This is a genomic window from Acinetobacter sp. ANC 5600 (genome assembly GCF_002018395.1).
GTDB classification, from domain to species: domain Bacteria; phylum Pseudomonadota; class Gammaproteobacteria; order Pseudomonadales; family Moraxellaceae; genus Acinetobacter; species Acinetobacter amyesii.
In genome coordinates this window covers 631,657-689,327 of record NZ_MVKW01000001.1, presented here as the reverse complement: position 1 = coordinate 689,327, position 57,671 = coordinate 631,657, and the positions used below count along the sequence as shown (strand labels likewise).

The following is a 57,671-nucleotide window of genomic DNA, read 5'->3' as shown; positions in this document are numbered from 1 at the left end:
ATGAAAAAGACAACGCAAAAAAATGAAAGACCGAGGGCAGGAACGCTATGAACAACAACTACCGTAAACCGCTGCAAGGCACCCAGCTAGAATACTTCGATGTACGCCAAGCCGTAGAAGATATTCAGCCAGGCGCATACGCAAAACTCCCATATACATCTAAAGTCCTTGCAGAGCAGTTGGTTCGTAAATGCGACCCTGCAATCTTAGAACAGTCTTTAAAAGAACTGATTAACCGTAAACAAGACCACGATTTCCCTTGGTACCCTGCACGTGTGGTGTGCCATGACATCTTAGGCCAAACCGCATTGGTTGACCTTGCAGGCTTGCGTGATGCGATTGCTGACCAAGGTGGCGACCCGTCAAAAGTCAATCCTGTTGTTCCAACGCAGCTGATTGTTGACCATTCTCTAGCTGTAGAGTTTGGCGGTTTTGACCCAGACGCTTTTGAGAAAAACCGCGCAATTGAAGATCGTCGCAACGAAGACCGTTTCCATTTCATTGAATGGACCAAAACAGCATTTGAAAATGTTGATGTGATCCCTGCGGGCAACGGTATCATGCACCAAATTAACTTGGAGAAAATGTCTCCAGTGATTCAAAACCGTGAAGGTGTCGCATTCCCAGATACCTGCGTGGGCACAGACTCACATACGCCGCATACTGATGCATTGGGTGTAATTTCTGTTGGTGTCGGAGGACTCGAAGCTGAAAATGTGATGCTTGGCCGAGCATCTTGGATGCGTCTGCCAGACATCATTGGTGTAGAGCTTGTCGGTCAGCGTAAAGCAGGCATCACCGCAACTGATATCGTGTTAGCGCTTACAGAATTCTTGCGTAAAGAACGTGTCGTCGGTGCTTATTTAGAGTTCTTCGGTGAAGGTGCAGACAGTATGTCTGTAGGCGACCGTGCAACGATCTCGAACATGACCCCTGAATATGGCGCAACGGCTGCGATGTTCTACATTGACCAAAACACCATTGATTACCTGACATTGACAGGCCGTGAAGCGGATCAAGTGAAATTGGTTGAAACCTATGCCAAAGAAATTGGTCTTTGGGCGTCGGATATGACAGCGGCAGAATACCCGCGTGTACTACGTTTTGATTTATCACAAGTCACTCGTAATATTGCAGGTCCATCGAATCCACATGCACGTGTATCAACCGCTGATTTAAAAGCGAAAGGCATTGCAGGTAACTTAGAAGCGGCTAAAGCTCAGGAAGCTGAAGGTTTAATGCCTGATGGCGCAATCATCATTGCAGCAATCACCTCATGTACAAACACTTCTAACCCCCGTAATACCGTTGCAGCAGGTTTGTTGGCACGTAAAGCTAATGAGTTAGGACTTGTGCGTAAACCTTGGGTGAAATCATCTTTTGCACCGGGTTCTAAGGCTGCGGCTTTATACCTCGAAGAAGCTGGTGTACTCGGTGATTTAGAAAAGCTCGGCTTTGGTATCGTGGCGTATGCATGTACCACGTGTAATGGTATGTCAGGTGCTTTAGATCCAAAAATCCAACAAGAAATTATTGATCGTGATTTGTACGCAACTGCGGTACTTTCAGGTAACCGTAACTTTGACGGACGTATCCATCCTTATGCAAAACAAGCGTTCTTGGCATCGCCTCCGCTCGTAGTTGCATATGCCATTGCAGGGACGATTCGTTTTGATATCGAAACCGATTCATTGGGTAATGACAAAGACGGTAATCCAATTTACTTAAAAGACATTTGGCCGTCTGATGCTGAAATTGATGCATTGGTGAAAGAAGCTGTTAAACCTGAACAGTTTAAGAAAGTGTATATCCCAATGTTTGATTTGGGTGAGCGTGAAAAAGCGGCAAGCCCACTATACGACTGGCGTCCGCAAAGTACTTATATCCGCCGTCCGCCGTATTGGGAAGGGGCATTGGCTGCACCGCGTACTTTAGCCAATATGCGTCCGCTTGCGATCTTGGGCGATAACATCACTACAGACCATTTATCACCATCAAATGCAATCATCATGGATTCGGCAGCCGGTGAGTATCTGGCGAAAATGGGCTTGCCTGAGGAAGATTTCAACTCTTATGCAACGCATCGCGGTGACCATTTAACAGCGCAACGTGCGACTTTGGCGAATCCTAAACTGTTTAATGAAATGGTGGTACGTTCTGACGGTACCATCAAGCAGGGTTCGAAAGCGCGTGTAGAGCCTGAAGGCGAAGTGATGCGTATGTGGGAAGCGATTGAAACTTATATGAATCGTAAGCAGCCGCTGATCATCATTGCAGGTAAGGACTACGGTCAAGGTTCGAGCCGTGACTGGGCTGCCAAAGGTGTGCGCCTTGCGGGTGTAGAAGTAATTGTGGCAGAAGGTTTTGAGCGTATTCACCGTACTAACTTGGTGGGTATGGGTGTGTTACCGCTTGAGTTTAAAGCTGGGACAGACCGTAAAACTTTGAAGCTGGATGGTACTGAGCTTTATAGCGTGATTGGTAATATTGCACCGCGTTCTGATTTAACTTTAGTGATTGAACGTTCTACGACTGATGGCAAAAATGAAATCATTAAAGTGCCTGTGACTTGCCGTTTGGATACCGAAGAAGAAGTGCATGTGTATGAAGCGGGTGGTGTGTTACAACGCTTTGCACAGGATTTCTTGGAAGGGAATGTGGCTTGATGTAATTCTTTAAATCGTCCCCTTACGGAATATATTCCTCACCTTTGAAAAAGGAGGGAGTTCCCCTCTTTTAAAAGATGAGAAGTATTACTTCGCAAGGGGGAGATTAAAGTATTTGATATTGTTTAAAAAAGACCCTACATTGATGTAGGGTTTTTTTGAGTTGGGAATATGAAGTTTACTAAAGAAATAAAAGTTCAATTAGAAAGAATATTTCAAGATTTCAAATTAACAGATCCTTCATCTGAAACTAAATTAGATGAAAAAACAGTAATATCTATTTCTCGTGAAGATTTTCCAGTAGAGTCTATACTCTTATTTACTCTTCATAAAATATGTGGATTTAGAACAATATCCAGATGGGATAAAATGCATTGGGGGATAATTTTTGAATATAAAGGTGCAGTAAATTTAATTAGCTCTCACAAATTTGGTTTAAGATTGTATAGTGAACGAATAGCAGATGTTGAGGCTATTCAGAAAGAATTAATTAATAAATTAAAGAAAAATATTAAGTTTATTGAAAAGAATATTTTGAATCAGTATGCAGAAAATCAAGTTGCATTAAATAATTTTACAATTCCAAATCTTTTCCATAAATTAAGTGGTCAATATTATTATTTTCGCGACCAATCTAAAAAAAATTTTAAAAAAGAAATTGATAACGTTATTAAGAATAAAGACTTTTCTAGCATGTTGAATACATTTTTTGCTAAAAGAGATTTAGAGCAGTACGCAGTGTATAACTCCTTGGCAATGATTGATTCATATTTTAGTCGGTTAGAACATATTTTAGTGCTTGCATTGCCTTTTTCAGAAAATAAGAAGGAATATGATATTAAGAAATTTATTGGTGAGTTTTGGTCTAAAAAATACAGTGAAGTTTTTGACTTAAGTAATCCAAATAGTAAAAGAATACATGATGAACTCACTTTAATTAAAGAGAAGTATAGGAATACTTTTGCTCATGGTGGTTTTGAAAAGAAAGGGCAATCATTTCATTTTCATTTAGAAAATTATGGAGTAGTTCCTGCGACAATGTCAGATTATAAAGATAGTGTTCACTTTAACTTTATACCGCTGAATGAAAGTGAATTTGAAAATATTTGTCTTTTTTTTGATGAAGTAGATAATTTTTTTAAAGAAAACTTAGAGGTTGCATGGATGTTTTGTAATAGTGGCTTAGATCTAGTAATGGATGATAAATCGCTCTCACAACTGCTAAAGAAAGCAGAGGATATAGATGTTTTTGGAGACTGGCTAGATAGTGAGAATGAGCACTTATGTAATTATATCAATGCTAATTATTAACATTAAAAACTCACACTGATTTTTACAAGATATTTATATTTTTGATTGAAAAACACTCAATAAATACCTATCATAAGGTATATATCAAAACTGCTGGAGTAGTGCTATGACTACCGCAAAAGTTTTTATGACAGGACGCAGTCAAGCCATTCGCTTACCCAAAGAATTTCGTTTTGAAGGCAAAGAAGTAGAAATCTTCCGCCGAGGTGACGAAGTCATATTGCGAGAAAAACCAGTCACAGCAGATCAACTATTTAAAGTTTTGGCACAAATGCCAGACGACTTTTATGCAGAAACAAGAGTGGATGAACCACCGCAAGAACGAGAAGAGTTCTAATGCCAACACAATATTTATTAGATACCAATATTTGTATTTATATCACCAAGCATCAACCCGAAATTGTCCGTCAGCATTTTGAAAAACATTTACCTGACGGCAATATTTTTATTTCAGTGATTACTTTGGGGGAACTTCGCTTTGGTGCGGAAAAAAGCCAATGGAAAGACAAAGCTTTCAAAGTGATTGATGAATTAACTTCAATCATTCCTGTTATAGAGTTAGATGAACACACCGCCGTACACTATGCTCAAATTCGAAAACAGTTAGCGCTTCAGGGGCAAATAATTGGCAATAACGATTTATGGCTAGCTGCTCATGCACGATCAAATAATTGGGTCATGGTCACAAACAATGAAAAAGAATTTCTGCGTGTAGACGAACTGCAAGTAGAAAACTGGCTCAGCAAATCTCTGTAAACCCACCAAAATTTCCACACGAAATTATGCTTTGCCTAAATGCCATTATCAATTGTCGAAATGACCAATAGACATTCATCACAAGAGAGTTATACTGGATCTACCATTTCTAAAAACACATGGAGAACAAAAATGGTTACTGCTGGTCAAAAACCCGGAACAGGCTTCTATTTTTGTGTTCAATGCGGACACCGCGTCTACTTAGAAATTGGTACTGATCGTTTACCACCGTGTACCAAATGCCAAGGCAATCAATTTAACAATAAGAATGCCTAAGCTGCAAAACACTAACAGTTATCCGCTGTTTAGAAAGAAAAGCCCTATCACTCGATAGGGCTTTTTGCTAACGTATAACACAGCATATATAAAAACAAATTGTACGTTTGACCATTCGGAGAAGCCCATGGAAACAATATTAGGACTGTGTATTGGTATTGGCTTAAGTGCTGCCTGTGGTTTCCGTGTCTTTGTACCTTTATTGGTGATGAGTGTTGCTTCCATTTTAGGACTATTCGAACCGATGAAAGGATTCGAATGGTTGTCTATGCCTGCGGTTTGTATTGGCTTAGCAATTGCGACGGTTTGTGAAATTGCAGCTTACTATATTCCTTGGGTAGATAATGCGCTCGACACCATTTCAACACCTGCAGCCATGATTGCAGGGACCATTGCCACAATGGCAGTCAGCTCAGGTGAAATGTCACAGTTTGCCAGTTGGGCTGCAGCAATTATCGTGGGTGGTGGTACAGCAACAGCAGTGCAAATGAGTACTGTCGCTGCGCGTGGTGTATCTACCGCAACCACAGGTGGCGTTGCAAACCCCATCTTATCTACAGGAGAATGGATTGGTGCTGCAGTCTTGTCAATATTGGCCTTTTTAGTCCCATTTTTCGTGGTGATCTTAGTGATTGCAATCGTGATCTGGTTGGTTCGCCGCATTCGTCAGAAACGAACTGTACAGGTCGACACCCCTTTATAAACCAATCAACATTTCACTCTAAAATGAATCCATCTTTTAGAGTGAATGATCTGCATTTTGTTTAATAAATATAGAAATAAAAATCCGAAACCGAGTTTTTCAGCGTTTGATAAAGATTATAAAAATTATAAGAAGTGATACAAAAAAATGAACAATCAGAGGAATTTAAAAGGTTTGGGCGGGTGGCTTATTGTGTTGGGGATAAAAATTGTCCTATCACTACTATTGCTTTCATTTGATATTTATAGCCTATATCAACTTTTTCAAAATGAGGCGTTAAGTCAAATAAGTGATCAAAAATCGGAACTTTATTATCCAACTCTGATGTATTTACTCTATATAGAAAGCATCTTAAATATTGTATTTTTCTTACTTTCAGTTTGTGCTGTCTACTTATTTTTTAGTAAGCATCTTTACTTTCCAACATTCTATATTGCGTTTATGGCAAGTTTTTTATTGGTACAGTTATGTGATAGTGCCATTTTGAGTGTGCTATTCACCGATAAAAATGCATTTGATACAGAGACCATCATGCAGTTAGCGACGAGTACTATGGGTTGTCTGATTTGGACGCCGTATTTGTTGATGTCAGTTCGAGTGAAAAATACCTTTACTCAACATTCCAAGCACTCGGCTTAAGCGAAAAAAATCTTTAAATACCGATTGATTTTTGAACAATAAAGGCATAATTTTAGTATGTAATTATAAATCACATAATTTTTATATGGATTTATTAATCTTTGAATTTTATAAAAAATAATGAGGGGAATGGTAGATGATTAAATTTATAGTCGATGAAAATGCCTTAATGAATGGCTCACATTTAATTCACAATGGTACGCAAGGATGCGTAGACATGCCGCAGTTTGACCAGCAAATATTGATTGGTTATTTTGCCAATTTCGAACTCGCTTATAAGCGTGCACGAATGAGCTGGCCAACAGAAAAAGTTGTTGGTTGCGATAAATGCTGTAGTCAAAGCTAGAAATTCAACATGCATTAACTTTGAAATAACGCTGTATATCCAAGAAAAATGGCGCAGAAATTGCTAACTAAAACAGGTAATCGCGTTATTAATAGGATATACAGCATGACCAAAGAAACCATCCGCTCTACAAAATATCCAGCACAGGCACATGCCTATGCAGCATGGCCTTTGATCCTGATTATCATTGGTGGTGCGATTGGACTGGTATATGCCGTGATTGCTTATTTGATCAATCTTAAAATATATGCATCAGACCTCAGTCGAATGAATAAAATTTTGGCCAATTTACTTTGTGGTATGGCGGCATATAGTGGTTGGTGGTTTAGCGCACAGTGGGTACAAAGCTATTTAGCTCAATGACCAATCATGCGTTGAATAGATCATCCATTAAATAGCTGATGTTACACACTTAAAAGTAGTTTTGCATTTTTAAAATGATTTTTAATTCTATTCGACGGCATCTTATATCTAGGGATTGAATAAAGGGATTAGTCTTCGGCTGGAAGTACTTTTGTTTAGGTAAAATGAGAAGCGTGCTTCGTAAGGAAACCATCTTGCGGAGCATTGCTCCTCACCGCAAAACTCGCTCATTACCGTCAAATTATTCACAGTATCGCAAAAACATTTTTGATTAAAAGTAGCTCTTTCTCAAACACTTGCGGATGACGTTAGCGCGTATCGTTCATTTATTTGAATCAAATTGCGCTTTTGATGTTACTGCGTAACATCAGTTCAATAAGTAGAACAAAGATAGATCTAGATCATTAGTTACTCATTGAGCGGTGTTTTGTGAGTCATAATCAATGTAGATAATTGAACCGGAGGGGGAATGTTCAGCGGCGATATATTTTTAAATTTGACGCTGTGTTTGGACGTTTTGTCTGTTGTAAAAGAAAATTTTCTTATAATTGGGCAAATCTGCAGATAAAAAACGCTGAAATGAGCTGAAAAGATAAAATATCCTGCTAAACCTAAAATGGCTGAAAAAATTTGCTGAATTTGCAGAAAATTAGAAAAACTTAGGAAATTAATCCCGATCCTCTTTGGTTAAAGTATATCTCAAGGGTGTGATAGAGATTGAAAAGAGTAGCATGCTGTCAGTGGTGCAAAACACGTGTACAGTACTCACCCAAAAGGTCTCGATTCAGCTTAGGACGCTATAAACCAGAAGTTTATAGGCTATAAGATCATGACTTACAAAGTGATGATAGTTGAAGTAAACAATATTGTTTTCTCTTATACCACCCCAAAAATTTAAACCAAAATAAAAAAGAATAATGAATCATTACTCCTTTAATCCGCATAAAACAAACGACACCAGTTTAGTCAACATAAGCTTAAAGATCATCAGGCATCTCCGGTAAAAATAGTCCTAAGCCAAGTGTTAAATCTGAAGGAATTTCATTTTCGTCACATTTTCATCACATTTTCATCACATTGAATAGCCTCTGTGCTTTTTGCTACTTTTTTCAAGCACACCTCAATTTTCAAATCTCGCTGTGGTATGCATTATTGACTCTTAATCCAGTTGGAGAACTCATTTCAATACAAGTTCTCATTGGTTAAAAGTCCTGTCTAGAATTCAAATGATCCCGATGGTTTGAGTGTTAAGCTATGGCGAAAATTCTCGGTAAAAGTCATTTATCAGATGGAAAAAATGCTAAAACATGATACAAGAAGAAAATATTTTCAATATATCTTTAAATGTGAAAAATATTTTTAAAATAAGTCAAAAATAGTAATTTTCAGGGAAACAATCCCTCATCGATACCACTACTATATATCTCAAGGGTGTGATAGAGATTGAAAAGAGTAGCATGCTGTCAGTGGTGCAAAACACGTGTACAGTACTCACCCAAAAGGTCTCGATTCAGCTTAGGACGCTATAAACCAGAAGTTTATAGGCTATAAGATCATGACTTACAAAGTGATGATAGTTGAAGTAAACAATACTGTTTTCTCTTACACCCTAAAAAATTTTTAAGAATTAAATCGAATAATAAATCCTTCCATCTTTTTCAAAATTCCAAACTTCGCATTCATTCCAGACAAACTTTGATCACTGCTGATGTAATAAATATCACGCAGAACAACTCAAACTTAATCTAAGCTTCGGATTGTCCTTTTTCACAAAGTTGTTATGCTTAACTATCTAAATTTTAAATAATTTTATTATGGGTTATCTTGATCAATTGATACAGGATTGTCTGCAGGCACAGCAGACTAAAGCTGAGCGTATATTTGAGTTTTCAAGTTTTGATGATCTTGCTCTACACGCACATTATATTTATGTGATACAGCAAGTTGGTGGCGATATACAGCAGACATATCAGGACTATGCTGCATTTAAGGCATTGAAAACCCATGCTTGCGCCAAGTTAAATCAACCCAATCACATTCTGTATGTCGGATCATCACGGACAGGTATAAAGAACCGTTTAAAACAACATCTAGGTCTTGGGCCTAAACAAACTTATGCCTTGCATTTGTCGCAGTGGTTTCAGGGCAAATATCGCATCACACTACATCAGTATCCTTTAACCACGAGTGCAAGCATCTTACAGTTACTGGAGGATGATTTGTCTCATTCATTAGCACCAGCCTTTGGTAAATTGGGGAGCAATAATCGTTAGGGTTAGACCTGATCAGTTAAAGTCGATTGACAGCGAATTAGTCAGTTGTTATTTTGCCGACATTCTCCCAGTACACAGTCTATCCATGCCTTTAGATCCCAACTTTGTCTATGCGCCGCCTCAAGGTCCTCTACGTATTTTGTATGAAGATGCAGACTTGGTTGTCATCGAAAAACCGGCGGAATTGCTGTCGGTTCCGGGACGTTTGCCTGAGCATCATGACAGTGCCTATCTTCGTGTTTTGGAGCAGTATCCTGCTGCAAAAATTACCCATCGTTTAGACATGGCAACATCAGGCATTTTGATGTTTGCGAAACACCGCGATGCAGAAGTGGCAGTGAGTAAAATGTTCCAAGCGAGGACGGTTCAAAAGCAATATGTGGCTTTGGTTCAAGGCAAACTTGAAGGTGAGGGCAGTGTTGAAGTGCCCCTCATTACGGACTGGGAAAATCGCCCACGACAGATGGTGCATTTTGAATTGGGCAAACCCTCAAAAACCTTGTATCAAGCCATTAGCTATGACGCAAGCAAGGATATTAGCAGAGTATTATTAACGCCAGTGACAGGGCGTTCTCATCAGCTACGTGTACACATGATGCATATTGGGCACCCCATTACAGGGGATCAACTGTATCATCCGAATGCAAAACACAGCTCACTCGGACGGATGGCGTTACATGCTTGCGATCTGGCATTTACCCAGCCCTTAACCCAACAAGCTGTTCATATTCATTGTGCGGCAGAATTTTAAAGCATATTCATGTGAATACTCATTGTTCATAAAATCTGCTGTGTTGAATTGAAATCTTTATGCAGCTTAGCAAGCTAAGAATAATTACAGCCTTAAATAGATTTTTCTGCTTAAAAATAAATCATGATATACATCATATCCCCAATTCTGGGGATATATAAAGGATTTAAATATCTCTATAAAGTGTGTGAGATATTTACAAAGATTAATATTAAGTTGCTTTGTATTATTTGGTAAATAAACACTATTCTTAAAGTTTTAATATATTTTCTAAAGAATATTGATTGATATTTTTTAATATGAAAATTTTTTATTAAATTGATTTAAAACAGTGTTTTAGTTAAATTGTGTGCAAGTGTGTATTTGGTCAGATAAATACGGTTTTTTGCATTTGTTCTGCTAATATGAAATGAATTATAGATTTTAACTTTTGTAACTTAGGTTTGTTTTGGGGAATAAACTTAAATTATTGAAGCTTATTTTGAGGATTAGCAAATGATCAATATTGCTTTAATCGTCCTTATCATCCTATTAATTGTGGCTCTCCTTTTTGTTTATAACCGCAAATTGAAAAATGATAAAACCCTACGTTCACTGCAGGAAAACTTCGATCGTGCGCGGTTAAAACTGGCTGAAACAGAGTCGCAGCAAGATGAACTAAATTATGAAATCAGTCAATTACGCATTCAAAACAGTGGCTTAAAAATCCAAGTCGATAAAGTAGCGAAATATCAACATATTGTGGATATTGAACAATATGTTGAGTATCGAACTTTACAGGCTGATGGTTTGGTGGAAGTCACCAAAGCCAATGCCGATATCATGTTGAATGATATTCGCGCACAGATCGAACAAGTGCGTCAGTATTTGAGCAAATATCAAGAAAAAGCTAAATCACAAATACAGGAACAAGCCCGTGCCGAGTTAAAGGGTTTATATACTCAAGCGCTGGATCAGCAGCATTTGGAAAACATCAACCGTGCTTTGGACAACAAAATACGGGGCTATCAGTCAGCATTCTTTTTACCTTTACAGAGTATTTTAGATCAGCTGATGGATGGCATGAATGAATCTGCGGCAAAGCAAAATTTGACTGCGGTACGTTGCAAAATGATTGATGCAATGGAGCAACAATCGACTGCAAAATGTAATTATGTTGATGAAGAACGTCGTTTGGCTGCGATGCAATTATTTACATTGGTGCTTAATAGTCGTGCTGATTTGTATTTAGCCCAATTAAATACCAAAAACTTAGGTGAGCTATTGCAGGCTTTGGCGGATGATTTCACCTTGCTCAATGCGCATGGTGTACATTTTAGTCAGGCACGGGTACTCGACAGTTATCTACAATTACGCTTAGAAGAATTGAAAATGGCAGCTTTGGTTTTACATCTTAAAGAAACTCAGGCCCACATGGATGTTGTGGTTTAATTTGAATTGTTATCAGAAAGATCACTTCGGCGGTCTATTTCTGATTAAAGAGATTTAGCTAATGCAAATTGCAACAATTATCCGTTAATCTAAGTCAACAGAATAAAATTCATAAACGATAAGGGAAAGTACAATGACTCGTGATTTTAAACAATTTCCAGATGATGATAATGGCAATGTGCTGTGGCAGATGCAGCAAGATGGTGATGATTTATCTGTGCCGCACGAAATCGAATATTCAATTGCCTTTTCCAACGAAGCGCAGGCTGAACAGTGTGCATTGTATTTATTGAAAGAAGAGCAAAAAATTTCGTTGTTCCAAGATGAAGAATCAGATCGCATGGAATGGATTATCACGGTCTATGTCTACATGGAACCTGATTATGAAGATATCGTTGATTTAGAGCAATGGTTTATTAAAATTGCGGAACAACATTCGGGCGAATATGACGGCTGGGGTTGTATGGCTTATATCTATGAAGATGATGATCTGGATGAAGATGAAGCACAATTGAGCTAAGTCTCACTATTGCATCTTTAGCAACAAGAACCCAGTGATTCAACTGGGTTTTTATTTTTTAAATTGTAGGGATGTTGGGTTAAGTATTTATTTTTAAACAGTTTAAATTTAAGTTAATATGAATGCAGCTCACAAAACATAACACGGCATTGCGTTAAAGTGATGGGATCAATCTGTAGGATTCGCTATAGTATTGAACAGCAATGACCTTTCTCGCACGTCTCAAAGCTGTTTCATTTAGAACGTTTCAGTATGATAAAAATTGACGATAAAGCGAGGGTGAATGCATGTGGATGATTCAGTGAAAACAATGACAAAAGGACATCATCATGAGCAATACTGTTCGATTACATCGTGTTTTTAGTGCGCCTGTAGAGCGCGTTTATCGTGCCTTTGTGGAGCCAGATGCTTTAGTTAAATGGATGGCACCGCATGGATTTACTGCCCATGTGGAACATTCTGATGTGCGTGTAGGTGGCTCGTACCGCATGTCGTTTCAAAATTTTTCAACGGGAACCACACACGCTTTCCATGGTGATTATCATGAAGTCGTGCCGAATCATTTACTGCGCTATACAGACCAATTTGATATGCCAGAGTTGGCCGGTGAAATCGAAGTCACTGTTGAGTTTAAAGCGGTCTCAGTCGGAACCGAAGTGACGATTGTACAGGCAGGGTTGCCGAGCGTTATTCCACCAGATGCCTGTTATTTGGGTTGGCAGGAGTCTTTACAGTTGCTGGCTTTTTTAGTGAATCCAGCGTTCCCCGATGAATAATTTGAAGAATGATCGAAAACTATAAATAGGCGAAGGAGGGCTTAATGACTGTACACATTAAACGTATTTATGATGAGATCAGTCCAGATGACGGGAAACGCATATTAGTCGATCGCTTGTGGCCGCGAGGTATCAGTAAAGTGAGCGCAGAGCTAGATTTGTGGCCGAAGGCATTGACGCCATCGACAGATTTACGTAGTTGGTATCATCAAGACGAGGCAATGGCTTCTCGTTGGGACGAATTTAAACAGCGCTATTTGCAAGAAATACAACCCAATCAAGCCGAGTTAGAACAACTGCGCGCATGGGAAAAAGAGGAGCCCCTGACCTTACTCACAGCGGCCAAACATATGGATAAAAATCATGCGCATATCTTAAAAGCTTTAATATTAAATACCTCATTAGAGATCTAAAATTTAAACCTTCAAGTGCTGTAGCGTTGTGAAATTTACGACCTTCACAAGGTGATTAAACCATACGAAATTTATGGTTTTTAAGTTTATGAAATACATAAAAATGTTATATTAAGTTTCTGTGGATTTTTACATCCATCTTTTTTTGAGGTCTTGTATGTCTTTACCCAATTGTCCCCAATGTAATTCTGAATATACCTATAATGATGGCGATTTACTGATTTGTCCTGAATGTTCACATGAATGGCGTGAAGGCGAAAGCGCTGCAGATGAACAGGTGCTGATTAAAGACGCCAATGGCAATGTATTGACCGATGGTGACACGGTTACTGTGGTGAAAGACCTTAAAATTAAAGGCTCATCCTCAGTGGTGAAAGTTGGCACCAAAGTTAAAAATATCCGTCTTTTAGCCGATGCAACAGATGGTCATGACATTGATTGTAAAATTGATGGTATTGGGGCTATGAAACTCAAATCTGAATACGTGAAAAAAGTTTAAGTTTCGTTTTTGTTCGCTTTAAAGCAATCTTCAATCATCCTAAGCGAAGGCCACACTTGGCTTGGGATGTCTACTTAAAGATGAAATAGATAACTAATCCGCTATAGATTTTATTTTTCAGCCTGCATAATAGACGCATTACGGGTTTGAAATGTCTTTACTATGCCGCATATTCATTTGGAATATTCCAATAACCTTGAGCTTGAGGCTCGTCCTTTACTTAAAGCGCTAAACACTGCCTTATTTGAATCGGGTCATGTTAGTGCCATCAATGATATTAAAAGCCGCGCTGTCGCTCAGCAAGATTTTGTTGTGGGTTTGGATGAACATGCTCAACATGCGTATATGCATGCCAAAGTTTCATTATTGACGGGTAGAACGGTCGAAGTGCAAAAGCAAATTTCATTGTTACTATTGGACGTGTTGAAACAACATGTCACAGCTCCAGCAATAGAAGTGCAACTTTGTGTGGAAATATTAGAAATGAATAAAGCGACGTATTCAAAGCAGATCCTCAGTCCTTAAGGCCTTTATTCAATGCGTTGAGTAATGCGCCTCTATTCACAAATACATCATGATGAAAGAATGATGAAATCCGACTTCGGTCGGATTATTTTTTATTGGAATTATTTATTGAAAATCATTTTCTTAGTGATTAAATTTTAAGCCTTGACACTGATCAAAAAAGACATTGAAAAATGTGACCGAGTTCATTTATATTCTGTAGATCAGGTTGAATTTCCAACAACAAATCCTGATCGAATAATAGATAAAACAATGAAAATGATGGGGTAACATATGTCGGAATGGTACCAGATCACTCATTCTAATGATCAGCAGTTTCGTTTTCTATTAAAAGCATGGAACGGTGAAATCATTTTAACGAGTGAATTATATAAAGTGTAAGCATCATCACAAAATGGGATTGAGTCTGTACAAAACAACAGTGCAGATGATAGTCGCTTTGAACGACGGAATGTTAATAATGGTAAACCATATTTCAATCTGAAAGCGGCAAACCATCATATTATTGGGATCAGCCAATTTTATGCCAGTGAGCAATCGCGCGATAAAGGCATTTAGTCAGTTAAAACCCATGGTGCGAATACCCAAATTAGAGAATTAACAGCTTAAATTTGAAACAACCTGATTAAGACAGCCAAAGCGAGATGAACAAACCTGAAGGCTCGTCAAAATCACAAGATCAAAAGCTATATGGTTCTCAGATAAGCGCTGTTATGTTGGATGCTATTCAATCTAGATCAGGCTTATTTAACCGTACAAGGAAGTACCACAACTTCACTGGCTAGAGTGGTGAACGATGAATAAGCAGAATCATATTTTGTATTATGGGCTCATTGCGATCTTGATCATCGTCTTGGGTTGGATGATTGCGTCTCCGTATTGGGTGCTGTACCAAATACGTCAAGCCTATGAGCACAATCAACCTGAAAAAATTGCTCAATATATCGATTTTGCGGCAGTCAAATCGAGTCTAAAACCACAAGTTAAAGACCTCATTCAACAGAAAACTGGGCTACAGCATTTACCCGAATTCGCTCAGTCGTGGGGTGGGCAGCTCAGCACAGTCCTCAGTGCAACGCTGGTCGACAGTCTGGTCAATCCAAACAGTATCATGCTGCTTTTACAAGGCAAAGCATTAAAAGAGTCGATCCAATTACCAGAAATAACCCAACTAACCAATCCGAGCATGATTAGCTCAGGGATTGAACTATTCACTCATGCTGAAAATAAGGTCGCAGAACAACCTCATACATCAACATCATCCAAAAAGGATGCAACTCCAACTACTGTCGCTTTAAAACAAAGCCAGTCCCTTGAACCCAAAGCAAGCTATAGTGCTTGGAATCGATTTGATCTGTATGTGCCGCTCCAAGGCCTTAGCGAAGCAACATATACCGTATTTAGTATGCAACGCCGAGGTTGGAGCTGGAAGATCGTTGAAATTCAACTTCCAAATGCCTCACAGAATAATGCTTCATAAAAAATAAAAGAAATAGGTGCCAGAGATGCAAGATAAAATCAAAATAGTCGGTGACCAACAGGCCGCTGACGAAATTCTGCAATTTTTAGCCAATTGGGATGAGGTTATCTGCCAATTGAAAATTGAGAATATTGCTGAATCCTGCGCAGCAGATGTGAACTTTTTTGATGCCAGTTGTGAAATGCGCGGCTTAATGGCATATCAAAAAATGTGGGAATTTTATCGGGAGTATTTTCGTGAAGGTTTAAAGGTGTTTAGGCGGGAACTGGTCATCCATGCAGAACCTGATATTGCCTTTCTGCACTGTTATTCCAAAATTGATGATAAGAGTGGGATACCAACGCCAGGGATCTCGTGGTGTCGTAACACCATTGGGATGAAAAAAACGCAGTCTCTATGGAAGATCGTTCATCAACATATTTCTGTTCCAGTGGATATTGTGACTCATCAAAGTAAAGTAATTATCTTTTAATTCATCTCAAAACACAGTATGAAAACAGAGCCATGTCGCTCTGTTTTTTTTCTTTGCAAATCATTACATGAAATGCGTATGCAGTTCTAAAACTTCAGCCTAAATTAAAAAATAATGACCATCGTTCAGGATAAGAAAATGGATCATAAAAATAATAAATTAGCGCAAGATTTTGAATCATCACCATCAGGTCAAAAGCAAGGCTTACAAGACCTGAACGCCTCGAAGCAAATGCCCCCTGCAGATTTACATAAAGTGATTCGAATCACGGCAGGATTCATCATCGGCAGTTTGCTGATTGCGGCCTTATATCTTGGTAAAGATATTTTTATTCCATTGGCACTCGCAATCTTATTGGCTTTTTTAGTTGACCCTTTGGTGATGAAACTCCGAGGTTGGGGACTACCACAGATGCCATCGATATTTATTGTGGTCGGTTTGGCTTTGGCGATTTTGTCCGGCGCGGCCTCTTATTTGGGTTATCAACTGGGGCAATTAAGCCAAGAGTTACCGCAATATCACGGTACGATTCAAAAGAAAATGGATTCTATTCGTCAATTTGCACGCGGCCCGAGTGTTTGGGATGGCGCAAAAACCACCATAGATACTGTTGAAAACTCGATAGATGATGTGGTGCCTGAAGAGAAAAATCCTAAAGTTCAGCAAGTTGAAGTAGTGGGGCAACAACAAACCACGGCTGAAGCGGTCATGGCTTGGAGCGAGCGGGTGCTCAATCCTTTGGCAACAGCGGGTATTGTATTTTTGTTTGTGATTCTGATTTTGGTCAATCGGAAAGATTTGCATGACCGTTTCCTTAAGCTGCTTGGCGGCAATTTAAATATCGGAACAGACGCACTAGATGAAGCCGCCAATCGTATCGGTAAATATTTACGTATGCAGCTGATGGTCAATGTGACCTACGGTATTCCGATGGCCTTGGGACTTTGGTTTATTGGGGTGCCGGCAGCAATTATGTGGGGAATGGTGGCGATAGTGATGCGCTTTGTTCCCTATGTCGGCCCAATGATTTCTGCGATTTTCCCCATTGCATTGGCTTTTGCGGTAGATCCCACATGGAATATGGTGCTATGGACAGTGGGTTTAATTTTGCTCTTGGAATTGGTCAGTAATAATATTATTGAGCCTTGGTTATATGGGGAAAGTACCGGACTTTCAACCTTAGCCATTATTATTGCCGCCATGTTTTGGACGGCTGTGTGGGGGCCAATTGGTTTAATTTTATCGACGCCTTTAACCGCATGTTTATTGGTGCTTTCGAGCTATGTACCATCCTTAGGTTTTATTAAAACCCTGATCGGTAGTACACCTGCATTGGCACCGCATGAGCGCTTCTATCAGAGATTAGTTGCTGATGATGTGCAAGATGCCGTGGATGTCGCACAAAATTTTATTGCTGAAAAGTTACCGAAGGAGGCGAAGGATGAAATCAAGGCACGTCGGGTTAATGCGTTTTATGCCAAAGTCGCGATTCCAGCCATACGGATTTTTTCGAGAGGCCACAACACCGAGGCCAGTGCTGAACATCGACTACGTTTACATCAGGGATTAAAACTGTTTAATCATAGTTTTCAACGGGCATATCCAGTGGCACAGCAGGATCAGAAAACTGAGGTTTTATATATCGGCGCACGTTGGGAAATTGATGTTCAAGTATCTGCTATGTTGGCGCATGGGCTAAGTTTAAGCGGTATTCCGGCACAGGCATTTAGCGACGTACTGATACAAAATCAGCATCAAAGTATAGATGATATCCAAGCAGATATTCAGATCGTCTGTATTTCGATTTTCCATACGGCACCCGAAGCTCAAATTCGCCTACTAAGCCATGTTTTTAAGGCACAGTTTCCGGATAAAAAACTGATTTTTGCACTCTGGAGCTGTGATGAGATATCCCAATTAGATGCGATCAAAGAAAATTTCACCGTCGATGCAGTGGTCAATAATATGAATGACTTGTTATTAACCATTGAAGCTTTTCAATTGAAGCAGGGTGAATCTTGGTTGGATGAGCCTGATCCTAGTGTTGAAGCGCAGCGCTTAAAAGCATTAGAAGAACTGAATGTTTTGGATGAGCGGAATTTACCGATTTATGAACAATATATTGAAGAAGCCCGACAAGCCTTCGATGTGAAATATGCACAAATTTCTTGGGTCAAGCAAGACTGGGTCTATACTCCAGGTAGCCCTTTGGCTGAGGCTACTGAGCAACCGATGCAGGTGCGCCAGTCGAAGCAAGACTCGATCTGTAGCCATTTGGTCTATCAAAATGAACGCTTGATTATTGAAGACTTACAACGTGACCCACGCTTTGCGCATTTACCTGAATTGATGCATAACCGCATTCGCTTTTATGCAGGCGTTGCACTTAGAGACCGTAATGGGGTGGCCTTGGGAAGTTTTTGTGTTTTAGATCGGCAGCCGAATCAAATGACCGATGATGATATGAGTCTTTTAAAAGACCTAGCGGCAGATTTGATGAATACGCTCAGTGATGAAAATGCGAAACGAAAAAAATGTGAAGAGATACAGCAACTGAATGATTCATCTCTATAAATTTAAATCATGTAGCAGATTCATTTAAACTGGAGTTTCAGTGAAAAGCATTTTAAGATGGTTCTAATATAATTATTTTGAGCCAAAGACATGAACAAAAATAATGTCATCTGGCAACTTTTATTGGGCTACGTTGCTGCATTGGGTTGTAGTGTGAGTTTTGCTCAAATTCAAGGAAATTATTTTTCACATAAGGATTGGGAAATCGCTTGTGATAATACGGGGACATGTCGCGTTGCAGGTTATCAAGCGGAAGGCAATCAACCCGCTGTTTCTGTGTTATTACAACGTGCCGCGGGCGCTCAAGCGCAAGTCAGCGCACGAGTGAAACTCGATCCTGAAACGTTAAGTGCGGCAAATAAACCACTTCAACTTTACACTTTAGGTAAAAATCAGGGAACTGTGCAGCTTGATGCCAAAACTGCGGAAGGTCAGTTAAGTGCAGCTCAAACTCAAAAACTGATTCAAGCCTTACAAGCCAATCAACCGATTGTGTGGAAAGGCAACAACAAAACATGGTTATTGTCTGTGCAGGGCGCTAGTGCGGTTTTGCTCCGTATGGATGGTTTTCAAAAGCGCATAGGGACAAATTCGGCATTATTGCGTAAAGCCAATAGCAGTTCGGCCAATGTACTCAAACCGAAAAGTATTCCGAAAGTGTATATTCAAAATTATAGTAAGGGCTTACAAACACGGTATGCCGTCAATGCGCCCACAGCCAAACAATTATTTGGATTGATTAAGAAAAAAACCATAGTGGAAGATTGTCCTCAACTCTTTGATGCAAATTTCTTAGATGATGATCGAGTCGTGGTGTTTCCAATCAATGGAAAAAATGCCTTGGTCGAAGTGCCATGTTGGCGTGGGGCATATAACAGTGGTAATGGCTATTGGCTGATGGATCGTAACTTAAAGCAAATCAAACAATCCGTGACCTTTTCTGGTAGTGGGTTTAGTGAAGGACAAATTTTCTCCAACCAACGTGGACGAGGCATTGGTGATTGTCAAAGTAAAGGGGAATGGTCGTGGAACGGTCAGCGCTTTATCCAAACTTATATGGCAAAAACCACACAGTGCAAAGGATTTGCTGGCGGTGCATGGGAAATTCCAACCTTAGTATATTGGGTTCAACTCGACTCTTAATTACAAAAAGCCCTGATATACAGGGCTTTTAAATCATATAAAGTAGTTTTTATCGGCTTAACATGAATAACCAACAATACTAAAAACGTTTCGGAATTTTTTGTCCGCCCACAACAGGTGATTCAGCGATTTTCAACACACCAAATAGCCATGTTTCGGCATGATGAACAGCCGCTTTGAGCTCATCACCTAAGGCTAAACGCCCAGCTATAAAACTCGCCAATGAGCAGCCTGAGCCGTGATATTCCCCATCCAGTCGTGGGCAACGGGTTTCAGAAACTAATTCACCCTGAATGTACAACGAGTTTTGGATATAGTCTGGCGTATTTTCATGCCCACCTTTTACTAATACCGCTTGAGCGCCCATCGCAAAAAGTTTTGCTGTAGCTTTAGATATGTCGTCTTCACCTGTGAGTGCGCGTAATTCTACGGTATTAGGTGTAAGTACAGTGGCAAGCGGAATCAATTCCGCAAAGGCTTTGACCAAAGTTGCTTGATCGCCCAAAGAACCACCACTATTGGCAACTAAAACGGGGTCGAGAACATAATGATATTCGGGATGTTCACGTAAAAACTCAGCGAGAGCCGCGATATTTTCAGTCGTTCCTAACATTCCTGATTTTACACAGCGAATAGGGAGGTCACCGACGACAGCATGTGCTTGAGCCAACAATAACTCGCGAGAGGTTGCTTCAAACGAATACACTTGTTGTGAGTTTTGAACGGTTAATGCTGTACACGCAATGGCAGCATGTGCACCACTTTGACCAATGGCTTCAATGTCCGCTTGCAGTCCTGCACCACCTGAAGGGTCAAGACCTGAAAAGCACAGTACAGTAGGGCGCACAATGATGTCCTTATTACACAAAATTTACGATAGTATAGGCAACTTTGAGCGAACACTCGATAGTATTTTTGCAGAAGTGAATGGATAAGGTAAAAGCTGTGATTAAGAATATATTGATCGATCTCGATGGAACATTAACAGATCCAAAAGTAGGCATTACCACTTCAGCACGCTATGGACTGGCGAAAATTGGACATCCCATATCGGATGAGACCAATATCGATTGGATTATTGGGCCGCCTTTAAAAGCCTCTTTGGCAAAAATCCTCAATGTCGATGTGCATAATGTACTTGCAGATCAGGCTTTACTAGGTTATCGCGAGCGCTTTGCCGTTACCGGTTTATTTGAAAATAAAGTCTATCCTGCCGTTGCCGAAACTCTAGCAACTTTACAACAGCAAGGCTTTCACTTGTACGTCGCTACAGCAAAGCCGACGGTCTATGCCCGCCAAATTTTAGAACATTTTGATTTAGCTCAATATTTTACTATGATCTATGGCAGTGAACTAAATGGCGAGCGCACCAACAAAGGCGATTTAATTGAATACATTTTGCAGCAAGAACAGTTGGATGCGAAGGAATGTGTGATGGTGGGAGACCGTGAGTACGATATTTTAGGCGCACGCCGTAATACTGTGCCGAGTATTGCTGTGAGCTATGGTTATGGTAGCGCAGAAGAAATTCAAACGGCTGCACCGGCTTTGGTGATTGATCGTTTTAACGATTTGATTTCGAGTATTGAGCAATTGCAGCAGCAGAAAGTATCGTAGTTTGATTTACCCTTGCGAATGAAGCTGATTATTTAAAGATAATCAGCAAAATGAGCAAGATCACCCCACAGAAAAACCATTTGAGCAAAGGAGACTCATCATTTTGGATGGTTTCTGCTTCGAGTGCGATGCCATGTTTATAGTAGACAAATACAAAATGTGCATTTGCGCTTAGTGCCATTTCTTGAATGGCTCGTAGCTCGAGCGCGCTGACTTCTTCACTTAAGCGTTCTTTTAACTGAATAAAAATAACCGGCTGTCCAAACTCATACCACTTGAAGTGGATCTGTTGTATGAGTTGGTTGAAGCACTGTTCTGCAACATGATAGTTTCGGACAAAACTTCCGCGTTCTATAAACGCCAAAGGGCAGTTTTGTTCAGCTACAATTTGATGATCACGCGTTAAAACTTGCATTTGATCATAATGGATCTGTACCCAAACAGCGTCAGGAAAAGACGCTAATTTTTCTTTTAACATCACTTTTAGGTTTCATTATTGTTTTTAGTGGCTAGCAGTATGTCATTAAAATTTAGAGAAAAATATAGCTGAGATATAAAAAACACATCGATCTATCGAGTTTTTTTTTTAACGTCTTTCGCAGTTTTATTACTTTAAATTTTTACTTCCATAATTGAAATATCTAACGCTTAAGTAGGTTTTTAAAGCCATTATCCTTTTTCTAGAAAACTGTTTCTCATCTGATTTATGTAATCGACCTTGTAACTATTTCAGGCTTTTGAAAAAATTCAGACAGAAAATAATAAAGCTGAATGCTATGTCCAAATCATTTTTATTCCCTAGTCAGTGGCTCAAACCATTGCACCCACGTGATCCACATGAGCATCATCGTGTCGCGACCTCTTTAGAATTGCTTTTTGACTTGATCTTTGTCGTTGCAATCGCAACCGCAGGGCAGCAACTGCATCATGCCATTGTTGAAAATCATTTAGCTCAGGGTTTAACGCTGTATGGCATGGTGTTTTTTGCTTTGTGGTGGGCGTGGATGAACTTTAGTTGGTTTGCCTCGGCATATGATAATGATGATGCGCTCTATCGAATCTTAACTTTCGTACAGATCATTGGCTCTTTGGTCATTGCTGCTGGTATTCCAAGCGCTTTTCAAAAGCAAGATTTTGATGTGATTGTGATTGGCTATGCCATTATGCGTCTCGGCTTAGTTACGCAGTGGTTTCGCGTTGCTAAGCATGATCTGTCCCGTCGGAAAACTGCATTACGTTATGCTTTTGGCATCATACTGGTACAAGTCGGGTGGCTGTTCTTTCATTTTTCGCCGCTGCATTTCACAGTTTATCTTTTCATTTTGCTCGCAATTGCTGAACTGTCTGTGCCAGTTTTTGCAGAGGCTGCAAGCCGTACACCTTGGCATGCGCATCATATTGCTGAGCGATATTCACTGCTTACCATTATTGTTCTAGGCGAATCTATTGTCGGATGCTCGATTGCCATAACCGATGCATTGACGAATCAGCGTTTTAGTACGGAACTGATCTTTCTGATGGTGGGCGGCCTGATGATGATGTTCACCATGTGGTGGTCTTATTTTGATACCAGTATTGCAGAGCGTTTAAATAGCCGCAAAATGGCATTTACTTGGGGGTATGGACATTTCTTTGTCTTTATTAGTATCGCGGCGATTGGTGCAGGTTTAGCTGCCGCAGTCGATGTGGTTTCGCATGAGGCACTGATTAGTTCTGAAAAAGAAAGCTACTTTGTGGCGATCAGCCTCGTGATTTATACGACAAGTTTATATTTACTCCATGAATTGCATCATCAAAGTGGCTTTAGAAAACTTTTATATCCTTTAACCGTGGTGATTGTTTTGTGTATTCCGTTGTTTATCACTCCTGCAGGTTATGCGATATTTGCGATGGCAGTGGTATACGCACTGCGATTGATGTTTACAAAATGCTATTTGGCAAGATAAGTTAATGATATGACATTGATCAATAATTCGTTATATTGCTGATGAAAAAAACGTCCAAGAATCATCAAATAAAGATAAAACATAGAGGATTATATGAAAGGGCAAATACTCGATTTTTCTGTTCAAAATAATACAGGCATCATCAGCGGAGATGATCAGAATCGTTATCAATTTTCTGGAAGCGATTGGAAAGGACAAACTGTTCCTGCTCGTGGACAATTTGTTGATTTTGAGACAAGTGGAATGGGTTACGCAACCGATATTTACTTAGTCGCTGTGCCGAATGCTTTAGGCACGCAATACGGTCAAAAGAGTCGAATTGTTGCTGCACTCTTAGCATTCTTCCTTGGTGGATTTGGTATCCATAAATTCTATTTGGGTCGTATTGGATGGGGGATTGTGTATCTACTATTCTGTTGGACCTTTATTCCATCCATTGTTGCTTTTATTGAATTTATTATTTATCTATGCACTTCAGATGAAGATTTTGCACGTAAATATGGCTAAATTTTTGTGTTAAAAGATAAGGCGCATTGTGCGCCTTATTTTATTGTTGCAGATCTCTAGCGGGTTGACCCCATTGGTTGTTCTCGGCTTTGGTGTCTGTAGCCCACCATATAATCAGTGGGATGATCCCAATGATTGTGAGCATTAAAAGTTGCCACCAACCCGAACGTCCCGTGTCATGTAGTCGACGTGCGCCAACAGCTAAGCTAGGAATGAGTAAAACGATATTGGTAATATTTTCTAGCCAAGGTTCACTGCCAATTACGAAATCGCAAACAGAGGCAAGTATAGTGACCAATATACAAAATAGCCAAAAGAACCAGAACTCTTTACGTCGAGCACGTCCTTCAAATTCAGCAAACTTTTTCAGTGGTTTGAATGACCACGCGAAAAAGTCATAGTTTTCCTCTTCTTCACTGTAGTTTGTTCGCGTATTGGTGGAAAAACTTTGTTGGCGTAATGCAATATAGACTTGAATCGCTTGCCCACTTTCATCCAAAGCAAAATCAACCTGTTCTCCACGTGTAGGTGGTCTTTGACCTCGCCATTCATGACCAGCAAATTGATAGTGTTTTCCATCTTCAGCACTAATCACCCCAGTATTAGTTTGAATCGAAAAATCTAGTATTTGTCCTTTCATATTTTTCCTGAGTTAATGTGCTGTTGATAGTGTGGCTAGATGAACAGTAGCCACGATTTTTTATTTATTTTGCAGGTTGTCCCCATTGGTTTACTTCAGGTTTGGTTTCCGTTGCAAGCCAAATTAGAACCAGAATTGGTCCAACGAGCGGAATCATTTGTATTAACCAATACCAACCAGATTTATTAATATCATGCAAACGGCGTACTGCAACAGAAAGGGAAGGAATAACCATTGCTAAGATGAAAATACCTGTGAATATTCCTCTGGTTCTAAGCACGGAATCTACAATTAGAGTAATAATCATTGCGATAAGATAGACCAATACAAAAAACCAATATTCTTTACGGCGTGCACGTCCAGTAAAGTTGGCATAATTTTTTAGACATTTGACAAACCAATCAATCATGTTGAATTTTGATTCAGCTTGGTCTTGGTTTGAAATTTTATCGAGTTGCTGTGAAATTTGTTGAATAGGATTACTGCTGCCAAGAGCATTGAATACTTGAACAGCTTGACCTTCTGGACTGATATCGAAATCTACATGATCGCCGCGTTTAGGTGAGTTTTGGCCACGCCATTCTGCACCTGTAAACTCATAACGGTTTTGATCATCTCCACTGATAATGCCTGAATTGGTTTGTACTGAATAATCTAAAATCTGACCTTTCATTCTGTCCTCTTTTATTATGTGATTTTTATTAATTGATGTATTTTTATACCGTTTTATATTAGCAGAATATGAATTAAATTAAATGCATAGATTTGCTTGGGTGAATGAAATTCTTCATAAAAAAAGCGGAACACTTGGTTCCGCTTTTGATATTTCGCTGAAACGTTATGCGACACATAAGTTGTCATTGAATGTAATAGAAAATCATATATTTAAGAGGTATCAGTAAGCTCTAATGACAACTTTTGCGACACATAAGCTGTCATTGTTCTAGTTTCGCGACACATAAGGTGTCATTCTTAATTTTTCATATTTTTTAGATCAAGTGCATCTTCATTGATAAGTAATTCAGATAAAGAAAACCCTGTTTCTTTTCTTACGAATTCGTCAGTCACTTTTGGCCCCCATAGCGGGTTAAAATTTTCGTCCATAGTAACTAAACGGCAATCATCTTCAAATTCTCTAAGACCCGTACCAGAAGGATATCTCTCAATCCAAATAACATTTTTAAAAATTTGAGAAATATTCAGATAAATTTTGTTAGGTTCCTTTTTATCTTTTAACAATTTTAGTTTTCTAAGTACTTTTGAAAAAAAATTTTCAACATCATAAGTTTTTGTATATTCTGATAAAATTGGAATTTCAATGTTTGTGATATTGTTGCGTGCTACATCATAAAAAAACTTTTGTGCAATAGTTTCGACAGCATTAGTTACAGACGTTCCATAGTAGTTTTTATACTGTGAGCAAACTATAACTATTTTTGATTCATTAGGCTTTATACCAACTCTTAAATGACAATAACCTGTAGTTGCGCTAAAACCTGGAAAGCTAAAATGTAAATCATTAATCATAATTTTTCCTTGATTCAATATTTATATAGAAATGAATCTACTGTATAAGTTATAAGCTATAGGCTGACTTATTTAATATCTTCGCAATTTGTTCTAACGGTTCGTTCTTCAGATCTTCACAATACCTATTAAATTTTGGTGAATCTTGAATCGTATTAAATAGTTCAACTGCACCTTGCCAGTAACTAGCATCGTTATGATTATTGGTATCATCTTTATCAAAAATGGATTCATACCAAATATTCGCTTTAGTTTGACCCCAAATATCAAGATGGATAGGTAGTTTTTCACCTTCAGTAAGTAATTTCATTTCATCTTTTTTAATATTATAAGAAATTATCAGCGATGGATTTCTGATATATGTGTAGAGAACCTTACAAAGAATTGCTAGTTCTACTAGATAGCTAAATCCTGAATTGCCAATATCATCCATAGATTTTAATTTTAAGTTTGAATAATAGATGTTTCGAACTTTCCAATCAGATTTATTTGATCCATAGCCAATAGATACAAGGAAGTTGCCGTCATCGCTGCGGATTAATTTTATAGCTCTTGGTTGGTGTCCTTTATACTCTTGAAGTATGTCTTTTAGAGATTCAGCCCAGTAATGAAAAGATTTTGTTTCAACAATAAAAGGGGTTAGTTCGGGAGTGTATGGACCTGTATTGCCAAATTTCAGCCATTCTGAGTTGAGGAAATAAAAATCACTAAATCTTTCCAAATCATCAAAAGACGGAATTTCTGAGCCGTTTAACCAGTTTGAAACTTTTAAAGTGTTTTCATGTCCTAGTTCGAAAGCAACTTTTTCAGTTTGGAGTTTTAACTCATTAAAAACATAGTGTAGACGAGTGATTAAATTAATTTGTTCAACTGGTAAAGTGGAAATAAAATCTGAGTTAATACGGTAAAACTTAGCACCTAGATCAATCAAGTTAACAAGGTGTTTAGAACGATAGCGATCACCACCAATTGCTTTAGACTGATTAGTTACTTCCTCAAGTAAATTGATTGGAAGACGAACAGTAAGTGGGTCTGAGAGATCGTAGTTAGAGTCATTCTTTTGTTCATTTCTATAAAATCGAACGATTGATTTCCAAGCTTCAGTAATCATTTTTGTACTTCATATTGACTAATATATCGTCAATATGAAGTATATTTCACCTGCTGTCAATAATAATTATTACATTGTATTTATATTAAATCTTTAGTTTATTACATTGTATTAATTTTTTTTAATAGGTCTGTTTTTCTAAAAAGTCTTATTTTTTTTTCACTGTCTCCAAAATAGTAAGGCTTAATAAGACCTTGATTTTGTAAATTAGTTATATGGGAGTGACGCATACGTAAGAGGGTGCTTGCTTCAGCACCAGTGACGTATTCCTCTTTTAATTTCAAAACTTCAGTTAGCTCATTCTTATTAATGAGCTTCCAGTAAACTAAATCTGCAATATGCAAAAATCCTGTTTCGCACCAATATTTTTTCATCCAATTCATAGGACAACTTAATTGCTTTGCTGCCTCTGAGTAAGGAATATGATCTTCGCTATCGAGTTTTTTCTTAAGATTTAATAGCGAACTAGTTTGGATTTGAACTGAGAGAGGATTGTTCTTATCTTTGCTAAGAATACCTTTTTTGACTAGTACCGTAACTTTATTTGGGCTAATTCCTAAAAGTGCAGCTGCTTCTTTTAAAGAGTGATAATTTGTACTGGTAGTTGTCGATTCCGACTGGTCTTTTGGTCTACCTGTACGTGTTGGATAGTGTTGAATCATCTCTAAATCGGCTGAACTTATATTCTGAACATCTGTCTTTAAAAAAATGTTAATGGGTGTTGAGTCAATATGAGGTCCATGTACAGGTGTAATGCCTATTGACGCTAATTTCTCCACGAGATTTGTTGGGGGTACTTTCAACCGTTTTGCTAAAAGAGCAATCAGCATATATTTTCTATCGAATTCATGAAGCTTGTTCTTTGAGTATTGCTTAGGACCATCTACATCTAGTTCATTTTTTTCTAAATTGAACCATCCAATATTTGCTAGTTTACGAGCAGTTTCATAATTGATTTCTAAAATTTCAGAAATTTCTTTTAGACAAATGTGGTCATTAACGATAGTCATGTTAATCAGTGTGTCAGCTATAGACTCATCATTGTCTATTAAACCCAAAAGAAAGCGTTCTATATCTATACTCGATATATTTCCACGATAAATCTCTTTTTTCCCTAGCTTTAGATAGTCGCTTTCAATTAACTTCTCAAGCTCAAAACGTGAAACATTTAAGATACGTTTTATCTGATGATTTCTAAGTTTTATAGAAATACTTTTTTCACTAATTTTGTATTCATTGGCATTTTGTTCAACAACTTTAATGTGTTTCTTAAAAAAATTTTCATATTTTAAAAACGGTATTAACTGTACCCTAGGATGTGAGTAATTGATTCTAGAATTAATAAGAGCGCTGAGCTTGAGTGCTGAAAGTTCAGGATGATGAAAATATTCATAGACAGAAAGGAAAACTTTCAAATCGGTGTTAGATTCATCGAACTTAAAGAAGTTATTAAAAGCATTCCAGCAAGCTGAAAACTCTTTGAATAATTTGTTGGAGTTGAAATTTAGAACGTCGATAAACCAATAAATAGTATCAATAGATTTTGCTTCTCTAATTGGTGCTTTATCTAATTCAAAACCACAGCAAGAGCAGTTTTGAATCCCTGTTTTTGATGTAATTGGATTCTCACACTTTGGACAAGAATTAATTAAAAAACATGAATGAATAGGACATGCGTAAATTGGTTTGAGCATCCATATTTTTTTTAGATAAGCACTTTCTCCAAGACAAATCGGACAGTAGCGTATGTTGTCTAATTCAAATAATTCATGGGGAACTTCAATAGCACCTATTGTCCTTGGAGATTTATTTGTAGGGCCAGATCTTTCAAAAGCTAGACAAGAATATTCACTATCTATATCTAAAGCACTCAAAACTAAACTAAAGCGAACATCATCTGCTAGATGGTAATTAAGAGATTTCTTAATGATGGATTGATAGTTTTCCTTGCCAACTAAATTAAAGATTGAGCTATGTGCATTAAGTTTTGCTGTTCTGAGTAGGAAGCTGATTGGCGATTCATCTTCATAAGGGATTGCTTGTATTAAAAGAGAATTTTGCATATTTATGTTTATTTCATTAGTGCGATGATTTGAGAAATATTCATTTCGAAAGGATTCTTACTTTGTTTACTAATGTATAAAGTGATACCTAATTTCCAGGCATAACTGAAATCATTAGAATTAATGATTTGCCTACCATCGTTTAAAGCATGTGTAATACTTTCTCTAATCAGACTCATAATGTATGAGTGATAACCTTTCGTTGCCAATTGAATTTGCATGCTCACAAGTTGACTGTCTAGTGCTGGTGAGAAGGTGATATTCTGTTTATTAAGAGTCCTTGATATTTCAGCGAGAAAGGCAAACATACTCCCACCTTGTATGGGATCTACAGTTAATGGGTTTAACTGATAAATGAATGGGAATCTACGTGCAATTTGACTATCAATTTGAAGTAGTGGTACGAACTCAGGTAAACCAACCAAGCAAAAACTGATCCCAGTTCTATTCACTAAAGTTTTAATCCAATTCCCTGTAGTCCGATTCATTCTCGTCGATGTAGGTTTACGCTCAAATAAATGATGGAACTCATCTAAAAATATGAGCTTAGTTTCGCATTGAGCAAGTAAATGAATAAGTCTACTTGTTAGGTATTCAGTTGTTCCATATCCATTTTCACAAGTAATATCTCCCAGTTCTTTGAGCATCATTATGGCCAATGACTTTACAGTAGCTGGTGAAGGGACTTCGACATAACATACTGGAATAATAGATCTTTTATAGTCCTTTTCTACTTTTTCTGAACGTGGCATTAAGCTTAAGATTGTTTTGCACAAGGTTGTTTTTCCTAATCCACCTTCTGCGAGCAGCATACTTCCAACTGGTTCACTATAAGAAATACTTCTTTTGACACAATCTTGGATACCTGTAAAAGCTGTCATAAATTCATTTGAAGTAATGACAATATTGTTAATAGATCTAATTTTATCGAATCGATTATCAAATTTTTCCATGTTTAAATACCTCCAAAGAACCAAACTGCTCAATTGGTGTTGGTGTATTTATAGTAGGAGCTGGTTGTTCAGAAATATGTTTCTCTTCCGAAAAAAGCTGTTCTTCAACTCTTTTTAGTTGTTTGGGGAGTTCTAAGCTAAGAGGCTTTAATCTTGGTTTCTTTCTCACGAGATTATGTTGTATCTCATGCATAAGTTTATACAGGTGATATAAATCCGACATTGGTCCAATCCTTTGTTTGTCAGATCGAGTTTGGGCTTTCTTTAGTTTTTGAACTTCGAAGTGGGTTACTCGGGACAAACCAAATGTATAGTCTTGATTGCTTGAGTCCGCTTGAATGACGACATCTTTATTGTTGGGATCAATGATAAAAACTTCATTCAAATTTAAGTCATCAATAAGCACGATTACTGTCTTTACGCCTTGTGCCTGTAGCGTTGTAAGTGCATGTGAAAAATAACTAATATTATCTACACGTACTTGACCATGATTGATATTTCGTTCGATGGGTCTACGACAGAGGATTTTGGCATCTATTTCTGTTAGAAAACTAGGCTGAATATCTTCAATAGCATCCTGCCACATGATGATGGGTGAGCGTCCAGTAGTATGATGGATAGATTGATGATAGACCTCATTAATCCATTTGTTTATATATTCTCTTAGTTGCTCCAAAGTTAATTGTGCGCTTTTACTCGAATCGTATTCACCTCTTTCAGTTGGATTTGAGAAAGTTGTACCAGGCAGTTTTTGAAGAATTCCATGTGTCAGCGTGCTAAAAAAACGTTCAATATGAGGTTTGTTGTTGGGTGTACCAACTTGAGATGGAGTTAAAGTGATTTTTAGTTGTTCACAAACCCTTTCGAGAGCATTATTTTTAAATTCCACACCATTATCTGGAATGATAATGCTTGGAATTCCTCCTGGTAATTTATGATTCGGGCGAGTAATCATATCTTTAATGACTTCTAATGTTGTTGCAGCACTCGGTGGATACATATTGATATAAGTTCCAACAATTGTTCTTGAATAAACATCAATTGCACAAGCGAGAAAAGGCCGCCCCAAAGCTGTTTTTGTTTTTGGGTCGATAACAATAATGTCGAGATAATGTGTATCAATTTCAACCATATAAAGAGCAAAAGGACTAATAATGCTTTTGCCGGCAGCTTGAAAAGTTTTCTTCGCTATACGAGATCCTTTCTTTATTTTTAATTCAATATAAGGGTCTAGTTTTTTGATGTGTCGTTGGATACTCCTCAGTGTTGGTAACTGTTCCAATGATATCCCTTGCTCTATGAATCGACCAAGCATATAGGCTTGTACGTCTTTACCAGTTCTATATTCAGGTTTTAAATAGACTTCATTAATTGCTTGATTCAGAATTTGGTAGACTTCAGGTGGGAATCTTAAGTGATGATTACCTATATATTTATCTTGTAAACAGAGCTTGTTCTGCGAAAAATTTTTATATTTAGTAATCCACCTTGCGACAGTACGGCAGGAAGGAGGGTTGGGATCTTGAATTTCAGTCGAGATATGCTCTATTAATTTTGATAAATTTTGAGGGCTCGTAGGGGATTTTAGAGTTTGAAGAGCACTTATAACATAACGTTCTTTACGGTGTATTTCTGAACTGTGTTTAGGGTTGATCATCAGCTTATCAGGTGAAAATACACATAGAATTTCACCTTCTTTGTAGCGGTTTTCAAACTCATTCGGAGTAATTGAAAATGACTTTCCACCAGCGATGGCTGCATATCGTATATCATTATAGGTTACAGAACCGATTTCAAAAATATAGTCAGGATGTTCTTTAAAATAAAAACGAAAACCTGGTTGTGGGGTTAAAAGAACATTGTCCATGTCAATAGGCCTCACTGATTTCTTGTTTGACTGGGCCAATTGTTATTCTTTGATGAAAAAATAAGTAATCAGCTAGTTCTTGTTTGAGGCCTATTGATTCAAGTGTTTTATAGGCTTGATGTGAGTTTTCAAATTCATTGAGCTTTAACAGGTCTAAAGCATAATTGACTTCGAAAGTACTCCAGCTGAATCGATGTCCTCTCTGATACCAGTAAAGCAGTTGAGATATTTCTGTTTCACTTGGTAAGTCTGTGTGATCTATTAGCTTAAAAGTAATATCCATTGAGTGGAGTAGATCAGAAAGTATTGTAAAGCGGTTTAAGTCATTAGTTGACAATGATGCTATAGATGGTTTGACTTCATGAACCTCATAAGCACCATCTTTGGTTTGAACCAAGAAATCTGGATAACAATACTGTTCATTGGCTAGCAAGATTTTTAATGCTTGTGAGCGATAATTTAAGATATTGGGATCTTGTTCTAATGAGATTGCATGAGCGAGTTCAAGTCGGCTTTCTAAGGGGATTGCTCCACAACACTTTTCACTCGGGAAAAGTGAAGTTCGACGACCAAAAGCACCTTGGTAGATTTTACGTTGTCCATGAAGTGTGGCTGCTACATTTGCAGTCGATTCAAAGGCTATCCTGATTTGTTCTAGGATACTTGTTTGAATATCAGTTTTTAACAATATGGTTTGAAAAGGCATATCTGTTCATCCAGAAGTAATCCTATTCTCAATAGATTTTTGAGAATGAGCTAATCTGTACTATTACTATTGAATAGCACTCACTTGACTGGTGACGATATAGAGAAGATACTATGATTCTCAGGTCTTTATATTCTTCTATATAAAGTCACAAACGGATCCTTTTAAGGGTCCGTTTTTTTTATTGATTTTTTTTCTAACTTTTCATAATCACTCCAAGGTCATTTTCGATTATTGAGAATTTAATGGTTATCTTGAGAATCTAAAATAGCATTCCTTTGATTTGCTAGCCATGTAGCAACATCCTTTACTAAGGCATATTTGCCACGCCGATTGGGGATACTAAAAACAGGAACTGGGACTGTTTTACGCGTTAACGCTTGTCGAAAGGCTTCCGTGGATTTGTAGCCTAAAGCGATTCGTAGTGCATCATCTGTCATTAGCGGGCCGTAACGATCGAATAACTCTTTTTCTATTGTAGTTACATCGACTATGGGATGGATTTCCATTGAGTTCCTGGTAGTAACCTGTCTCAACAAAAGCTTATACTTGAGACTATATCTGTACAAGTTGAATAAATCACTAAACTTTTTCCGGAAATATTTTTTTAAAAAATTGATATTTAAAGATTTTATTTGAATTTTATGGGTTATGTTTTGCAAAACGAAAATATTGGAAAAGTTAGAATTAATAAAAGGGATGTAGTCGATCAAATACGGGTTGCACTATGGTATTCGCGCATAAAGCTTGGTTTAGATGCGCAACTACCATCTGAAATAGCAAAAATAATTGAGCCTGATAAAATTAGAGTAGTGAATGGGGGGGTAACTGATAATGATCGGAAGTGGAGAAACTATAAGAATGGTTTAAATGTTCCTCATCCAAAACTTATAGATAAAGCTGAAGCAGCCGTACAAGGTAGTTCGTTAATAATTAATCATGTGCTTTGGCAAGCCATGAAAAATTCAATAAATTTAGATTTACTTTTAAAAGACGGTATTGGAAAACTGTCGTGGGAAGTTCAAAGGATACTCTATAAACCCAATAAATATAATTGTGATAGGAAGTTAGTTGAAAGTTTATCGTCTAAAAAACTGATACAGCTGGAGCGATTAGCTAGCTTAGATGCTTTAGCTGCACTGGTAATTTTTTATCGAATGGGAGTCGAAGACACTAGTTGCATTGTCGATATCAGTCGAGCTATTTATCGAACTTTACTTATTATTTGCATGAAAAAACCATATTCAAATTTTAGTGAAAGTTTAATTTTATTGATGCATTCCCAAGTGTTTTCTTTAGTGGGCCCTAAGGAATCAATATTAGGCGATAGCTTCAAAGAAGATTTTCTAATGGATCTACAAATGTTAATGACTCAATTTTCAAAGATGAACAGTGAAAAATTGGTTACCAATACTTGGAAAAAAGACGTTAGGATCTCATCCGATTTTTTGGAAAAGGTAAGGTTTCATAATCTCTTTAAAGAATCAACTATCATGACAGTAGATGCTATTTAAAATACTTTCGAGATTCTTTTATGAGCGCCTTACATTTCTAGTCGCTTAGACAGTCTTTCTTCAGCATACATTTGTTTAAGAGCTAAATTTTCTTGTTCCAATTTATCTAATCGAATCAAAATTTGCTCATTAATATCTATGTAACTTGCTTTCCAACGGTAGAAAGTAGCGACACTGATTTTATACTCTTCACAAATTTGTTCGACAGTTGTACCTGCTAAATTCTTTTTAACAATATTGTTGATTTGAGCTACAGAAAATTTTTGCTTCACAGTGAATTCCTAGACTATTGTTCAATGATTATTCAAAATAAAAAAATTCAGTAAACAGATAGGGTTAAATTAAAAATATCCTATTTTGGGATATTTTTAATTGTAACTAATATTGAGCCATGCGCTCAATACACGATCCTAGGTATCAAGACCTAATTAAGAAACTTATAGAACTACGTGAGTCTAAAAATGTGACTCAGGTTGAGCTTGCCCAACGTTTAGGGAAGCCTCAGTCTTATGTGTCTAAAGTTGAAATTCTAGAAAGGCGGTTAGATGTGATTGAGTTAATGGATTGGTTAAATGCACTAAATACTGATTTATCTAGCTTTATTTAAAGCTTGAAGATTTATAACTTACCTCCTTTATTTTGTAAGCTATTGAAATTCAATTAATTTTAAATTATTATTTGTCTGATAAAAAAATCTGTATAAAAAAGATACGGGGATCTCGTGCTTAATTGTAAGCATTCTATTTGTAATTAAATTAGGTAAATTTTAATGCAAGATTATAAGGTACTACAAAACTATATTGATGAAGAAATAATATATGAGGGTAAGAATTATAATTTATATAAATTATATCGAGAAGCTTCCCCAATTGATTATATAGGTGATGAATGTTTCTTTATGAAAGTTTGGCCGAGAATTAATCAAAAAGATGAAATTATTAAAGAGATTTGGTTGGATGAAGTAAGACAATTACAATTATTAAAAAATTACCCAAATTCAGAAAGGTATTTATTAGTTATTAATAATGCATATTATGATGATGAAAGTTTTAGTATCACCTATGAGTGTGATGAAAATGATATTTTGTTATCCACATATATAGATGACATTAACAAATCAAGCCAAAGGATAAAAAGAAAAAGTTGGATATATTTCCAAAATTTGATGATACCATATCATCGTATTAAGTTATGGAAAAATATTTTAAGTATAGCCTTTGGGTTAGATATTTTACATCAAAATGGCCTTTTACATAGAAAAATAAGTCCAGAAAATATTGTAATTAGATTTGAAAATGATATTAATTTTTTTAGATTAACAGGATTTGAATGGTTACTCTCAGTAAATAAACTTAAACCTTCATATATGGTTAACTTAGAAAGTACTTCAATGGTTTCTTCATATAATGAAGATTGGTATTTGTTGGGTAATTTAATTGAATCATTACTAGTAGTAGGAATTGATGATAGCCTATTAGATCATGATTTTAATTATTTAACTGAAAATGAAAAAAAATTAATAGATAAATTAAAAAACATTTGTAAATTGAAGAATATTTATCGAGATAGTCATCTTTCTAGTGCGGAGATTATTGAAAGTATAAAGTATATTATTTTCTCATTAGAAAATGAACTAGATGCTGACACAAATGAAATTAAAACATATGATATAACAATTAATAGAAAGAAAATAGAAAGTTTTTTGGGTATAGTAAGCAAGTTCTTAAAAGAAGATAATGAAATCTTGATTGATGATTTTTATAAATTTGTTAAAAATGATATTGATTTAAATAAAATAAATATTATTAAAAGTAATATTAAAGATGGAGAGTTGTTTTTTATACAAGGTAATCAGCTTTTATATGAGATAAAACCTACTAGAGTTGAGGGGACAAATAATTTTCAATGGAGTAATCTTGTATTAATTACAAATATTTATTGTGATTCTAAAGGTCTGAAAGGTTATCATAAAGTCTCTAAAGATTTTTCAATAAAATTAAATTTGGTTTCTAGCTCTAATTCATCAAATTCCTGGATGAACATAATTGATAGTTTTAAGAAAGAACAAGTATTAAGTGAGGATGTTAGGAATTTTATTAATACGATGTTGCTTTGTTATTCCATTGAGGTTTCAGAGTATTGGACAAAAGTTTTTAAAGCAAATGTTAAAGTTAAAATTGGGAATAATAACCAAGATAGTATTATTTTAACTATTGATCCTGAAAAAAATAATGAAAATTTAAAATTCTCAAAAATTATAGATAAACCAATATCTACTCATCATTTTAAAAGTTTAGTTACTGAAATGGATGAAAAAGAATGGATATTATCTAATAAACTTCCTACTGAAAAAGATGATTTTCATGCTTCTCCAAATATTAAAACAAAAGGGTTTTCTACTAAAAACTTTAAAATAATAATCACTTTTAGGAAGCACGAAAAAACTCTAGCTTGTTATGATTTTATAGTAAAAAATGATCCTCAAAATCCAAATACGTTAAAGGATGTAAGCCAGATCATTAATGAACAAGAACTATATATATACCCAAAATCTTTACTTGCAAATTATACAGCACTATTGCGCAGAAATTATACTTTAGAGCAAGTCGCGAAAAATTCTGCTTTAATTTCAAGTATTATGCATATGGAAAGCAGTACGTCAAAGCTGAAATATCCAAATAAATATGTAAAAGTATATGATAAGTTAGATAATTCTAAGCAAAATATTTATCGTGAGGCATTAGATACTTATCCTAATTATATTGTGCAAGGACCACCTGGAGTTGGCAAAACATTTTTAGTAACCAGTTTGCTAGAGCAAATCTTTAATGATGAGCCAGATAGTAAAGTCGTCTTAAGTGCTCAAAGCCATGCAACTGTACAAGTTCTCTATGATGAAATTAAAAAAGGTCCACTATCAGACAATTTAATGATTTTAGATACTTTTAATAATATTGAAGATGAAATAGAGGATAGAGGTGATATTCAGCAATTTGAAAAACATACTGCTACTTTGTGGGATAGTATTAAAGAAAGCCTGATGTGGCAGGATGCTTCAAAATATTTAGACTTAAATGAACAAATAAAGAAAGCTACTGAATCAAATTATCTGCGTAGATCTCTTTATAAGCATGTTCTTAGTAGTGCCAATATTGTATTAGCTACATCAAATTCTTCTACAATTGAGACGATTAATAGAAATAATCACCAATTTGATTGGACAATTTTAGAAGAGTCAGGGAAGGCCTCTGGTTTAGAGTTACTAAGTCCTCTTTTACTATCATCAAAGCGTTTATTGATTGGAGATCACAAACAATTACCTCCTTTCTCTGAAAATACTATTAATAAAATTTTATTAGGTGAAAATTTCGATGTTCCTCTTTTAATACAAAGCGTCTCTACAGGCCCTTTTTCCAGTAATTTAACAAAATTATCTAGTCTGAATGAGTTTTCTGAAGTAGCTCAATATGTAAAAGATAATTTAAATGATAATAGTGTAGAGTTTTTAGAATATTTTTCCAATAAATATCATCCGGTTATTGAAAATGTTCGAAAATATTTTTCACTATTCCAGACTTTGGTTAAAAATATTGAAAAATATAAAAAAGCTAAAAGTAGCCGTCTTATGGGGGATATTATTACTGAGCAATATCGGATGCATCCAGATATTTCAGAAGTGGTTTCTACATTGTTCTATAATTCAGAACTAAAAAATAATTCAGAAAATGAAGAAAAATATTTAAACACAATTAATAGGCCATTCAAGTTTTCAATATGCTCTGATTTGCCAGATTTAAATAAAAATAAAGGTTTTATTTGGCTCGACATTTGTGATCCTAATAAATTGCGAGAAGCTAGGCCACTTGAAAATAATTTGGCTAATGAGGCAGAAGTTGATGTCATCAGAAGAATGTTAGAAGCAGTTCAAGTCACAGAAGTAGCTAAAAAGAATCCATCAATAGTTATTCTAACTCCTTATAAAAATCAAATTGCTAAAATTAATGAAATGATTAATGAGGAAAATTTAATTAATAAGTTGAAAAGCAAAGGATTCTATTGTGGGGTGGAGCTTTGTAAAACAGTTGATTCATTTCAAGGAGGGGAAGCGGATCTTGTAATTGTGAGTCTTGTCAGACATAACATCAATAAATCTGATAAGAGTTCATTGGGTTTTTTACTTGATGAAAGACGTCTAAATGTAATGTTTAGTAGAGCAAAATATCAAATGTTTGTAATTGGAAGTATAGGAATGTTCGAATATTGGGCTTATCGAGCACCATTTGAGAAAAAATTGGATATTATTAATGACTATCAATATATAGACACATTGTGTAAATGGGTTAATGAACAACCTAATATAAATGAAGATAGTGTTACTCCAATTAAGAAGATAGATATTACTTCTTATATAAGCCAATTTTTTAAATAAACTCTACCTTTATTAATTTTTGTAAGCTATTAAATATGAAATCATCCAATTCCAAACATTCTAAAAAATCACAACCTTTTTATCTCATTGTTCCTTTTTCTTACGGAACTAATCTGTTTACTTTTAAAAAGAAGAGTAACTGGAATATTATCGACCATTTGTTGTTGAGAACTATTGCAGATAATGAATTTACTATTGATAAGTTATCAGCATATTCTGGTATTCGTAGACAAATTTTAGTTCAAATACTTTTACCATTTCTAAAATTAAATTGGATTGAAATTATTCAGGAGCCTGAGAGTATTGGTGTAAGAATTACTGAGCGTGGTAAATTTATTGCAAAAGCTTCTGAATTACCATCGATAAAAAAGGAGTTTTATACATATAGAGATTTTCTAGTTAATCTTACAAATGGTCAGTATTTAGGATTGTGTAATTATTCTTTTATTACTACTTATAATGAGAGTGACATCAATACTTTAGTTAATAGTTGGGATAATAAAAGATATATTAATATTAAGAGTATACCGCATCCATATATTCTTGATACACAAGAACTTGGCTGTGCTGTTACCCAACCGAATGAAGAACTTATTTCTGTATCGCCACCATTGGATAGAAGTTTAACAGTTAATAAGTATTTAATATTTAATGCAAAAATAAGTAAAAATAATGAAATAGACATACATTTTTATGAGAATTATCTCAATCCAACATCTAGTAATGATTATTGCTCTATTTTTGGTTACTCCTTTAAAGAATATTTGTCTTCAGAAATTAAAAAGCGATTAATCGAAAGTCAGAGGAATAATGAGAATATAAAAGAAACATATCAATATGTTGGAGGGGGGAGTTCAGAAAATTTAGCAAATCCTCCCAAAAGTTATAAGATATCTGAACAGCATGTTTCACTTATTTTAGGAGGAAATGAGCATCTTCAAAAATTTCTTGATGCTATTCGTGAATGTAAAAACTATTTAATAATTCATTCTACTTTTATTCGTCCATCTAGAATAAATCTCTATCTAAGTGAACTATTAAGTGCCGTTAACAGAGGGGTTAAAGTTATTATTTTATGGGGTAAAGATGATTTCGATTCACCTGATATTAGGGAGAAAGAATTAAGAAATTTTAAAGAGATTACCTCACAATTTAAAAAACTTTATTGTGATTACAATGGAAGGATTATTTTACATGAAATCCAAACAGGGTCTCATGCTAAATATTTGCTTTGGGATACTGAAAATAATCATTGTTCGTTAATAGGATCTTGTAATTGGTTTTTCTCAGAATTTAATCGTTATGAAGCTTCTGTGTTTATTCAAGATAATGATTTTTCAAAAGAAATGATTCAAATATCAGCTAGTTTGACTACTGGTGCAAAATTAATTAATAACTATTTAGGTTCAGAATTATTAGATTTGGCTCAAAGTATTAAACCTAGCTCTAATCAAGACAATGGAAAAAATATTAATGTTTCACTTTTACTCAAAGGGCATCATTTGCGATATATACATGAAGCTAAAGAAGCAGGACATAGAGTCACCTTATTAAGTGATAAAATAAGCCCAAATCTACATAGAAGTATTTGGGATAGTTTATCAACTTGTAGGGTGCGTGTTTCAGCATTTTACTCTACAGTCGATAAAGAATTTGATCATAAGCAAGTGCAAAAGTTCTCTAACACTATAGACAACGATAAAATTGCATTAAAACTTCATTCTCCACCTTCTGGAAATCATAGCCATGCCAAAGTGTTGGCTTGGGATAAAAATCATATTGTTGTCACAAGCTTAAACTGGATGTCTTCTGATTCTTCAGGTAACTATAAGAACAATGATCTCTATCATGAATTAGGTGTTTATTTAGAGGCTGATAAAATTGAACAAAAATTTTATTCAAATTTTTTTAATAATTTAAATCATGCATAATTTTTAACTAAAATAAGGGTTGTTAAGTTAAAAAAACCGCCATGAATGGCGGTTTTCTCAATGACAACTTATGTGTCATGTGACGTCATGCTACATAGTTTTATGACAAACAATGTGTCGTTTATGACAAACCTTGTGTCGCATGACGGTTGTATTTATTATTATTTCCATGCTTTATTCTCAAAAAATAAACCCTCCGAAGAGGGTTTAAATATTTATCAATTACCAGCTTAACGCGCCACCAGTTTGGTAATCCGTTACGCGAGTTTCAAAGAAGTTCTTCTCTTTACGTAAGTCCATCATTTCTGACATCCACTGGAATGGGTTATTCACACCAGCAAATTGTTCAGGTAAGCCTAATTGGCTCAAACGACGGTTACAGATAAACTTCAAGTATTCTTCCATCATGCCTGCATTCATACCCAATACACCGCGTGGCATAGTGTCACGAGCATATTCGATTTCAAGCATTGTACCTTCAAGAATCATTTGAATGATTTCTTCTTGGAACTCAGCAGTCCATAGGTGAGGGTTCTCGATCTTGATTTGGTTGATCATGTCGATACCAAAGTTCAAGTGCATAGATTCATCACGTAAGATGTATTGGAATTGCTCAGCAACACCATTCATCTTGTTACGACGACCCATAGACAAGATTTGGCTGAAACCACAGTAGAAGAAGATACCTTCAAGTACGCAGTAGAACGCGATCAAGTTGCGAAGCAAGATTTGGTCGTTTTCAGGCGTACCTGTTTTGAACGTAGGATCACTTAAAGATTGTGTATATTTCAGACCCCAAGCTGCTTTACGAGCCACTGAAGGAATCTCACGGTACATGTTGAAGACTTCGCCTTCGTCCATACCTAAAGATTCGATACAGTATTGGTAAGCGTGCGTGTGAATTGCTTCTTCAAATGATTGACGTAAGATGTACTGACGGCATTCAGGGTTGGTAATGTGACGGTAGATTGCAAGAACCAAGTTGTTTGCAACCAAAGAATCCGCAGTCGAGAAGAAACCTAAAGAACGCATAACAATGGTACGCTCATCTTCGGTCAAGCCATTTTCAGACTTCCAAAGTGCGATGTCATGGTTCATGTTCACTTCTTGCGGCATCCAGTGGTTTGCACAACCGTCTAGATATTTTTGCCAAGCCCATTCGTATTTGAACGGTACAAGTTGGTTTAAGTCAGCGCGGCAGTTGATCATCGCTTTATCGTCAACTTGAACACGCTGAGCACCCATTTCTAGCTCTTCTAAGCCAGGTGCAACGTCTAGATTTTCTAGAGCGTTAGATGCTCTTGCCAACGGATCGGTTGGATCTGTTGGTCGATTTGTACTGGTTCGAGCGGGTTGTGCAGCTGCCAAATTCGGCGATGAGTGCTGTGCATTAGATACCACTTGCGAATCAGTCGTTTTTTGCGGTTCGACGGGCGCAGGCTGGTGAGCTTGTGCAGCTTGTTTCGGTTCATCATCTTCGAAATCGTCCCAACTTAGGATAGACATAAACAGTTCTCTCTTCGTTGCTTTATATCTTTTATAGACATCCAGCGTCGCTGAGATGTCCTACTATACGCTCAATTTGTGTAAGCAAAATTAAGTTTTGTCGATCACTGCTCTAAAAGTGTTCGGTAGAGCAAATATCCCCACTACTTATTTTGATTACGCGATTTATATGCCTTGAACCAGAAATAGGCGATCGGGACATAAAAAGTCAAAATAAAGGAAACCACCAAAGCGATAAGCCCTAACTGATAGTTATGTGTCATATGTGGCATGGTGGATTCCTTAAAGTCTTTAATAAGAGGCCTATAGGCCTCTCATGTTTACCACAAGCTTAGCTGAGCGTGGCTTGGAAAACTCCGGCAGTGTGAACGAACATATTCAGTTCGATTGAATCGAACTCGAGTATAGTCGCAAACACTAACAGGTTTATCCAATGAGCACATTACTCTCATCTGCAACTCCTTTTTGTAAAAGATGCTTTCAGAGGAGTGACTCATACTCTAAATTTTGCTAAAGTAATCTTCGTTAAGTCGTCGAAAATTTAACATCGATTACCTTAGCTACTTTCTAGAGTATTTTTAACCTCTGAAAGCTTAGGTTTTCAAATCAATGGTCTGTCACTTGTGATAGGCCATTTTTTATTGCTTAAACTTTATAAATCTCTACATCCGCACCTCCTATTTTATTTTTATTCAGTTTGGAATCCCCCTAAATCCCCCTTTTGCAAAGGGGGACTTGCATCCCGCCATTTGCTTCGAGGAATCTCCCTCCTTTATTAAAGGAGGGTTGGGGAGGATTTAAAACCTGTCAGATTACTGACAAGCCTCACAATCAGGATTATCAATTGAACATGCTTGTGGCACTGGCGCTGCATTTGCAAAACCGTCTTCTTCAGCAGCAACTTCAGCTTTAGGTTCTTCTTTCGCAACAGCTGTTACAGGTGCTGCAACAGTAGCAGGCTTAACTGCGTTCAATGCGCCAGTGTTAATGGTTGATTTCTCAGCAGAAGTCGCACCCAATGCACGTAGGTAATAAGTGGTTTTTAGACCACGTAACCATGCCATTTTGTACGTCATATCGAGTTTCTTACCGTTTGCACCAGAGATGTAAAGGTTAAGAGACTGAGCTTGGTCGATCCATTTTTGACGACGTGATGCAGCATCAACAATCCAACGTGGCTCAACTTCAAAGGCAGTGGCGAAGATTGCTTTAAGCTCTTCAGGAATACGTGCAATTTTTTGAACCGAACCTTCGAAGTGTTTAAGGTCGTTCACCATTACAGAATCCCAAAGACCGCGATCTTTTAACGCACGTACTAGGTACGGGTTGATCACTGTGAATTCACCAGAAAGGTTAGATTTCACATACAAGTTTTGGAAAGTTGGTTCGATTGACTGTGATACGCCACAAATGTTCGAAATGGTTGCAGTTGGTGCAATCGCCATCACGTTTGAGTTACGCATACCGTCTTTTTGAACTTTAGTACGTAAAGTATCCCAGTCCAAACGTGTTGTACGGTCAACTTCGAACATACGGTCAGGACGAGCTTTTTGTACGATATCTAAAGAGTCAATTGGCAAGATACCTTGATCCCAAAGTGAACCTTTAAATGTCTCGTAAGTACCACGTTCAACTGCCAAGTCGCTAGATGTTTGAATCGCGTAGTAAGAAATCACTTCCATAGATTCATCAGCGAACTCAACCGCAGCATCAGAACCATAAGCCAATTTCATTTCGTATAAAGCATCTTGGAAGCCCATGATACCCATACCCACTGGACGGTGTTTCAAGTTCGAGTTGCGTGCTTGAGGAACAGCGTAGTAGTTGATGTCAATCACGTTATCGAGCATTCGAACAGCAGTTTTAACTGTACGAGCAAGCTTTTCACGATCTAACACACCGCCTTGCACGTGTTGTACAAGGTTGATTGAACCTAAGTTACATACTGCGATTTCATCTTCGTTAGTGTTCAGCGTAATTTCTGTACACAAGTTAGAAGAGTGAACTACACCAACGTGTTGTTGTGGTGAACGTAAGTTACATACGTCTTTGAATGTGATCCAAGGGTGACCAGTTTCAAACAACATAGACAACATTTTGCGCCATAAGTCTTTCGCACGGACTTTCTTATGTAGCATGTTGGTTTCTTTCGCAATGCCTTCATAGTAAGCATAGCGTTCAGCAAATTCTGCACCTGTTAGGTCATGCAAATCAGGTGTTTCAGATGGTGTGAACAGAGTCCATTCAGCATCTTCGAATACACGTTGCATAAACAAGTCAGGAACCCAGTTCGCTGTGTTCATGTCGTGTGTACGACGACGGTCATCACCTGTGTTCTTACGAAGTTCTAGGAATTCTTCGATGTCCAAGTGCCAAGTTTCAAGGTATGCACATACTGCACCTTTACGTTTACCACCTTGGTTGACTGCAACAGCAGTATCGTTGGCAACTTTAAGGAACGGTACAACACCTTGTGACTTACCATTTGTACCTTTGATGTACGAGTTAAGCGCACGAACTGGCGTCCAGTCATTACCTAAACCACCCGCCCATTTAGACAACATTGCGTTATCACGCATTGCGCCATAAATGTTGTAAAGGTCATCTGAAATCGTTGTTAAGTAACAGCTAGATAACTGTGGACGTAAAGTACCAGAGTTAAATAGAGTAGGCGTAGACGCCATGTAATCGAAGCTAGACAATAAGTTATAGAATTCGATTGCACGTTCTTCACGGTTTGCTTCGTTCAATGAAAGACCCATTGAAACACGCATGAAGAATAATTGTGGTAATTCGAAACGTACGCCATCTGAGTGGATGAAGTAACGGTCAAATAAGGTTTGTAGACCTAAATAAGTAAATTGGTTTGAGCGTTCTGGTTGAATCGCAGCAGCCAATTTTGCAAGGTCAAAGTTAAGTAGTTCTGGAGAAAGAAGATCAAGCTCGATACCTTTCTTCAAGAAAGTTTCTAAAGCGTCGCCTTCATTCGTGTCACTATCTAAACCTAAGAACTCTAACCCTGTAGCAACAAGGTCGTTACGCAATAAACGCGCAGTCACATATGTATAGTTTGGTTCTTGTTCGATACGTGTACGAGTAGCCATCATCATGGTCGTTGATATGTCTGACTCTTTTACGCCGTTATAAAGGTTTTTTACAGTCTCATCGATAATCGCTCGAACATCGATGCCTTCTAAACCTTCAGCTGCTTTAACAATATTTGCCTCAAGTGCGCCAAGATCAAGCGGTTTAAGCTGACCGTTTGAACCTGTCACTTGTAAAGTAGGGTGGTGGTGAGCACCAGTTTGTTTACGAGCTTCGGCACGTTGTTCGCGGTAAATCACGTAAGAGCGAGCAACTTTTTGCTCACCTGTACGCATAAGCGCAAGTTCAACCTGATCCTGAATTTCTTCAATATGAATGGTACCGCCAGAAGGTAAACGACGGTTAAAGGTATTCAATACCATCTCAGTTAATTGAGAGATACGGTCATGAATACGGCTGGAGTCAGCGCTTTGCTGGCCTTCAACGGCCAAGAACGCTTTACCAATCGCCACAGAGATTTTTTCTGCATCAAAAGGTGCAACGTCACCGGTGCGTTTAATCACCTGAATTTGACCAGGGGTTGAATTCGTTACGCTCATGCTAGCATAGCTCCATTTGTCATCTATTTTTATGTTAGGACCGTTTGAACTGGGCAATTTTTATGCCACAGTGTTTGAGGTTTAAACACAAGACCTAGTGGTTTAAAAATTTATTGAACACAAGATACGGGAAAATTCAGGGTATATCAATATTGACATTTTACTAAATGCTTTGAACTTTTCTGGCAGAAATCCATCTCAAAAAATCCCTATTTTTTATCTTTGTTATATATGCCTTATCCGACAAGGGCATAGCATAGCAAAGTCGAAAAAGAGTGCTTATAGATAACATTGTGGATAACTTCAGAAAGCCTAAAAAGTTGTGAATTAATCAGTCAGTTTTTATTCGATGAAAATGTATCCAAATTTATAATTGTTGGTATTGTGAGCAATAGGTCATGGAAATGATTGGTAAATACGGCTGCAAAAATGTAGCAGGTTAAAATTTATTACAAAATACGATATTGATGTATCAGTTTGGTGAATGCCATCTTGTTTACAATGTAAACGTGTGTATATTGCAAACTATGTTTAAGCGTATCTATCGGATTTCAAATAGGATACGCCCAATCAAATAAGGGGCAATCAATGAGCCAAGAAGAAAAGTTACCTAAAATTTTAATTGTTGAAGACGATGAGCGTCTTGCTCGTTTAACTCAAGAATACTTAATCCGTAACGGACTTGAAGTTGGGGTAGAACCAGACGGTAATCGTGCGATTCGCCGTATTATCGCTGAACAACCAGATATGGTATTACTCGACGTGATGCTTCCGGGTGCCGATGGTTTAACCATTTGTCGTGAAGTTCGTCCACACTACCATCAACCAATTTTAATGTTGACTGCACGTACCGAAGACATGGACCAAGTGTTGGGTCTAGAAATGGGTGCAGATGATTATGTTGCAAAACCTGTTCAACCTCGCGTTTTACTTGCGCGTATTCGTGCATTATTACGTCGTACAGACAAAGCACCAGAAGATGAAGTTGCACAGCGCATCGAATTTGATGATCTTGTAATTGATAATGGTGGTCGTTCTGTCACACTCAATAATGAGTTGGTTGACTTTACCAGTGCAGAATATGACCTTTTATGGTTGTTGGCATCTAATGCGGGTCGCATTCTTTCTCGTGAAGATATTTTTGAGCGTCTGCGTGGTATTGAATACGATGGTCAAGACCGTTCAATTGACGTGCGTATCTCGCGAATTCGTCCAAAAATTGGTGATGATCCAGAAAACCCGAAACGCATTAAAACCGTACGTAGTAAAGGTTATTTATTCGTAAAAGAAACCAACGGCATTTAATGTAAAATACCGTCCCTTAGTTTGGCAAAGTAGGACACTTTTACGTGTTTAAACACAGTATATTTTTGCGCGTTTATGCGGGGCTACTGATTTTAGTCTTTTTAGTCGCTACATTTGGCTATTTGCTGGTGCAAATCATTAACTACCAGCGCGCGCAAGAATATCGTGAATCGCTTACTGACGGTTTGGCTTTCATTATAAGTGAAGGTATTGCACGTCAGCCAAATGAACAACAAAAGTCAGATTGGGTGTCAGATGCATCCGATCTACTTGAGTTGCCTATTTATTATGTAAAAGCTAATCAGGTTGATTTAACCCGAGCGGAAACAAAACGTATAGAAGAGCGTAAAGCTGTAGTGCGTTGGGACGCACAAACCACAGCAGCTTATATTATTATTGGCTTAAAAGATGACCCTGCACATCTACTGTATATAAAAGCTGATAATATTTCAGAACGCCAAATGAAAGCATTGCCTGTATTTATACTGGATTATTTGGTGTATTACCCAGGTCAAGAAAAACAATATCTTGAAAAAATCCAACATCATTTTTCTTATCCAATTTCAATTCAAAATGTTCAAAGTTTACCTTTAGATTCTGAGCAAATCGGCCGACTACGCTTAGATCACAGTATTATTTTGTATCGTGATAGTGCGACTGAGCGCGGCACGACCATTTCGATCGTATCGCCAATTCCAAGCTCAACTTCAGAAGTTTTGGTCATGGGGCCGGTACCATTATTTAATTGGATGCCATTCCAGTTGGCAGCAGGTATTACGCTACTGAGCTTATTTGTGTTGAGCTTGGGTGTTTATGGTCTATTGGTGCCGATGCAACGTAAGTTACGTGCTGTAAATTATGCGTTAAATAAAATGAAGGGCGGGGACTTATCTGTACGTCTGCCTGTCGAAAGCACGGATGAGTTTGGTACTTTAGCATCGAGCTATAACTCCATGTCAGATCATATTGAGCGTTTAATTGAAGCACAGCGTGAGTTGATGCGCGCGGTATCGCATGAACTGCGGACACCCGTGGCACGTATTCGCTTTGGTGTTGAAATGATGGCGGATGAAGACGACTACGATTACCGTCAGCAACAAGTTGAACAAATCGACAAAGATATCGAAGCCCTCAATACCTTGATTGATGAAATCATGACCTATGCTAAGCTCGAACAGGGTATGCCATCTTTGGAGTTTGAAGACGTTAGCTTGTTTGAAGTTTTAGATCAGGTTCTGATTGAAACAGAAGCCTTAAAGACTGGGAAAACCTTGGAATTGCAAGCACCACCAATTGGAGTGGTTGTGGAAACCGAGCGTCGCTATTTACACCGTGTTGTGCAAAACTTGGTGGGGAATGCAGTGCGATATTGTGATGATAAAGTGCTGATTAGTGGTGGTGTGAATGATGAAGGTATGGCTTATATCTGTGTTGAAGATGATGGCCCCGGCATTCCAGAAGAAGATCGTAAACGTATCTTTGATGCTTTTGCACGTTTAGATGATAGTCGTACCCGTGCTTCAGGGGGCTATGGTTTAGGCTTATCGATTGTTAGTCGTATTGCATATTGGTTTGGCGGGACTATTGATATTGATGAAAGTCCAATATTAGGTGGAGCGCGTTTCACCATGACATGGCCTGCAACTCGTTTTAAGAAAAATAAACCGAAGTTAGATATTAAAGAGCCGAGTACCAATGAAAATTAAGTTAGCTTAGATATGTAGCTAAGCTGATTTTAGTGAATGATAAGTATAAAAAGCCATTCAATTTGAATGGCTTTTTGATATCAGTTTTCTACTTATTCCGTAATTGTTGCATCGGGTTCAATAATAGGTTTGCCATTTTTTAATGCTGCAAGAGCATCTGCATTAAAATCGATGAGTAAGGAGTTGTTTTTAGCATCGATAGAATAATTGCTAATGAGTTTTTGATCACCGTTTAAAGTCTCAAGTTTATATTCATCTGCAATATTCATAATCCCGTTAAGGTTGGTTGTTGCAGAAGCTAAATCTTGTCGTAACAACTCATAAATATCACGTAAATCAAAAATGGCATTTTGAGCATCAGGATGCTTATCTAAATAGCTTTTAATATGGTGAATCACCAATTGTGCAGATAGAAAATAATCAGGTTTATGCGTAAATTCTAAAGTCATTATTGTCTCTCCGTTGTGATTGCTTTTTGTGTTTTAACTACAAATATCACACTCTTTGTGGGTCGTGTCAAAGAATTGCAAAAAAGTCACAAGAAGCTAAAAAAAGACTTTTTTCTTTGTGCTAATTCAACTTGTTTTTCATTTTAGGGGTAAGATCAAAGCTAATAGATGGAATCAAACAGGCAAACAATTTGAAACAAGATGGAATTTATTTAATAAATGATATGGCCATGAAAATTTAATACATGAGCTAAAAGTTGAAGGATTTGTTCATGAAACTGAACAGTCATAATTTTCTGTTAAAATCGCATAAATGTAATAATTAATAAAAAAATAAGATCTAATCTAATTAAACGATTAATCCTAAATTTAAGGGAGTAAACCCAATTTAAATGCTGAAATGATTAAAAAATCATCCTAAAGACGAATATCGATAAGCTAGCAAGAAGCCTCCTCAATCAGGTACAATTGGCGGGATTAATTTTGTGTTTGGTGTATTTGAAGGCCAATACATACATTCTTTGTTAATAAATAGGCCTGCCAGGAGTTATCCCCGCATGAGTGCCATTACTCCATACGATTGGGCAATTATTGCCTTCGTGATCGGCGTTACATTCCTTTGCGTCTTTATGCTGACCGTCCCTTTACTCCTTGGGGGTAAATCATGGGGTCGTGCTAAGCAAGAGCAGTTTGAGTCAGGTGTAGTAGGTGCTGGTGGTGCACGTATTCGCTTGTCTGCGAAATTCTATTTAGTTGCGATCTTCTTCGTGGTGTTCGATATCGAAGCACTATACCTTTATGCATGGGCATCTTCTGTTCGTGAAACTGGGTGGGTTGGTTTTGCAGCTGCAGCAGTCTTTATTTTAGTTTTACTTGCTGGTTTGGTTTATGAATTGTCTTCTGGTGGTTTGAATTGGTCACCTTCTGACAAGCGTAAAGCGGCGGGAATTAAACCTAAAATTGGTTCGCCAAATATGGATATCGCAGAAATCACACGCTTTAACTCTATTGAAGAGTTGGTTATGGACCCTACAGGTCAAATTCCAGCGCAATCATCTGGTCGTGTGAAATCTAAGTCACCGACTGCATCATCTGACAAGGAGTAAGACGGGATGAAATATACATTAACCCGTGCGAATCCGGATGCTGATCAATATCCACTTCAAGAGCGTCAAATCGTCACCGATCCGCTTGAAGAAGAAGTGAATAAAAATGTGTTCATGACTCGTTTAGAGGATGTTGCACATACAGCAGTAAACTGGGGTCGTAAAAACTCAGTTTGGCCGTTCAACTTTGGTACATCTTGCTGCTACGTAGAGTATGCAACGACTTTAACAGGCGTGCATGACTTGTCACGTTTCGGTGCCGAGGTTATTCGTGCTTCACCACGTCAGGCTGACTTGATGATTGTTGCAGGTACATGCTTCATGAAAATGGCGCCTGTAATTCAACGTTTGTACGAGCAAATGCTTGAGCCTAAATGGGTAATCTCAATGGGCGCATGTGCAAACTCTGGTGGTATGTACGACATTTATTCAGTTGTACAAGGTGTGGATAAAATCATCCCTGTCGATGTGTATATCCCGGGTTGCCCACCACGTCCTGAAGCTTTAATTCAGGCATTGATGTTATTGCAAGACCAGATTCAACTTGAGCGCCGTCCTTTATCGGCCGTGATTGGTGATGATCTTAAGCCAGTGTATAAGCCAAAGATGATGCCAGAACGTGACCGTAAGAACGCACAGCGTATTGCAGTGAAAAACTTACGCTCAATGGATGAAATTAAATAATCACTACGACGAAATATTGATACACCCGGACTGGGTGTAATTGTCGTTTTGATTGACTGAATTTGTATTAAATAGGAAGCCAAGCCAATGGCTGAAACTGACATTGCTATGCCAGAATCAACTCCAGTTGATTCCCGCCCTGCATTTGCAATTGTAGAAGAGCTCAAAACCAAATTTGGTGAGAACTTCTACGTGCAAACGACTTTTGAAGACTTTCCAACAGTCTGGGTTGAGCGCGCACGTGTACAAGAAGTTTTAATGTTCTTGCGTACGGTGTCACGTCCATACGTGATGCTGTTTGACTTGTCTGCGGTTGATGAGCGTTTACGTACACACCGCGATGGTCTGCCTGCATCTGACTTCACTGTGTTCTATCACTTGTTATCGCTTGAGCGTAACAGTGATATTCGTATTAAAGTTGCATTGAATGAGTCAGATTTGAACATTCCAACGGCAACCAACATTTGGCCAAATGCCAACTGGTACGAACGTGAAGCTTACGACATGTTTGGTATCAACTTCGAAGGGCATCCAATGCTCCGTCGTATCTTGTTGCCAACATATTGGGAAGGTCACCCGTTACGTAAAGAATATTCTGCACGTGCGACTGAATACACGCCTTATCGCCAAAACCAAGCGAAACAGGATTACGAACAAGAACATCTTCGTTTCGTACCTGAAGATTGGGGTATGAAGCGTGGGAACGATGATGAAGACTTCATGTTCCTAAACTTGGGTCCTAACCATCCATCTGCGCACGGTGCCTTCCGTGTGATCTTGCAGTTGGACGGTGAAGAAGTGAAAGACTGTGTTCCTGACATCGGCTATCACCACCGTGGTGTGGAAAAAATGGCTGAGCGTCAAACATGGCACTCATTCATTCCGTATACAGACCGTGTTGACTACTTAGGTGGTTGTGCGCAAAACATGCCTTACGTTCTTGGCGTAGAGCAAATGGCAGGGATTACCGTTCCTGATCGTGCACAATGTATCCGTGTCATGATGTCTGAATTGTTCCGTATCAATAACCACTTATTGTTCATTGGTACTGCGATTCAGGATGCCGGCGGTATGACCCCAGTATTCTATATGTTCGCTGACCGTCAAAAAATCTATGACGCGATCGAAGCGATCACGGGTTACCGTATGCACCCAGCATGGTTCCGTATCGGTGGTACAGCGCACGACTTGCCAAACAACTGGCAGCACCTCATTCGCGAAATCCTAGATTGGATGCCGAAGCGTATGAACGAGTACTACACTGCAGCACTTAAAAACTCAGTGTTTATCGGTCGTACCCGTAATGTTGCTCAGTATGATGCTAAATCTGCATTGGCTTGGGGTGTAACGGGTACTGGTCTACGTGCTACAGGTATTGATTTCGACGTTCGTAAATACCGTCCTTATAGCGGCTACGAAAACTACGACTTTGATGTGCCTTTAGAGTACGAAGGCGATGCTTATGCACGTGTTCTTGTTCACTTCCGTGAAATTGAAGAATCGCTGAAAATCATCAAGCAATGTTTAGACAACATGCCTTCTGGTGCATACAAAGCAGACCATCCACTGGCTGTTCCACCACCAAAAGATAAAACTTTACAAGACATCGAAACATTGATTACGCACTTCTTGAGCGTGTCATGGGGTCCTGTAATGCCAGCAGGCGAAAGCTCTGTAATGGCGGAAGTGGTAAAAGGTGCGTCGAACTACTACTTGACTTCAGACAAGTCAACGATGAGTTACCGTACACGTATCCGTACACCAACCTTCACGCACTTACAGCAAATGCCTTCTGTGATTAACGGCAGCTTAATGTCTGACTTAATCATTTATTTAGCGACAATTGACGTCGTAATGGCTGACGTGGATCGCTAAGGGGTAATCGCATTATGATGATTTTGACTGACAAAAAACCACGTGTGAACGTTGAAGGGATTTTAACTGCGGAAGAAATCCACGATATCGAACATCACATTGGTCACTATCCGTACCCACGCGCAGCATGTCTTGATGCGTTGAAGTGTGTACAACGCCGTAATGGCTGGGTAGATGATGCACAGATGAATGCTATTGCGCAATTGCTTAGCATGAGCCTTGCAGACCTAGAAGGTGTTGCAACTTTCTATAACCGTATTTACCGTCAACCAGTTGGTCGCCACGTAATTTTATTATGTGACTCGATTGCTTGTTTCTTGATGGGTGCGGAAACACTTGCTGAAGCATTCCAGCGTGAATTAGGCATTTCATTTGGTCAAACGACTGCAGATGGTCGCTTTACTTTATTGCCAATTTGCTGCCTAGGTAACTGTGACAAAGGTCCGACGTTAATGATTGACGAAGACACTCACGGTCTAGTTGAAGTGACTTCAATTAAACAGTTATTGGAGAAGTATGTATGAATACTGAACCAAAACCAATTTATGGCGACGGTAACCCAGAAACTCACCCATTAACTTGGCGTTTGAGCAAACAGGAACACGTTCGCAGTGCAGATGATTACGAAGCACTTGAAGGTTATGCAGGCTTTAAGAAAGCTGTTGGCATGCAACCGAAAGAAGTGCTTGAAGTGATCAAAGCTGCGACTGTAAAAGGTCGTGGTGGTGCGGGCTTCCCTGCAGGGATCAAATGGTCGCTTATGGCGCCAAATGATAACTCAGGCCCTCGTTACCTTATCTGTAATGCCGATGAAATGGAACCAGGTACCTTTAAAGACCGTCTGTTGATGGAAAAACTTCCTCATCAGTTGATCGAAGGTATGTTGATTGCTGCTTATACATTAGAAGCAACACAGGGTTATATCTTCATCCGTGGTGAATACGTCGAAGCGGCTCAATACTTAAATGAAGCATTGGACCAAATTCGTGCCAAAGGTTACTTGGGTGAAAACATCTTAGGTACAGGTTGGAACTTCGAGTTACACGTGCATACTGGTGCGGGTCGTTATATCTGTGGTGAAGAAACTGCATTGATTAACTCGCTTGAAGGTCGCCGTGCGAACCCTCGTACTAAACCGCCATTCCCACAAGTTGCAGGTGCTTGGGGTCGTCCTACGATTGTTAACAACGTAGAGACTTACAACAACTTACCAGCAATTATGCTTCGTGGTCCTGAATGGTATATCGGTTTATCTGAAGGTAAGTCGAAAGATCCAGGTACTAAAATTTATGGCGCTTCAGGCAAAGTAAAATTCCCAGGTCTTTGGGAACTTCCATTTGGTACAACTGCGCGTGAAGTGATTGAAGATCATGCGGGTGGTATGCGTGATGGTTTAAAACTCAAAGCATGGTTACCGGGTGGTGCTTCTACAGACTTCCTTGCTGCTGAACATATTGACCTTCCTATGGATGCTGAAAGCATCATGAAAGCAGGTTCACGTTTAGGTACGTGTTTGCTCATGGTAGTCGATGAAACTCAGTGTATGGTTTCTGCGACACGTAACTTAGAAGAATTCTTTGCGCGTGAATCTTGCGGTTGGTGTACACCATGCCGTGATGGCTTACCTTGGGCGGTTAAAGCGCTTAAAGCCTTGGAAGATGGCACAGGTAAGAAAGAAGATATCGATCACTTACAAGAACTGACTCGTAAGCTTTGGATTGGTAAAACTTTCTGTGCGCATGCTCCAGGTGCGATGGAACCGTTAATGGGCGCACTCAAACATTTCCGTGGCGAATTTGAAGCTAAAGTCGTAAATGCGGCAGCTCAAACTAGCAACGTAGAACAAGCTTAAGGAATTCGACTATGGCTACAATTCATGTCGATGGAAAATCGTATGAAGTCAATGGCTCAGAGAACTTGCTACAAGCATGTCTTAGCCTTGGCATCGACATCCCATACTTTTGTTGGCATCCATCCTTAGGTTCTGTCGGCTCTTGCCGTCAATGTGCTGTGACTCAATACGCGAATCCTGAAGATACTCGCGGTCGTTTAGTTATGTCATGTATGACGCCTGCGTCTGACAATACCTACATCTCGATTGAAGATGACGAAGCAAAAAATTTCCGTGCTTCTGTTGTTGAATTCTTGATGACCAACCACCCACACGACTGCCCAGTCTGTGAAGAGGGTGGTCATTGTCATTTACAAGATATGACTGTAATGACTCAGCATGACCGTCGTCGTTACCGCTTCACAAAACGTACGCATTACAACCAAGAGCTAGGCTCTTTCATTTCTCATGAAATGAACCGTTGTATTGCGTGCTACCGTTGTGTGCGTTACTACAAAGATTATGCAGGTGGTACAGACTTTGGTGTGTATGCAAACGCTTCGCGTGTTTACTTTGGTCGTCCAGAATCAGGTACTTTAGAATCTGAATTCTCTGGTAACTTGACTGAAGTGTGCCCAACAGGTGTATTCACAGATAAAACTCACTCTGAACGCTATAACCGTAAATGGGACATGCAGTATGCGCCAAGCGTATGCCAAGGCTGTTCTTCAGGTTGTAACATCTCTCCAGGTGAACGTTATGGCGAACTACGTCGTGTAGAAAACCGCTTTAACGGTGACGTGAACCAATACTTCCTTTGCGATAAAGGTCGTTTCGGTACAGGTTATGTGAACCGTGAAGATCGTCCACGTCAACCACAATTCCGTTCTGGTGCAAATGTAACTACAGTTTCTGTAGACCAAGCATTGGATACCGTAATTGAAAATATCCAAGGCAAAAAAGTATTGGGTATCGGTTCACCACGTGCATCACTTGAATCAAACTTCGCGCTTCGCGAACTTGTAGGTCAAGACAACTTCTCAACGGGTATGTCTCAAAAAGAGCAAAAACTTGTTGAACTTGCAGCTTCTATTATGCAAACCGAAGGTGTTTATAACCCTGGTATGCGTGAAATCGAAAGCTACGATGCTGTGTTGATTTTGGGTGAAGATCTGACTCAAACTGCGCCTCGTATGGCTCTATCTGTTCGCCAAGCTGCGAAAAATAAAGCGAAAGAAATGGCTGCAGAGCGCCGTACGCAAGAGTGGTTGGCTGAACCTGTACAACGTATTGCTCAAGATGCCAAATCTCCGATTTACATCCTTGCTGCCACTCAAACACGTTTAGCTGATGTTGCTACCGGTGAAGTTGTTGCATCACCTAACGACATTGCACGTTTAGGTTTTGCGGTCGCTGCTGCTGTCAAAGGTGAAGTGATCTTAGGTTTGGATGACGATGCAAAAGCATTTGCACAAACTATTGCTGACACTTTAAAAGCTGCGAAAAAACCATTAATCATCTCTGGTACAAGCTTGCAAGACGCATCAATCATGGAAGCTGCTGCACAAGTTGCACAGAACCTTGGTAATGCGGGCTTAACATTGACTGTTCCTGAAGTGAACTCAATGGGCTTAGCGATCTTTGGTGGTCAAAGCTTAGAACAAGCATTTGCACAAGATTACGATACTGTGATCGTGGTGGAAAATGACCTTTATCGTCGCTTACCAGCCGCTCAGGTGAATGCTGCACTTTCTGGTAAAGAAGTGATCGTACTTGATCATTCTGAAACTGAAACTGTGAAGAAAGCGAATATTGTGCTTTCTGCTGCAAGCTTCGCCGAAGGTGATGGTACTGTGGTCTCTCAAGAAGGCCGTGCACAACGTTTCTACCAAGTGTATGACCCAAGCTACTACAAACCAGAACTTGCGATCAAAGAATCTTGGCGCTGGTTACATGCCATTGAAACTGGCGTGAAAGGCAAAGCGATTTCTTGGACAGTTCTTGATGACGTGATTGAGTCAGTAGCGAAAAACGTTCCTGCACTTGAAGCAATTCAAGACGTCGCACCAGATGCTGGCTTCCGTGTACATGGTCTGAAAGTGGCACGTGAACCACGTCGTTACTCAGGTCGTACTGCGATGCGCGCACCACTTTCTATTCATGAACCAAAACAACCAGTCGATAAAGACTCTGCGTTGACGTTCTCTATGGAAGGTTATGTAGGTAACCAAACTCCAGCTTCACTTGTACCATTTGCTTGGTCTGCAGGTTGGAACTCTCCACAAGCTTGGAACAAATTCCAAGACAACGTGGGTGGTCACTTAAAAGGTGGCGATGCAGGCGTTCGTTTATTCGATCGTTTAGCGAAACGTCCAGCACGTACATTCGTTGCACCTGCACCAGTTGCGGTTAATGGTGAAAGCTTCCGTCTTGTACCGATGCATCACATCTTCGCTTCTGGTGAATTTACAGTGAAAACACCTGCGATGGAATCACGTATTCCTGAAGCAATGTTTGCTGTGGGTGAACAAGATGCAGCACGCTTAAATGTTCAAGATGGTCAACGTATCGCTGTGAAAGCAGGGGATGTTGAAATCGTCCTTCCAGTTCAAGTGATTGAATACTTACCTACAGGTTATATCGGTTACCCAGTGGGTCTAGCACCTACAGTATCGCTTGCAGAACCTGTTTCAGTCGCGGTAGGAGTGTAATTCATGGAACAAGAATTAATCCGTCAAACGCCGCTGTGGGCTGAAAACTGGCCAATCGCCTATTCAGTTCTTCAAGCAATTGTGATCTTACTGGTTGTGGTATTGATCGCTGCGTTGATGTCTTTT

General features: G+C 38.2%; 52 protein-coding genes and 1 pseudogene (1 of these 53 running past the window's edge). 38 read left to right on the top strand and 15 right to left on the bottom strand.

The window, feature by feature from the left end; all coding sequences use genetic code 11:
• Positions 1-47 precede the first annotated feature (47 nt).
• From acnD to B1201_RS03315, 22 genes and pseudogenes are all read left to right on the top strand, one after another.
• Positions 48-2,666 (top strand): Fe/S-dependent 2-methylisocitrate dehydratase AcnD, encoded by a 2,619-nt coding sequence (gene acnD, locus B1201_RS03420; RefSeq protein ID WP_078192328.1) that lies wholly within the window; start codon positions 48-50, stop codon positions 2,664-2,666.
• Between the two features lie 171 nt (positions 2,667-2,837).
• A complete protein-coding gene (locus B1201_RS17145; protein WP_228144743.1) occupies positions 2,838-3,977 on the top strand; it encodes a hypothetical protein in 1,140 nt (379 codons plus the stop codon).
• A 106-nt stretch (positions 3,978-4,083) separates the two neighbouring features.
• On the top strand, positions 4,084-4,314 hold the full coding sequence (locus B1201_RS03410; protein ID WP_078191134.1) for an antitoxin: 231 nt from the start codon (positions 4,084-4,086) through the stop codon (positions 4,312-4,314).
• Positions 4,314-4,733: a type II toxin-antitoxin system tRNA(fMet)-specific endonuclease VapC gene (vapC, locus tag B1201_RS03405; RefSeq protein ID WP_078192327.1), complete on the top strand. Its 420-nt coding sequence runs from the start codon at positions 4,314-4,316 to the stop codon at positions 4,731-4,733. The genes B1201_RS03410 and vapC overlap by 1 nt, the downstream gene beginning before the upstream one ends.
• Before the next feature lie 39 nt (positions 4,734-4,772).
• Entirely contained in the window at positions 4,773-5,009 is a 237-nt protein-coding gene (locus tag B1201_RS16760; RefSeq protein WP_143221648.1) for a zinc ribbon-containing protein, read from the top strand.
• A gap of 127 nt (positions 5,010-5,136) precedes the next feature.
• A complete protein-coding gene (locus tag B1201_RS03395; protein WP_078192326.1) occupies positions 5,137-5,712 on the top strand; it encodes a DUF4126 domain-containing protein in 576 nt (191 codons plus the stop codon).
• A 147-nt stretch (positions 5,713-5,859) separates the two neighbouring features.
• Positions 5,860-6,351 (top strand): DUF2569 domain-containing protein, encoded by a 492-nt coding sequence (locus B1201_RS03390; protein ID WP_078192325.1) that lies wholly within the window; start codon positions 5,860-5,862, stop codon positions 6,349-6,351.
• Between the two features lie 136 nt (positions 6,352-6,487).
• The gene (locus tag B1201_RS03385) at positions 6,488-6,697 is read left to right on the top strand and encodes a hypothetical protein (protein WP_078192324.1); all 210 of its coding nucleotides are present in this window, start codon (positions 6,488-6,490) and stop codon (positions 6,695-6,697) included.
• 105 nt (positions 6,698-6,802) lie between these two features.
• A complete protein-coding gene (locus B1201_RS03380; RefSeq protein ID WP_078192323.1) occupies positions 6,803-7,060 on the top strand; it encodes a hypothetical protein in 258 nt (85 codons plus the stop codon).
• Positions 7,061-8,874: 1,814 nt separating this feature from the next.
• Positions 8,875-9,333 carry a hypothetical protein gene (locus tag B1201_RS03375; protein ID WP_078192322.1) on the top strand — a complete coding sequence of 153 codons (459 nt, stop codon included), beginning with the start codon at positions 8,875-8,877 and terminating at the stop codon, positions 9,331-9,333.
• An 85-nt stretch (positions 9,334-9,418) separates the two neighbouring features.
• Positions 9,419-10,084 (top strand): pseudouridine synthase, encoded by a 666-nt coding sequence (locus B1201_RS03370; protein ID WP_078192321.1) that lies wholly within the window; start codon positions 9,419-9,421, stop codon positions 10,082-10,084.
• 495 nt (positions 10,085-10,579) lie between these two features.
• Positions 10,580-11,515: a hypothetical protein gene (locus tag B1201_RS03365; protein ID WP_078192320.1), complete on the top strand. Its 936-nt coding sequence runs from the start codon at positions 10,580-10,582 to the stop codon at positions 11,513-11,515.
• 133 nt (positions 11,516-11,648) lie between these two features.
• A complete protein-coding gene (locus B1201_RS03360; protein ID WP_078192319.1) occupies positions 11,649-12,035 on the top strand; it encodes a ribonuclease E inhibitor RraB in 387 nt (128 codons plus the stop codon).
• A gap of 329 nt (positions 12,036-12,364) precedes the next feature.
• The gene (locus tag B1201_RS03355; protein WP_078192318.1) at positions 12,365-12,811 is read left to right on the top strand and encodes an SRPBCC family protein; all 447 of its coding nucleotides are present in this window, start codon (positions 12,365-12,367) and stop codon (positions 12,809-12,811) included.
• A 44-nt stretch (positions 12,812-12,855) separates the two neighbouring features.
• Positions 12,856-13,224: a DUF488 domain-containing protein gene (locus B1201_RS03350; RefSeq protein ID WP_078192317.1), complete on the top strand. Its 369-nt coding sequence runs from the start codon at positions 12,856-12,858 to the stop codon at positions 13,222-13,224.
• A 157-nt stretch (positions 13,225-13,381) separates the two neighbouring features.
• Entirely contained in the window at positions 13,382-13,723 is a 342-nt protein-coding gene (locus tag B1201_RS03345) for a zinc ribbon domain-containing protein YjdM (protein WP_078192316.1), read from the top strand.
• Between the two features lie 162 nt (positions 13,724-13,885).
• A complete protein-coding gene (locus B1201_RS03340) occupies positions 13,886-14,248 on the top strand; it encodes a 5-carboxymethyl-2-hydroxymuconate Delta-isomerase (protein ID WP_078192315.1) in 363 nt (120 codons plus the stop codon).
• 273 nt (positions 14,249-14,521) lie between these two features.
• Positions 14,522-14,806, top strand: a pseudogene (locus B1201_RS03335) (YegP family protein).
• Positions 14,807-15,044: 238 nt separating this feature from the next.
• A complete protein-coding gene (locus B1201_RS03330; RefSeq protein WP_078192314.1) occupies positions 15,045-15,728 on the top strand; it encodes a DUF2939 domain-containing protein in 684 nt (227 codons plus the stop codon).
• 25 nt (positions 15,729-15,753) lie between these two features.
• Positions 15,754-16,200: a YybH family protein gene (locus tag B1201_RS03325; protein ID WP_218948040.1), complete on the top strand. Its 447-nt coding sequence runs from the start codon at positions 15,754-15,756 to the stop codon at positions 16,198-16,200.
• 138 nt (positions 16,201-16,338) lie between these two features.
• Positions 16,339-18,774 carry an AI-2E family transporter gene (locus B1201_RS03320; RefSeq protein WP_228144742.1) on the top strand — a complete coding sequence of 812 codons (2,436 nt, stop codon included), beginning with the start codon at positions 16,339-16,341 and terminating at the stop codon, positions 18,772-18,774.
• A gap of 90 nt (positions 18,775-18,864) precedes the next feature.
• Positions 18,865-19,917: a DUF1176 domain-containing protein gene (locus B1201_RS03315; RefSeq protein WP_078192313.1), complete on the top strand. Its 1,053-nt coding sequence runs from the start codon at positions 18,865-18,867 to the stop codon at positions 19,915-19,917.
• A 79-nt stretch (positions 19,918-19,996) separates the two neighbouring features.
• On the opposite strand, the gene B1201_RS03310 is transcribed toward B1201_RS03315, so the two are convergent.
• Positions 19,997-20,764 carry a hydroxymethylpyrimidine/phosphomethylpyrimidine kinase gene (locus B1201_RS03310; protein ID WP_078192312.1) on the bottom strand — a complete coding sequence of 256 codons (768 nt, stop codon included), beginning with the start codon at positions 20,762-20,764 and terminating at the stop codon, positions 19,997-19,999.
• A 98-nt stretch (positions 20,765-20,862) separates the two neighbouring features.
• Here B1201_RS03310 and B1201_RS03305 point away from each other — a divergent pair, with 98 nt between their 5' ends.
• The gene (locus B1201_RS03305) at positions 20,863-21,534 is read left to right on the top strand and encodes an HAD-IA family hydrolase (RefSeq protein ID WP_078192411.1); all 672 of its coding nucleotides are present in this window, start codon (positions 20,863-20,865) and stop codon (positions 21,532-21,534) included.
• Between the two features lie 28 nt (positions 21,535-21,562).
• Here the strand turns inward: B1201_RS03305 and B1201_RS03300 are convergent, their stop codons facing one another.
• Positions 21,563-22,015, bottom strand: coding sequence for a hypothetical protein (locus tag B1201_RS03300; protein WP_171263722.1), 453 nt, complete (start codon positions 22,013-22,015; stop codon positions 21,563-21,565).
• Between the two features lie 295 nt (positions 22,016-22,310).
• Between B1201_RS03300 and B1201_RS03295 the strand changes: the two genes are divergently transcribed.
• Positions 22,311-23,480: a low temperature requirement protein A gene (locus B1201_RS03295; RefSeq protein WP_078191113.1), complete on the top strand. Its 1,170-nt coding sequence runs from the start codon at positions 22,311-22,313 to the stop codon at positions 23,478-23,480.
• Positions 23,481-23,573: 93 nt separating this feature from the next.
• Positions 23,574-23,987: a TM2 domain-containing protein gene (locus tag B1201_RS17140; RefSeq protein ID WP_228144741.1), complete on the top strand. Its 414-nt coding sequence runs from the start codon at positions 23,574-23,576 to the stop codon at positions 23,985-23,987.
• 40 nt (positions 23,988-24,027) lie between these two features.
• Here B1201_RS17140 and B1201_RS03285 read toward each other — a convergent pair whose 3' ends face one another.
• The 9 genes from B1201_RS03285 to B1201_RS03245 all read right to left on the bottom strand — a co-directional run bounded on the left by B1201_RS03285 (position 24,028) and on the right by B1201_RS03245 (position 33,363).
• Positions 24,028-24,627 (bottom strand): DUF805 domain-containing protein, encoded by a 600-nt coding sequence (locus B1201_RS03285; RefSeq protein ID WP_078192310.1) that lies wholly within the window; start codon positions 24,625-24,627, stop codon positions 24,028-24,030.
• Positions 24,628-24,691: 64 nt separating this feature from the next.
• Entirely contained in the window at positions 24,692-25,300 is a 609-nt protein-coding gene (locus tag B1201_RS03280) for a DUF805 domain-containing protein (RefSeq protein WP_078192309.1), read from the bottom strand.
• 299 nt (positions 25,301-25,599) lie between these two features.
• Positions 25,600-26,154 carry a hypothetical protein gene (locus B1201_RS03275; protein ID WP_078192308.1) on the bottom strand — a complete coding sequence of 185 codons (555 nt, stop codon included), beginning with the start codon at positions 26,152-26,154 and terminating at the stop codon, positions 25,600-25,602.
• 49 nt (positions 26,155-26,203) lie between these two features.
• Complete coding sequence (locus B1201_RS03270; protein ID WP_078192307.1) at positions 26,204-27,265, bottom strand: hypothetical protein; 1,062 nt, start codon at positions 27,263-27,265, stop codon at positions 26,204-26,206.
• A 101-nt stretch (positions 27,266-27,366) separates the two neighbouring features.
• Positions 27,367-29,328: a TniQ family protein gene (locus B1201_RS03265; RefSeq protein ID WP_078192306.1), complete on the bottom strand. Its 1,962-nt coding sequence runs from the start codon at positions 29,326-29,328 to the stop codon at positions 27,367-27,369.
• Positions 29,329-29,336: 8 nt separating this feature from the next.
• The gene (locus B1201_RS03260; RefSeq protein WP_078192305.1) at positions 29,337-30,281 is read right to left on the bottom strand and encodes a TniB family NTP-binding protein; all 945 of its coding nucleotides are present in this window, start codon (positions 30,279-30,281) and stop codon (positions 29,337-29,339) included.
• Complete coding sequence (locus tag B1201_RS03255) at positions 30,268-32,148, bottom strand: Mu transposase C-terminal domain-containing protein (RefSeq protein WP_078192304.1); 1,881 nt, start codon at positions 32,146-32,148, stop codon at positions 30,268-30,270. The genes B1201_RS03260 and B1201_RS03255 overlap by 14 nt, the downstream gene beginning before the upstream one ends.
• Before the next feature lies 1 nt (position 32,149).
• Positions 32,150-32,854 (bottom strand): TnsA endonuclease N-terminal domain-containing protein, encoded by a 705-nt coding sequence (locus B1201_RS03250; RefSeq protein WP_078192303.1) that lies wholly within the window; start codon positions 32,852-32,854, stop codon positions 32,150-32,152.
• Between the two features lie 242 nt (positions 32,855-33,096).
• Positions 33,097-33,363, bottom strand: a complete 267-nt coding sequence (locus tag B1201_RS03245) for a hypothetical protein (RefSeq protein ID WP_078192302.1) — start codon at positions 33,361-33,363, stop codon at positions 33,097-33,099.
• A 147-nt stretch (positions 33,364-33,510) separates the two neighbouring features.
• Between B1201_RS03245 and B1201_RS03240 the strand changes: the two genes are divergently transcribed.
• The gene (locus tag B1201_RS03240) at positions 33,511-34,368 is read left to right on the top strand and encodes a hypothetical protein (protein WP_228144740.1); all 858 of its coding nucleotides are present in this window, start codon (positions 33,511-33,513) and stop codon (positions 34,366-34,368) included.
• 29 nt (positions 34,369-34,397) lie between these two features.
• Here the strand turns inward: B1201_RS03240 and B1201_RS03235 are convergent, their stop codons facing one another.
• The gene (locus B1201_RS03235) at positions 34,398-34,640 is read right to left on the bottom strand and encodes a transposase (protein WP_004891674.1); all 243 of its coding nucleotides are present in this window, start codon (positions 34,638-34,640) and stop codon (positions 34,398-34,400) included.
• Positions 34,641-34,759: 119 nt separating this feature from the next.
• Here B1201_RS03235 and B1201_RS03230 point away from each other — a divergent pair, with 119 nt between their 5' ends.
• From B1201_RS03230 to B1201_RS03220, 3 genes are all read left to right on the top strand, one after another.
• Positions 34,760-34,975, top strand: coding sequence for a helix-turn-helix domain-containing protein (locus B1201_RS03230; RefSeq protein WP_068517820.1), 216 nt, complete (start codon positions 34,760-34,762; stop codon positions 34,973-34,975).
• Positions 34,976-35,137: 162 nt separating this feature from the next.
• On the top strand, positions 35,138-38,797 hold the full coding sequence (locus tag B1201_RS03225) for an AAA domain-containing protein (protein WP_078192300.1): 3,660 nt from the start codon (positions 35,138-35,140) through the stop codon (positions 38,795-38,797).
• 35 nt (positions 38,798-38,832) lie between these two features.
• Positions 38,833-40,728: a phospholipase D-like domain-containing protein gene (locus B1201_RS03220; RefSeq protein WP_078192299.1), complete on the top strand. Its 1,896-nt coding sequence runs from the start codon at positions 38,833-38,835 to the stop codon at positions 40,726-40,728.
• A 222-nt stretch (positions 40,729-40,950) separates the two neighbouring features.
• On the opposite strand, the gene B1201_RS03215 is transcribed toward B1201_RS03220, so the two are convergent.
• Both B1201_RS03215 and B1201_RS03210 read right to left on the bottom strand, forming a co-directional pair.
• Positions 40,951-42,234, bottom strand: coding sequence for a ribonucleotide-diphosphate reductase subunit beta (locus tag B1201_RS03215; RefSeq protein ID WP_078191110.1), 1,284 nt, complete (start codon positions 42,232-42,234; stop codon positions 40,951-40,953).
• 812 nt (positions 42,235-43,046) lie between these two features.
• The gene (locus tag B1201_RS03210) at positions 43,047-45,878 is read right to left on the bottom strand and encodes a ribonucleoside-diphosphate reductase subunit alpha (RefSeq protein ID WP_078192298.1); all 2,832 of its coding nucleotides are present in this window, start codon (positions 45,876-45,878) and stop codon (positions 43,047-43,049) included.
• Between the two features lie 588 nt (positions 45,879-46,466).
• On the opposite strand from B1201_RS03210, the gene bfmR reads away from it, so the two are divergent.
• Positions 46,467-47,183, top strand: a complete 717-nt coding sequence (gene bfmR / locus B1201_RS03205) for a response regulator transcription factor BfmR (protein WP_067764711.1) — start codon at positions 46,467-46,469, stop codon at positions 47,181-47,183.
• A 44-nt stretch (positions 47,184-47,227) separates the two neighbouring features.
• Complete coding sequence (gene bfmS, locus B1201_RS03200; protein WP_078192297.1) at positions 47,228-48,889, top strand: sensor histidine kinase BfmS; 1,662 nt, start codon at positions 47,228-47,230, stop codon at positions 48,887-48,889.
• Positions 48,890-48,981: 92 nt separating this feature from the next.
• Here the strand turns inward: bfmS and B1201_RS03195 are convergent, their stop codons facing one another.
• Complete coding sequence (locus tag B1201_RS03195) at positions 48,982-49,338, bottom strand: hypothetical protein (protein ID WP_078192296.1); 357 nt, start codon at positions 49,336-49,338, stop codon at positions 48,982-48,984.
• 557 nt (positions 49,339-49,895) lie between these two features.
• On the opposite strand from B1201_RS03195, the gene ndhC reads away from it, so the two are divergent.
• The 7 genes from ndhC to nuoH form a co-directional block, all read left to right on the top strand.
• Positions 49,896-50,444 carry an NADH-quinone oxidoreductase subunit A gene (ndhC, locus tag B1201_RS03190; RefSeq protein WP_078192295.1) on the top strand — a complete coding sequence of 183 codons (549 nt, stop codon included), beginning with the start codon at positions 49,896-49,898 and terminating at the stop codon, positions 50,442-50,444.
• Positions 50,445-50,450: 6 nt separating this feature from the next.
• A complete protein-coding gene (locus B1201_RS03185) occupies positions 50,451-51,128 on the top strand; it encodes a NuoB/complex I 20 kDa subunit family protein (RefSeq protein ID WP_078191105.1) in 678 nt (225 codons plus the stop codon).
• Positions 51,129-51,215: 87 nt separating this feature from the next.
• Entirely contained in the window at positions 51,216-53,003 is a 1,788-nt protein-coding gene (gene nuoC / locus B1201_RS03180) for an NADH-quinone oxidoreductase subunit C/D (RefSeq protein ID WP_078192294.1), read from the top strand.
• A gap of 14 nt (positions 53,004-53,017) precedes the next feature.
• On the top strand, positions 53,018-53,527 hold the full coding sequence (gene nuoE / locus B1201_RS03175) for an NADH-quinone oxidoreductase subunit NuoE (RefSeq protein ID WP_078191103.1): 510 nt from the start codon (positions 53,018-53,020) through the stop codon (positions 53,525-53,527).
• A complete protein-coding gene (gene nuoF / locus B1201_RS03170; protein WP_078192293.1) occupies positions 53,524-54,855 on the top strand; it encodes an NADH-quinone oxidoreductase subunit NuoF in 1,332 nt (443 codons plus the stop codon). Before nuoE ends, nuoF begins: the two co-directional genes overlap by 4 nt.
• An 11-nt stretch (positions 54,856-54,866) precedes the next feature.
• Positions 54,867-57,545, top strand: a complete 2,679-nt coding sequence (gene nuoG, locus B1201_RS03165) for an NADH-quinone oxidoreductase subunit NuoG (RefSeq protein WP_078192292.1) — start codon at positions 54,867-54,869, stop codon at positions 57,543-57,545.
• A gap of 3 nt (positions 57,546-57,548) precedes the next feature.
• Positions 57,549-57,671, top strand: partial view of an NADH-quinone oxidoreductase subunit NuoH gene (gene nuoH / locus B1201_RS03160; RefSeq protein WP_078191100.1) — the 5' end (the start) only. The gene runs 894 nt beyond the window's last position; the window shows 123 of its 1,017 coding nt (coding positions 1-123); it begins with the start codon at positions 57,549-57,551; the stop codon falls past the right edge of the window.

Excerpts from the sequence above, each read along its gene's own strand:
- B1201_RS03390 (WP_078192325.1), top strand. The coding sequence starts at position 5,860 with ATGAACAATCAGAGGAATTTAAAAGGTTTGGGCGGGTGGCTTATTGTG.
- B1201_RS03380 (WP_078192323.1), top strand. The coding sequence starts at position 6,803 with ATGACCAAAGAAACCATCCGCTCTACAAAATATCCAGCACAGGCACAT.
- B1201_RS03410 (WP_078191134.1), top strand. The coding sequence starts at position 4,084 with ATGACTACCGCAAAAGTTTTTATGACAGGACGCAGTCAAGCCATTCGC.
- B1201_RS03355 (WP_078192318.1), top strand. The coding sequence starts at position 12,365 with ATGAGCAATACTGTTCGATTACATCGTGTTTTTAGTGCGCCTGTAGAG.
- B1201_RS03270 (WP_078192307.1), bottom strand. The coding sequence starts at position 27,265 with ATGATTACTGAAGCTTGGAAATCAATCGTTCGATTTTATAGAAATGAA.
- B1201_RS03340 (WP_078192315.1), top strand. The coding sequence starts at position 13,886 with ATGCCGCATATTCATTTGGAATATTCCAATAACCTTGAGCTTGAGGCT.
- B1201_RS17140 (WP_228144741.1), top strand. The coding sequence starts at position 23,574 with ATGAAAGGGCAAATACTCGATTTTTCTGTTCAAAATAATACAGGCATC.
- B1201_RS03250 (WP_078192303.1), bottom strand. The coding sequence starts at position 32,854 with ATGCCTTTTCAAACCATATTGTTAAAAACTGATATTCAAACAAGTATC.
- B1201_RS03325 (WP_218948040.1), top strand. The coding sequence starts at position 15,754 with ATGCAAGATAAAATCAAAATAGTCGGTGACCAACAGGCCGCTGACGAA.
- B1201_RS03375 (WP_078192322.1), top strand. The coding sequence starts at position 8,875 with ATGGGTTATCTTGATCAATTGATACAGGATTGTCTGCAGGCACAGCAG.
- B1201_RS03260 (WP_078192305.1), bottom strand. The coding sequence starts at position 30,281 with ATGGAAAAATTTGATAATCGATTCGATAAAATTAGATCTATTAACAAT.
- B1201_RS16760 (WP_143221648.1), top strand. The coding sequence starts at position 4,773 with ATGCCATTATCAATTGTCGAAATGACCAATAGACATTCATCACAAGAG.
- B1201_RS03350 (WP_078192317.1), top strand. The coding sequence starts at position 12,856 with ATGACTGTACACATTAAACGTATTTATGATGAGATCAGTCCAGATGAC.
- B1201_RS03370 (WP_078192321.1), top strand. The coding sequence starts at position 9,419 with ATGCCTTTAGATCCCAACTTTGTCTATGCGCCGCCTCAAGGTCCTCTA.
- B1201_RS03285 (WP_078192310.1), bottom strand. The coding sequence starts at position 24,627 with ATGAAAGGACAAATACTAGATTTTTCGATTCAAACTAATACTGGGGTG.
- nuoG (WP_078192292.1), top strand. The coding sequence starts at position 54,867 with ATGGCTACAATTCATGTCGATGGAAAATCGTATGAAGTCAATGGCTCA.
- B1201_RS03295 (WP_078191113.1), top strand. The coding sequence starts at position 22,311 with ATGTCCAAATCATTTTTATTCCCTAGTCAGTGGCTCAAACCATTGCAC.
- B1201_RS03215 (WP_078191110.1), bottom strand. The coding sequence starts at position 42,234 with ATGTCTATCCTAAGTTGGGACGATTTCGAAGATGATGAACCGAAACAA.
- ndhC (WP_078192295.1), top strand. The coding sequence starts at position 49,896 with ATGAGTGCCATTACTCCATACGATTGGGCAATTATTGCCTTCGTGATC.
- B1201_RS03365 (WP_078192320.1), top strand. The coding sequence starts at position 10,580 with ATGATCAATATTGCTTTAATCGTCCTTATCATCCTATTAATTGTGGCT.
- B1201_RS03185 (WP_078191105.1), top strand. The coding sequence starts at position 50,451 with ATGAAATATACATTAACCCGTGCGAATCCGGATGCTGATCAATATCCA.
- B1201_RS03385 (WP_078192324.1), top strand. The coding sequence starts at position 6,488 with ATGATTAAATTTATAGTCGATGAAAATGCCTTAATGAATGGCTCACAT.
- B1201_RS03220 (WP_078192299.1), top strand. The coding sequence starts at position 38,833 with ATGAAATCATCCAATTCCAAACATTCTAAAAAATCACAACCTTTTTAT.
- B1201_RS03280 (WP_078192309.1), bottom strand. The coding sequence starts at position 25,300 with ATGAAAGGTCAGATTTTAGATTATTCAGTACAAACCAATTCAGGCATT.
- B1201_RS03195 (WP_078192296.1), bottom strand. The coding sequence starts at position 49,338 with ATGACTTTAGAATTTACGCATAAACCTGATTATTTTCTATCTGCACAA.
- B1201_RS03230 (WP_068517820.1), top strand. The coding sequence starts at position 34,760 with ATGCGCTCAATACACGATCCTAGGTATCAAGACCTAATTAAGAAACTT.
- B1201_RS03395 (WP_078192326.1), top strand. The coding sequence starts at position 5,137 with ATGGAAACAATATTAGGACTGTGTATTGGTATTGGCTTAAGTGCTGCC.
- B1201_RS03255 (WP_078192304.1), bottom strand. The coding sequence starts at position 32,148 with ATGGACAATGTTCTTTTAACCCCACAACCAGGTTTTCGTTTTTATTTT.
- B1201_RS03330 (WP_078192314.1), top strand. The coding sequence starts at position 15,045 with ATGAATAAGCAGAATCATATTTTGTATTATGGGCTCATTGCGATCTTG.
- B1201_RS03245 (WP_078192302.1), bottom strand. The coding sequence starts at position 33,363 with ATGGAAATCCATCCCATAGTCGATGTAACTACAATAGAAAAAGAGTTA.
- vapC (WP_078192327.1), top strand. The coding sequence starts at position 4,314 with ATGCCAACACAATATTTATTAGATACCAATATTTGTATTTATATCACC.
- B1201_RS03275 (WP_078192308.1), bottom strand. The coding sequence starts at position 26,154 with ATGATTAATGATTTACATTTTAGCTTTCCAGGTTTTAGCGCAACTACA.
- nuoF (WP_078192293.1), top strand. The coding sequence starts at position 53,524 with ATGAATACTGAACCAAAACCAATTTATGGCGACGGTAACCCAGAAACT.
- B1201_RS17145 (WP_228144743.1), top strand. The coding sequence starts at position 2,838 with ATGAAGTTTACTAAAGAAATAAAAGTTCAATTAGAAAGAATATTTCAA.
- nuoC (WP_078192294.1), top strand. The coding sequence starts at position 51,216 with ATGGCTGAAACTGACATTGCTATGCCAGAATCAACTCCAGTTGATTCC.
- B1201_RS03345 (WP_078192316.1), top strand. The coding sequence starts at position 13,382 with ATGTCTTTACCCAATTGTCCCCAATGTAATTCTGAATATACCTATAAT.
- bfmR (WP_067764711.1), top strand. The coding sequence starts at position 46,467 with ATGAGCCAAGAAGAAAAGTTACCTAAAATTTTAATTGTTGAAGACGAT.
- acnD (WP_078192328.1), top strand. The coding sequence starts at position 48 with ATGAACAACAACTACCGTAAACCGCTGCAAGGCACCCAGCTAGAATAC.
- B1201_RS03225 (WP_078192300.1), top strand. The coding sequence starts at position 35,138 with ATGCAAGATTATAAGGTACTACAAAACTATATTGATGAAGAAATAATA.
- B1201_RS03315 (WP_078192313.1), top strand. The coding sequence starts at position 18,865 with ATGAACAAAAATAATGTCATCTGGCAACTTTTATTGGGCTACGTTGCT.
- B1201_RS03360 (WP_078192319.1), top strand. The coding sequence starts at position 11,649 with ATGACTCGTGATTTTAAACAATTTCCAGATGATGATAATGGCAATGTG.
- B1201_RS03320 (WP_228144742.1), top strand. The coding sequence starts at position 16,339 with ATGGATCATAAAAATAATAAATTAGCGCAAGATTTTGAATCATCACCA.
- B1201_RS03210 (WP_078192298.1), bottom strand. The coding sequence starts at position 45,878 with ATGAGCGTAACGAATTCAACCCCTGGTCAAATTCAGGTGATTAAACGC.
- nuoE (WP_078191103.1), top strand. The coding sequence starts at position 53,018 with ATGATGATTTTGACTGACAAAAAACCACGTGTGAACGTTGAAGGGATT.
- B1201_RS03265 (WP_078192306.1), bottom strand. The coding sequence starts at position 29,328 with ATGCAAAATTCTCTTTTAATACAAGCAATCCCTTATGAAGATGAATCG.